50 protein-coding genes (2 of these 50 cut by a window edge) are annotated in these 55,950 nt (G+C 71.8%); 24 read left to right on the top strand and 26 right to left on the bottom strand.

The window, feature by feature from the left end; all coding sequences use genetic code 11:
• On the top strand, positions 1-270 hold the 3' portion of the coding sequence (gene paaD / locus ACQEV2_RS04705) for a 1,2-phenylacetyl-CoA epoxidase subunit PaaD (RefSeq protein WP_433036823.1). 243 nt of this gene lie to the left of the window's left edge; only the last 270 of its 513 coding nucleotides appear in the window; its start codon lies beyond the left edge, outside the window; it ends in the stop codon at positions 268-270.
• On the top strand, positions 271-1,386 hold the full coding sequence (gene paaE / locus ACQEV2_RS04700; RefSeq protein ID WP_433036821.1) for a 1,2-phenylacetyl-CoA epoxidase subunit PaaE: 1,116 nt from the start codon (positions 271-273) through the stop codon (positions 1,384-1,386).
• Between the two features lie 102 nt (positions 1,387-1,488).
• Here paaE and ACQEV2_RS04695 read toward each other — a convergent pair whose 3' ends face one another.
• On the bottom strand, positions 1,489-3,654 hold the full coding sequence (locus ACQEV2_RS04695; RefSeq protein WP_433036819.1) for a TerD family protein: 2,166 nt from the start codon (positions 3,652-3,654) through the stop codon (positions 1,489-1,491).
• A 214-nt stretch (positions 3,655-3,868) separates the two neighbouring features.
• Here ACQEV2_RS04695 and ACQEV2_RS04690 point away from each other — a divergent pair, with 214 nt between their 5' ends.
• Positions 3,869-6,817: an NACHT domain-containing protein gene (locus tag ACQEV2_RS04690; protein ID WP_433036817.1), complete on the top strand. Its 2,949-nt coding sequence runs from the start codon at positions 3,869-3,871 to the stop codon at positions 6,815-6,817.
• Here the strand turns inward: ACQEV2_RS04690 and ACQEV2_RS04685 are convergent.
• On the bottom strand, positions 6,777-7,169 hold the full coding sequence (locus ACQEV2_RS04685) for a DUF5997 family protein (RefSeq protein WP_433036815.1): 393 nt from the start codon (positions 7,167-7,169) through the stop codon (positions 6,777-6,779). The two genes, ACQEV2_RS04690 and ACQEV2_RS04685, sit on opposite strands and share 41 nt — an antisense overlap.
• Positions 7,170-7,227: 58 nt before the next feature.
• Between ACQEV2_RS04685 and ACQEV2_RS04680 the strand changes: the two genes are divergently transcribed.
• The gene (locus ACQEV2_RS04680; RefSeq protein ID WP_433036813.1) at positions 7,228-8,058 is read left to right on the top strand and encodes a LysR family transcriptional regulator substrate-binding protein; all 831 of its coding nucleotides are present in this window, start codon (positions 7,228-7,230) and stop codon (positions 8,056-8,058) included.
• An 11-nt stretch (positions 8,059-8,069) separates the two neighbouring features.
• Here the strand turns inward: ACQEV2_RS04680 and ACQEV2_RS04675 are convergent, their stop codons facing one another.
• From ACQEV2_RS04675 to ACQEV2_RS04655, 5 genes are all read right to left on the bottom strand, one after another.
• Positions 8,070-8,399, bottom strand: a complete 330-nt coding sequence (locus tag ACQEV2_RS04675) for a TfoX/Sxy family protein (RefSeq protein ID WP_433036811.1) — start codon at positions 8,397-8,399, stop codon at positions 8,070-8,072.
• Positions 8,400-8,408: 9 nt separating this feature from the next.
• Positions 8,409-8,861 carry an SRPBCC family protein gene (locus ACQEV2_RS04670; RefSeq protein ID WP_433036809.1) on the bottom strand — a complete coding sequence of 151 codons (453 nt, stop codon included), beginning with the start codon at positions 8,859-8,861 and terminating at the stop codon, positions 8,409-8,411.
• A 90-nt stretch (positions 8,862-8,951) separates the two neighbouring features.
• On the bottom strand, positions 8,952-11,774 hold the full coding sequence (locus tag ACQEV2_RS04665; protein ID WP_433036807.1) for a beta-L-arabinofuranosidase domain-containing protein: 2,823 nt from the start codon (positions 11,772-11,774) through the stop codon (positions 8,952-8,954).
• A 142-nt stretch (positions 11,775-11,916) separates the two neighbouring features.
• Positions 11,917-12,603, bottom strand: coding sequence for an HAD family hydrolase (locus ACQEV2_RS04660; RefSeq protein ID WP_433036805.1), 687 nt, complete (start codon positions 12,601-12,603; stop codon positions 11,917-11,919).
• A gap of 19 nt (positions 12,604-12,622) precedes the next feature.
• Positions 12,623-13,102, bottom strand: a complete 480-nt coding sequence (locus tag ACQEV2_RS04655; RefSeq protein WP_433036803.1) for an Lrp/AsnC family transcriptional regulator — start codon at positions 13,100-13,102, stop codon at positions 12,623-12,625.
• A 231-nt stretch (positions 13,103-13,333) separates the two neighbouring features.
• On the opposite strand from ACQEV2_RS04655, the gene ACQEV2_RS04650 reads away from it, so the two are divergent.
• Positions 13,334-14,830: an FUSC family protein gene (locus ACQEV2_RS04650; protein ID WP_433036801.1), complete on the top strand. Its 1,497-nt coding sequence runs from the start codon at positions 13,334-13,336 to the stop codon at positions 14,828-14,830.
• Between the two features lie 321 nt (positions 14,831-15,151).
• Complete coding sequence (locus tag ACQEV2_RS04645) at positions 15,152-16,204, top strand: lactonase family protein (RefSeq protein ID WP_433036799.1); 1,053 nt, start codon at positions 15,152-15,154, stop codon at positions 16,202-16,204.
• Positions 16,205-16,272: 68 nt separating this feature from the next.
• Here ACQEV2_RS04645 and ACQEV2_RS04640 read toward each other — a convergent pair whose 3' ends face one another.
• The 4 genes from ACQEV2_RS04640 to ACQEV2_RS04625 all read right to left on the bottom strand — a co-directional run bounded on the left by ACQEV2_RS04640 (position 16,273) and on the right by ACQEV2_RS04625 (position 20,126).
• Positions 16,273-17,196 (bottom strand): sirohydrochlorin chelatase, encoded by a 924-nt coding sequence (locus tag ACQEV2_RS04640; protein WP_433036797.1) that lies wholly within the window; start codon positions 17,194-17,196, stop codon positions 16,273-16,275.
• A gap of 119 nt (positions 17,197-17,315) precedes the next feature.
• On the bottom strand, positions 17,316-18,293 hold the full coding sequence (locus ACQEV2_RS04635; RefSeq protein WP_433036795.1) for an N-acetylglucosamine kinase: 978 nt from the start codon (positions 18,291-18,293) through the stop codon (positions 17,316-17,318).
• On the bottom strand, positions 18,290-18,967 hold the full coding sequence (locus ACQEV2_RS04630) for a uracil-DNA glycosylase (protein WP_433036794.1): 678 nt from the start codon (positions 18,965-18,967) through the stop codon (positions 18,290-18,292). The genes ACQEV2_RS04635 and ACQEV2_RS04630 overlap by 4 nt, the downstream gene beginning before the upstream one ends.
• 73 nt (positions 18,968-19,040) lie before the next feature.
• Complete coding sequence (locus tag ACQEV2_RS04625; RefSeq protein WP_433036792.1) at positions 19,041-20,126, bottom strand: WD40/YVTN/BNR-like repeat-containing protein; 1,086 nt, start codon at positions 20,124-20,126, stop codon at positions 19,041-19,043.
• Positions 20,127-20,402: 276 nt separating this feature from the next.
• Here ACQEV2_RS04625 and ACQEV2_RS04620 point away from each other — a divergent pair, with 276 nt between their 5' ends.
• Positions 20,403-20,990 (top strand): Rv1733c family protein, encoded by a 588-nt coding sequence (locus ACQEV2_RS04620; RefSeq protein WP_433036790.1) that lies wholly within the window; start codon positions 20,403-20,405, stop codon positions 20,988-20,990.
• Between the two features lie 18 nt (positions 20,991-21,008).
• Positions 21,009-21,488 carry a diadenosine tetraphosphate hydrolase gene (locus ACQEV2_RS04615; protein ID WP_433036788.1) on the top strand — a complete coding sequence of 160 codons (480 nt, stop codon included), beginning with the start codon at positions 21,009-21,011 and terminating at the stop codon, positions 21,486-21,488.
• Between the two features lie 165 nt (positions 21,489-21,653).
• On the opposite strand, the gene ACQEV2_RS04610 is transcribed toward ACQEV2_RS04615, so the two are convergent.
• Positions 21,654-23,369, bottom strand: coding sequence for an acyl-CoA dehydrogenase family protein (locus ACQEV2_RS04610; RefSeq protein WP_433036786.1), 1,716 nt, complete (start codon positions 23,367-23,369; stop codon positions 21,654-21,656).
• A gap of 74 nt (positions 23,370-23,443) precedes the next feature.
• On the opposite strand from ACQEV2_RS04610, the gene ACQEV2_RS04605 reads away from it, so the two are divergent.
• A complete protein-coding gene (locus tag ACQEV2_RS04605) occupies positions 23,444-24,256 on the top strand; it encodes a PaaX family transcriptional regulator C-terminal domain-containing protein (protein ID WP_433036784.1) in 813 nt (270 codons plus the stop codon).
• Between the two features lie 193 nt (positions 24,257-24,449).
• Here ACQEV2_RS04605 and ACQEV2_RS04600 read toward each other — a convergent pair whose 3' ends face one another.
• Together ACQEV2_RS04600 and ACQEV2_RS04595 are read right to left on the bottom strand one after the other, a co-directional pair.
• A complete protein-coding gene (locus ACQEV2_RS04600; RefSeq protein WP_433036782.1) occupies positions 24,450-25,232 on the bottom strand; it encodes a pectate lyase in 783 nt (260 codons plus the stop codon).
• A gap of 45 nt (positions 25,233-25,277) precedes the next feature.
• Positions 25,278-26,258, bottom strand: a complete 981-nt coding sequence (locus ACQEV2_RS04595; protein ID WP_433036780.1) for a pectate lyase family protein — start codon at positions 26,256-26,258, stop codon at positions 25,278-25,280.
• 235 nt (positions 26,259-26,493) lie between these two features.
• Between ACQEV2_RS04595 and ACQEV2_RS04590 the strand changes: the two genes are divergently transcribed.
• From ACQEV2_RS04590 to ACQEV2_RS04580, 3 genes are all read left to right on the top strand, one after another.
• On the top strand, positions 26,494-27,072 hold the full coding sequence (locus tag ACQEV2_RS04590) for a non-reducing end alpha-L-arabinofuranosidase family hydrolase (RefSeq protein ID WP_433036778.1): 579 nt from the start codon (positions 26,494-26,496) through the stop codon (positions 27,070-27,072).
• 48 nt (positions 27,073-27,120) lie between these two features.
• Complete coding sequence (locus tag ACQEV2_RS04585; protein WP_433054196.1) at positions 27,121-28,443, top strand: extracellular catalytic domain type 1 short-chain-length polyhydroxyalkanoate depolymerase; 1,323 nt, start codon at positions 27,121-27,123, stop codon at positions 28,441-28,443.
• A gap of 134 nt (positions 28,444-28,577) precedes the next feature.
• Complete coding sequence (locus ACQEV2_RS04580; protein ID WP_433036776.1) at positions 28,578-32,936, top strand: HAD-IC family P-type ATPase; 4,359 nt, start codon at positions 28,578-28,580, stop codon at positions 32,934-32,936.
• Between the two features lie 106 nt (positions 32,937-33,042).
• Here the strand turns inward: ACQEV2_RS04580 and ACQEV2_RS04575 are convergent, their stop codons facing one another.
• The gene (locus tag ACQEV2_RS04575; protein WP_433036774.1) at positions 33,043-34,122 is read right to left on the bottom strand and encodes an NADH:flavin oxidoreductase/NADH oxidase; all 1,080 of its coding nucleotides are present in this window, start codon (positions 34,120-34,122) and stop codon (positions 33,043-33,045) included.
• A gap of 135 nt (positions 34,123-34,257) precedes the next feature.
• Here ACQEV2_RS04575 and ACQEV2_RS04570 point away from each other — a divergent pair, with 135 nt between their 5' ends.
• A complete protein-coding gene (locus ACQEV2_RS04570; RefSeq protein WP_433036772.1) occupies positions 34,258-34,611 on the top strand; it encodes an ArsR/SmtB family transcription factor in 354 nt (117 codons plus the stop codon).
• On the opposite strand, the gene ACQEV2_RS04565 is transcribed toward ACQEV2_RS04570, so the two are convergent.
• The gene (locus ACQEV2_RS04565; protein ID WP_433036770.1) at positions 34,531-35,919 is read right to left on the bottom strand and encodes a nucleobase:cation symporter-2 family protein; all 1,389 of its coding nucleotides are present in this window, start codon (positions 35,917-35,919) and stop codon (positions 34,531-34,533) included. The genes ACQEV2_RS04570 and ACQEV2_RS04565 overlap by 81 nt on opposite strands.
• A 130-nt stretch (positions 35,920-36,049) precedes the next feature.
• A complete protein-coding gene (locus tag ACQEV2_RS04560; RefSeq protein ID WP_433036768.1) occupies positions 36,050-37,393 on the bottom strand; it encodes an FAD-dependent oxidoreductase in 1,344 nt (447 codons plus the stop codon).
• Between the two features lie 156 nt (positions 37,394-37,549).
• Between ACQEV2_RS04560 and ACQEV2_RS04555 the strand changes: the two genes are divergently transcribed.
• Entirely contained in the window at positions 37,550-38,092 is a 543-nt protein-coding gene (locus tag ACQEV2_RS04555) for a DUF6214 family protein (RefSeq protein WP_433036766.1), read from the top strand.
• Between the two features lie 39 nt (positions 38,093-38,131).
• Here the strand turns inward: ACQEV2_RS04555 and ACQEV2_RS04550 are convergent, their stop codons facing one another.
• Positions 38,132-38,818 carry a DUF305 domain-containing protein gene (locus ACQEV2_RS04550; protein WP_433036764.1) on the bottom strand — a complete coding sequence of 229 codons (687 nt, stop codon included), beginning with the start codon at positions 38,816-38,818 and terminating at the stop codon, positions 38,132-38,134.
• Positions 38,819-38,842: 24 nt separating this feature from the next.
• Between ACQEV2_RS04550 and ACQEV2_RS04545 the strand changes: the two genes are divergently transcribed.
• Positions 38,843-40,384, top strand: coding sequence for an LVIVD repeat-containing protein (locus tag ACQEV2_RS04545; protein ID WP_433036762.1), 1,542 nt, complete (start codon positions 38,843-38,845; stop codon positions 40,382-40,384).
• Here the strand turns inward: ACQEV2_RS04545 and ACQEV2_RS04540 are convergent.
• From ACQEV2_RS04540 to ACQEV2_RS04525, 4 genes are all read right to left on the bottom strand, one after another.
• Positions 40,372-41,058 (bottom strand): TetR/AcrR family transcriptional regulator, encoded by a 687-nt coding sequence (locus ACQEV2_RS04540; RefSeq protein ID WP_433036760.1) that lies wholly within the window; start codon positions 41,056-41,058, stop codon positions 40,372-40,374. The genes ACQEV2_RS04545 and ACQEV2_RS04540 overlap by 13 nt on opposite strands.
• 150 nt (positions 41,059-41,208) lie before the next feature.
• A complete protein-coding gene (locus ACQEV2_RS04535) occupies positions 41,209-41,940 on the bottom strand; it encodes an HAD family hydrolase (RefSeq protein ID WP_433036758.1) in 732 nt (243 codons plus the stop codon).
• A gap of 514 nt (positions 41,941-42,454) precedes the next feature.
• A complete protein-coding gene (locus tag ACQEV2_RS04530; protein ID WP_433036756.1) occupies positions 42,455-43,126 on the bottom strand; it encodes a phosphatase PAP2 family protein in 672 nt (223 codons plus the stop codon).
• Positions 43,127-43,354: 228 nt separating this feature from the next.
• A complete protein-coding gene (locus tag ACQEV2_RS04525; RefSeq protein WP_433036754.1) occupies positions 43,355-43,894 on the bottom strand; it encodes a DUF5134 domain-containing protein in 540 nt (179 codons plus the stop codon).
• Positions 43,895-44,059: 165 nt separating this feature from the next.
• Between ACQEV2_RS04525 and ACQEV2_RS04520 the strand changes: the two genes are divergently transcribed.
• Positions 44,060-45,559, top strand: coding sequence for an FUSC family protein (locus tag ACQEV2_RS04520; protein WP_433036752.1), 1,500 nt, complete (start codon positions 44,060-44,062; stop codon positions 45,557-45,559).
• Positions 45,556-46,092 carry a MarR family winged helix-turn-helix transcriptional regulator gene (locus tag ACQEV2_RS04515; protein WP_433036750.1) on the top strand — a complete coding sequence of 179 codons (537 nt, stop codon included), beginning with the start codon at positions 45,556-45,558 and terminating at the stop codon, positions 46,090-46,092. The genes ACQEV2_RS04520 and ACQEV2_RS04515 overlap by 4 nt, the downstream gene beginning before the upstream one ends.
• A 26-nt stretch (positions 46,093-46,118) precedes the next feature.
• On the opposite strand, the gene ACQEV2_RS04510 is transcribed toward ACQEV2_RS04515, so the two are convergent.
• Positions 46,119-46,883, bottom strand: a complete 765-nt coding sequence (locus tag ACQEV2_RS04510; protein ID WP_433036748.1) for a VOC family protein — start codon at positions 46,881-46,883, stop codon at positions 46,119-46,121.
• Positions 46,884-47,052: 169 nt separating this feature from the next.
• Between ACQEV2_RS04510 and ACQEV2_RS04505 the strand changes: the two genes are divergently transcribed.
• Positions 47,053-47,967, top strand: a complete 915-nt coding sequence (locus ACQEV2_RS04505; protein WP_433036746.1) for an N-acetyltransferase — start codon at positions 47,053-47,055, stop codon at positions 47,965-47,967.
• A gap of 1 nt (position 47,968) precedes the next feature.
• Here ACQEV2_RS04505 and ACQEV2_RS04500 read toward each other — a convergent pair whose 3' ends face one another.
• Positions 47,969-48,361: a VOC family protein gene (locus tag ACQEV2_RS04500; protein ID WP_433036744.1), complete on the bottom strand. Its 393-nt coding sequence runs from the start codon at positions 48,359-48,361 to the stop codon at positions 47,969-47,971.
• Between the two features lie 83 nt (positions 48,362-48,444).
• On the opposite strand from ACQEV2_RS04500, the gene ACQEV2_RS04495 reads away from it, so the two are divergent.
• Positions 48,445-48,996, top strand: a complete 552-nt coding sequence (locus ACQEV2_RS04495) for a GNAT family N-acetyltransferase (RefSeq protein WP_433036742.1) — start codon at positions 48,445-48,447, stop codon at positions 48,994-48,996.
• 132 nt (positions 48,997-49,128) lie between these two features.
• On the opposite strand, the gene ACQEV2_RS04490 is transcribed toward ACQEV2_RS04495, so the two are convergent.
• Entirely contained in the window at positions 49,129-49,812 is a 684-nt protein-coding gene (locus ACQEV2_RS04490; protein ID WP_433036740.1) for a glycerophosphodiester phosphodiesterase, read from the bottom strand.
• A gap of 399 nt (positions 49,813-50,211) precedes the next feature.
• Between ACQEV2_RS04490 and ACQEV2_RS04485 the strand changes: the two genes are divergently transcribed.
• The 3 genes from ACQEV2_RS04485 to ACQEV2_RS04475 are packed head-to-tail and all read left to right on the top strand — an operon-like array spanning position 50,212 to position 53,473.
• Positions 50,212-51,609 (top strand): DUF6421 family protein, encoded by a 1,398-nt coding sequence (locus ACQEV2_RS04485; RefSeq protein ID WP_433036738.1) that lies wholly within the window; start codon positions 50,212-50,214, stop codon positions 51,607-51,609.
• 50 nt (positions 51,610-51,659) lie between these two features.
• Complete coding sequence (locus ACQEV2_RS04480; protein WP_433036736.1) at positions 51,660-52,406, top strand: SDR family NAD(P)-dependent oxidoreductase; 747 nt, start codon at positions 51,660-51,662, stop codon at positions 52,404-52,406.
• Positions 52,403-53,473 carry a threonine aldolase family protein gene (locus ACQEV2_RS04475; protein ID WP_433036734.1) on the top strand — a complete coding sequence of 357 codons (1,071 nt, stop codon included), beginning with the start codon at positions 52,403-52,405 and terminating at the stop codon, positions 53,471-53,473. The genes ACQEV2_RS04480 and ACQEV2_RS04475 overlap by 4 nt, the downstream gene beginning before the upstream one ends.
• Here the strand turns inward: ACQEV2_RS04475 and ACQEV2_RS04470 are convergent.
• Positions 53,470-54,837: a hypothetical protein gene (locus ACQEV2_RS04470; protein ID WP_433036732.1), complete on the bottom strand. Its 1,368-nt coding sequence runs from the start codon at positions 54,835-54,837 to the stop codon at positions 53,470-53,472. The genes ACQEV2_RS04475 and ACQEV2_RS04470 overlap by 4 nt on opposite strands.
• Before the next feature lie 189 nt (positions 54,838-55,026).
• Here ACQEV2_RS04470 and ACQEV2_RS04465 point away from each other — a divergent pair, with 189 nt between their 5' ends.
• Together ACQEV2_RS04465 and ACQEV2_RS04460 are read left to right on the top strand one after the other, a co-directional pair.
• Complete coding sequence (locus tag ACQEV2_RS04465) at positions 55,027-55,599, top strand: transglutaminase domain-containing protein (RefSeq protein ID WP_433036730.1); 573 nt, start codon at positions 55,027-55,029, stop codon at positions 55,597-55,599.
• A gap of 8 nt (positions 55,600-55,607) precedes the next feature.
• Positions 55,608-55,950 carry the beginning of a B3/B4 domain-containing protein gene (locus ACQEV2_RS04460; RefSeq protein ID WP_433036728.1) on the top strand. The gene runs 353 nt beyond the window's last position, so only the first 343 of its 696 coding nucleotides appear in the window; the start codon lies at positions 55,608-55,610; its stop codon lies off the right edge, out of view.

Here is a 55,950-nt window from a genome sequence, read left to right as displayed (position 1 = left end):
ACGGTGCTCGATCCGCCCTGGACCAGCGACTGGATCACCCCGGCCGGCCGCCGCAAGCTCGCCGAACACGGCATCGCCCCGCCCGGCCCCGCACCGCGCGGCGCCGGCCCCGTCCCGCTCGTACTGTCCCCCACCCGGCACGCGGTGACCTGCCCACGCTGCGGCTCGGCGGACACCGAGGAGACCTCCCGCTTCGCCGCCACGTCCTGCAAGGCGCTGTGGCGCTGCCGCACCTGCCGCGAGCCGTTCGAGTACGTCAAGGAGATCTGAATGGAAGGCCTGAAGGAAGCACAGACGGCTGCCGCGGCCCGCCCGCGCACCCGCCGCCGTCCGGCCTTCCACCCCCTGCGCGTCGCCGCCGTCCAGCCCCTCTGTGCGGACGCGGTCGCCGTCAGCTTCGACATCCCGGCGGAGCTGGCCGAGGAGTTCGCTTTCGCGCCCGGTCAGTCGCTGACGCTGCGGCGCGAGATCGACGGGCAGGACGAGCGGCGGTCGTACTCGATCTGCTCTCCGGTCGGGGCGAGTCCGCGGATCGGCGTCAGGGTCGTGCCCGGCGGTCTGTTCTCGTCGTGGCTGGTCAACGACGTGCGCCCCGGCAACACCGTCGAGGTCATGGCTCCCACCGGCGCCTTCACCCCCGACCTGACGACCCCCGGCCATCACGTGCTGATCGCGGCGGGCTCCGGCATCACCCCCATGATGTCCATCGCCGAGTCCGTCCTGGCCGCCGACTCCCGCTCGACGGTCGCCCTCTTCTACGGCAACCGCCGCTCCGACACCGTGATGTTCGCCGACGAGCTGGCGGATCTGAAGGACCTGTACCCGACCCGGTTCCAGCTCGCCCATGTCCTGTCCCGGGAGCCCCGTGAGGCGGAGGTGCTCTCCGGCCGGATCGACGCCGACCGGCTGTCGGCGCTGATCGACGCGCTGGTCGACGTACGGGCCGCCGATCACTGGTGGCTGTGCGGGCCGCACGGGATGGTCCGGGATGCGCAGCGGGTGCTGGAGGGCCTCGGGGTCCCGGCGGAGCGGGTGCACCAGGAGCTGTTCTACGCCGACGACGAGCCCGTGCGGGAGGTGCATCACGAGGAGGGCGGCCCGCAGGGGCCCGTCAGCCAGGTCACCATCACCCTCGACGGCCGGTCCACCATCGCGGCCCTGCCGCGTGAGCGGACCATTCTCGACGGCGCCCAACGCACCCGCCCCGACCTGCCGTTCGCCTGCAAGGGCGGCGTCTGCGGCACTTGCCGGGCTCTGGTCACCGACGGCAAGGCGGACATGCGGCGCAACTTCGCGCTGGAACCGGCGGAGGTCGAGGCAGGGTATGTGCTGACCTGCCAGTCGTATGCGGTCTCCGAGAAGCTGACGGTGGACTACGACAGCTGAGCCGACTGTAAGTAGGGGTGGCGAGGAAAGCGAAGGGACTAACTTTTGGAGAGTTGTGAGAAGGAAGCCCCTTCATGGCCTCGCCACGGCCGACTCTAACAGTCACGCGGGGATCAGGTCGCGCAGATTCTCGGGGGTGAGGATCCGCGACTCCGGGTGCAGTCCGTCGGGCCGCTGCAGACCGATGTAGGTGACAGGCCCCTCTGGGACCGTCTCGCCGTCCCACAGGGTCGTGGTCGTGGCCTCCATGAGGCCCGTCAGATAGCGCACGGTCAGCTGCTCGCGCTCCACGATGCCCCGCAGCAGCGTGGCGACCGACACCTGGTTCGCCTCGACCCGGTTGGCAGCCGGAGTCCCCTTCAGATACAGGTGCAGCCACTTTGCACGCCACCGACCGTCGGGACCGCGCAGGAACGCCAGCGGCAGTGCGACCCGGCCCGGCCCGCGCAGGCCGGACTTCATGCGGACGGTACGCGGCTCGAACGGACGGCCCTGCTGCTGCGCCGCACGCAGCATGAACCCGAAGAACGACTCCTCGACCTCCTCGAAGCCCTCCCCGGCGAAGATGTTGACCTGCGGGACGATGAACTCGCCGCGCACGGCACCGAGGCGCAGGTCGATGAACTCCGAGGCGCCGTCGGGTGCCTCGGTGATGTCACCCGAGTGCTCGCCCTCGAGGTCCTTGAGGTTGGTGTACGCCAGCCAGCAGACCGTCGCGTAGTCGGCGTCCAGCATCAGCGCCGACAGGTCGTAGTCGGTGCGGTGGGCGGCCTGCTTCCAGTACACGAAGAAGCGCAGCAGCTCGCCGTCCACGGGCGAGACCGAACCGCGGGGCAGCACGCCCAGCCCGGCCGGGGCGGCCCGCCCACTCAGCGGCAGCGCGACATCCAGGACGTCCGGGTCGATCAGCAGATGGCCCGGGGCCGGCAGACGGCGCCGTATCTCCGCGTCGACGACGGCGATCAGACGCTCCCGCTCGGGCGGCAGTACGGGCGGACGCTCGTCCTCGGTGACCCAGGCGCGGCCGAGCCGGTTCACGAACACGCGGGGCTCGCCGGCGTCCTGCGCGCGGTTGGCGAGGTGTTCGCGGACCGACAGCAGGACCCGCCCGGAGACGTGGGCCACGACCTCCTCGGCGGCGGCCGCGACCGTGGTGCGCTCGTCCTGGTCGAGGGCCATGCGCAGCAGTCGGTCCAGGGAGCGGAACAGCTTTCCGGGCGCGGACTTCAGCAGCTTCGCCGCGCCGGTGACGTCGTGCATGCCGAGCAGCTCCTCGACCTGGCTGTCGAAGGAGCGCGCCTTCTTCTCACCCCGCGCGACCGCGAACACGTCGGCGGCGTGCGGCCACTGCGGGTACTCGTGCGGGTGCAGCCGCTCGCCCAGCCGCTTCCAGTCCTCGCGGTGCGCATGGACGTCCGCGAGCTTGGTGGGCGCGGCCGCGATCACCGAGTCGAGGCCGGCCAGCAGCGCACGGCGCACCGACCGGGACAGCCCCCGGAACCGGGTGGCTTCCACGAGCGTCACGTCACCGCCCGACACCGCGCAGGCCAGCCGCAGCACATCGGTGACGGTGTCCAGCAGGAGCGGCGAACCGGCCCGCAGCCGGACCCGGTTGATCACGGCACGGTTCTCCCGAACCGGAATCGCCTCCGGCTGCGGCCCGTCCACGCACGACTCGGCGAGCACCTGGAGATCACGCAGCACGTCCTCGCCGAGCGGAGTGCTGCTGCCCGCCAACGCCAAGTAAAGAGCGGTGACTTCGGCCTCCGCGTCGCCACCGAGGTGCAGCACCGTCACACGGTCGCCCGCCGCCGCGATCAGCTCCTCGTGGTGGCTGAGCATCTCGGCGTACGTGTGCTGGTAGCGGCCGTACGACGGCAGGGTGAGCAGGTTGACCACACCGTCGCTCAACTGCTCCAGGACGCTCGCACGCGTCGCGTCGTCGGCGAGTGCCTCGGCGATGCAGCGCATCCAGAAGTCGTACGTGTCCGGCACGTTGGCCGGGAAGTCGATGAAGTACACGTTGTGCCGCACATGGTCGCCGGCCATCTCACGGACGGTGCCCAGCGTCCGCACCGCGGTGTCGACGACCGTGCTCTCGGACAGCCCCGACAGAAGGGTCAGCAGCTCCGCCGAGAGCTTGAATCCCACGGACATCAACGCGGCGTCGAACTGCCGCGCCGCGACGGCGCCTTCCCCGGCGGGTCCCGCGGGAGAGGGGAGGCGGTGAGCGTGCCGGATGACCAGGGGTTCGAGACGGTGGACCATTCCGGGATGGTCCCAGACCCACACGCGTGTCCGCATGCGGGTTTTCGCGCCGGGCCCGGGGTTCCGCACGGGGCCTGAGGGTAGAGGGGGGACCGTGCGACCCCGGCCAAGTAGCGGACCAATACGGGCAGTTGAGCCGTGAAACCTGTTGTGGCGTGGCCGGTCTTGGGAGAATGTCGTGCACCGGCCGGGCGCGAGACGGGGGACGCGGCGGATGAGGTACTGGCGGCGTGGGCTGTGGGCGAGCGCGGTGATCGCCACGGGGGCGGTCGCCGCGGTCACCGTGCGCGACGGCCTCCAGGCGACCGGCCCGCTCCTGTCGGTCCTGGGGTTCTTCGTCTCCCTCGCGGGGCTGCTGTACAGCACGGCTCGCGCTCCCGCCGTGACCCCGCCGGACGAGCTGCTGGACCGCTCGGCCGACGCGCTCGCCACGGCCGTACGGGAACAGTGGCAGGCGGAGTGGCGGCTACGGCGGCTCCAGGACCCCGAGCCCCTCGCCGTGCACTGGATGCCCGCCGCGGCCTGGCTGTCCGATCTCGACGACTCCATCGGCCGGCCGCCGCAGGACGGCGGGTGCGCCGATCTGCACGGCCGACTCCCCGAGATCGCCCAGCTGTTCGGCCATGTGCCGTCCCGCCGCCTGGTCGTCCTCGGCGCACCCGGCAGCGGCAAGACGGTGCTCGCCGTGCGCTTCACCCTCGACCTGCTGGACCGCCGCGAGCCGGGCGGCCCCGTCCCCGTGGTCTTTCAGGCGTCCACCTGGCGGCCCGACCGCCAGGACCTGAAGCAGTGGCTCGCGGAGAGTCTGATCGCGGCGTACCCGACGCTGGCGGCTGAGGGCATGTCAGGAAGCGCGCTGGCCAAGGACCTCGTGGCCGAAGGGCGCATTCTTCCCGTCCTCGACGGCCTCGACGAAATGCCCGCCCCGTTGCGCACCCCGGCCGTCTGGCGCCTCAACACCGAGCTCGACACAGGATCCCCGCTCCTGCTGACCTGCCGCAGCACGGTGTACGCGGAAGTCGTCGAGGCCGGCGACGTTCTGACGTCGGCCGCGGTGGTCGAGCTCCAGCCGCTGGGGTTCGAGGAGGCGGCCCGATACCTGGTCCGCACGGCCCGCCCGGTGCGCGGCCCCGACGGCAGGCGCACCACGGCCTGGGGTCCGGTACTCGAGGAGGTACGCCGCGACCCCGCTGCACCGGCCTCCCGCTGTCTGCGCCAGGTCTTCAGCCTGCCGCTGATGGTGGCGATGGCCCGAGCCGTGTACGGCGACACCGGCGCCGATCCCGCGGAACTGCTCAGCCGGACCGACCTCGCCGACCCGGCCGCGCTGGAGCGGCACCTGCTGGACGCGTTCGTGCCTGCGTCGTTCCGGACGTCCACGCGGTGGCGCGAGGACGAGGCCGTGCACTGGCTCCGTTTCCTGGCCCGGCATCTGGAGTGCCGGGGCGCACGGGATCTGGCGTGGTGGGAGCTGCGTACGGCACTGCCGGGACCGCTGCGCGGGGCGGGGCCGTTGCTGCTGATCGGTGCCCTCCTCGAACTGGTCTGTCTGGTCGTCTGGCTGGGGTGGGACAACCCCGGGCCGTCGGTGGCCGGCTCGGCCGTCGTGCTCGGCCTCTGCCTCGGGCACGTGGCCTTGTCCCGCGACGACGCGGGCCCGAGACGGAGGCTGCTGCTGATCCTGGCCGCCGTTGTCCCGCTGGGTGTGGTCGTCGGGGGCACCCGGTCGCTGGCCGAAGATCCCTATTCCGGTGATCCGTTCACCGGCATGGACGACGTCCTTGCCTGGCTCACCTTCGGGGCCCTCTACGGCGTCGCCGTGGCGACAGCCCTGGCGGCCATCGGCGTCGCCCGCGCGCCGACGCCGGCGACGATGCCGTTCCCCGCGCTGGGCAGCCGGCGCCATGGCCGCTGGGTGTGGAAGGTGGTGGGTGCGCTCGGCATCGGTGCATGTGTGTTCTACCTCGCCCACACGTTCAGCGGCTTCGGAAACGAAGAGACGACGCAGAAGTCCGTGCTGGCCGCCACCGTGATCGCCGTGGTCCTCGGGGTGTACGGCGTCCGGGGCGAGGGCGCCGACGCGCTGCAGTCCGCAGACCGGCGCCGCGGCCGGCGAGGGGTCGGTCAGACGAGGCGATTCGGCAGGGCGCTGGCTCAGGGCCTCGGCGCGGGGCTGCTCGCCGGAACCGTGCTCGGTATGGGCTTCGCGCTGGCGGAAGCCGGGACGGCTGCGGCACGGGCGACCGTACGAGCCGAGTTCCCGATCGACGCCACGGTTCACCGGTCGTCCGACGGCGGCCGCTACGTCGTCGCGGCCGACGGCACCCGCTACGGCGTGCGCCCCGACGGAGACACATACGTCGAACGAGCGCAGCCGCTCACCGGCGTCGTCATCGAGTACCGCGACGGTGATCCGTACTTCGACCTGGCGGACGACGGCGACCCGGCGGACCAGTGCGAGGACTCCGGCGACCACGCCGAGTCCTGCCGCCCCATCACGGCCCCGATGGAGCTGTCGCTGGGCACCGCGGGTATCTCGGACGTCGCCGTACGCCTTCCGGACGGTCGTTTCGCCGAATCGGACCTCATGTACGGGGGTGTCAAGGACCGCGAGTGGGAGTGGCTGGCCCGGCAGGACGCGGGCCGGCTCATCAGCACCGCCCTGTCGTCCGGGATCTACGCAGGGCTCGGCCTCGGAGTCGCGGTCGGATTCGCCGCCGGCCTGCACCGTTGGCTCGGCGCACCGGTCGACATCGCCCGCGCTCAGGGACCGCTGGCGAGTCTGCGCGCGGACCGTGACACGGGAATCGTCCGCGCTTTCCTGAGCACGGTCGTCGGCGTCTTCAGCGCCGTCCTCGTCGTCGGCGGCCTGTCCAACGGACAGTCGTTCGCCGCGACGATCGTCTTCCTCCCCACCGGCCTGATCGCCTTCGCCCTCTCGGCCTGGGGCCACCTGCTCACCACGCGCCTCTGGCTCTGCACGGCCGGCCGCCTCCCTTGGCGCCTGATGACCTTCCTCGCCGAGGCCCATGAACGCGGCGTCCTACGCCAAGCAGGCGCCGTCCACCAGTTCCGGCACGCACGCCTGCAGGAGCGCCTCGCCTCCACCGGCGAGGACGAGGTCAGGACTGCCTCGCCGCCCGCTCCGCGTCCCGCTCCTTGAGGCGCGCCGCCTCCTTGCGGACCTCCGCCTGAGTGGCGCGCTCCTTCTGCAGCCACTCGGGCTGCTCCTGCTTCAGCGCCTCGATCTGCTCGGTGGTGAGGGGGTCCGTGACGCCGCCACGGGCCAGGCCCGCGATGGAGACGCCCAGCTTCTGGGCGACGACCTGGCGGGGGTGCGGGCCGTTGCGCCGCAGCTCCTGCAGCCACTGGGGCGGGTCCGCCTGGAGCGCGTTCAGCTCGGCGCGCGAGACGACACCCTCACGGAATTCGGCGGGGGTGGCCTCGAGGTACACACCCAGCTTCTTCGCCGCGGTGGCGGGCTTCATCGTCTGGGTGTTCTGGTGCGACGTCATGGTGTCCAGGGTATCGACTGGGTGAACCCGCGCCGACCACGGCCGGTAACCTGGCCAGGTGACAGGCTCGGAAGTACCCCCGTCGTCCCCGGAAGCAGCCCCTTCCACCCCGGCAGCAGCACCGTCCTTCCGGCTCGCGTACGTCCCGGGGGTGACCCCCGCGAAGTGGGTGCGGATCTGGGAGGAGCGCTTCCCCGGCATCCCCCTCACCCTGCACGCGGTGACCGCCGCAGAGGCGCAGGGCGTGCTCCGCGCGGGCGACGCCGACGCCGGTTTCGTCCGGCTGCCGGTCGACCGTACGGTCTTCAGCGCGATCCCCCTCTACACCGAGACGACGGTCGTCGTGGTCCCCAAGGACCACATCGTCGCGGCGGTCGACGAGGTGACCGCCGAGGACCTGGCCGACGAGGTCGTCTTCCACCCCCTCGACGACGTCCTGGACTGGGAGCGGCCCCCGGGGCAGCCCGCCTTCGAGCGCCCCGCGACCACCGCGGACGCCGTCGAGCTCGTCGCGGCGGGCGTCGGCCTGCTCGTCGTGCCCCAGTCGCTGGCCCGCCTGCACCACCGCAGGGACCTGACCTACCGCCCTCTCGTGGACGTCCCCCAGTCGAGCGTCGCCCTGTCCTGGCCGGAGGACGCGACCACCGACCAGGTCGAGGACTTCATCGGCGTCGTCCGCGGCCGCACGATCAACAGCACCCGGGGCCGTACGACGTCCCAGACCCCGGCAACCACGGAACAGCCGAAGCGCAAGCGCCCCGAGGCCGGCGCCGGCACACGGCGGCAGTCCGGAGCCGGCAGCCGCGGCCAACGCGGCGGCTCCGGCGGCGCCAAGGGCACGAAGGGCGCGAAGAGCCCCCGTCGCGGCAAGCCCCGCCGCCGGTCCTAACGGACTCGGACTCACTTGGGCGGCAGGCTCGCCGCGAAGGCGCACCCCTCGTCGATCCACGCCCCGAGCACCTCGTCGTCCCCGAGTGCGTCCCCGGCGACCAGGATCCAGCCCCGCATCGGCCGCCCGGTCATGTCGAAGATCCTCGTGCCCGGCCTGGCCAGGGCCGCCTCGGTGCGGTCCGGGCCGACGCGGACCATGAGGTCGTCGCCACTCACGCCGACGGCCATGTTCCCGCGCACCAGGAAGGCGATGCCGCCGAACATACGCTTCTCGGAGACGCCCGCCTCAGCCCCCAGCCGCTCCCTGACCCGTTGGGCGAGCCCCTCGTCGTACGCCATGACCACCCCTCACTCAGCGCGTCCCGTGAGCCTGCGCTCCAGGTCGCGCAGGTCCTTGCCGATGTTCGAGCGGACCTGGCGGGCCAGGAGCGGGCCCGCCAGTCGGTAGAAGCCGCCCGTGCCGCCCCGGACTCGGATGCGCGCGAGGGTACCGTCCGGGTGCGGGTCGAAGGCGTAGGTGACGTGCATCGGCATCGGTCCGGCCACGGACACCATGTCGAGCAGCCGGGGGAAGTCGTACGACGCCACGCGCAGCACGTAGTCGAGGCGCCGGCCGAGGAAGTACGCGGTCCGCGTCACCTCCGCGCCGACCCCGAAGCCGCCCGCGTCGGCCTCGCGGGTCAGCTGCGCGATGCGGATGCCCTGGGTCCACTCCGCGTCGTGGCGCCAGTCCATGGCGTACTCGGCCACCTGCTCGGCAGGGAGCGGGATCACCCGCTCCGCCGACACGTCGATCGTCATGGCCCCACCTCCTCGCGAAGGCATCCGCCGCTGACTCCAGGATCCCCGCGCCGGGCGCCGATCGCGCGGCGCGGGGATCCGGTCGGCGGCTCAGGGGGCGTACGTGGCCTGCTCCGCCGTACGCACCACCGTCTGTCCGTCGGCCTGGCTCAGCAGGCCCGCCGACACCCACGCGTTCACGGTGGACCGCACACGGGTGACCAGCGCGCCCTTGCCGCTGAACGGTGCCCCGGCCCAGATCTCGTCCAGCAGCGTGGTGCCGTCGGACCTCGCCGGATTGGCGACGCCCGATTCGGTGTTGCCGAAGATCACCCGGGGTTCGGAGCGCCGGAAGTAGGCGTGGGTCGGGTCCTCGGTGCCCTCGAAGAACGGGGCGAACTCGGTGCCGTCCAGGGTGTAGTGGAGGGGCTTGCCCGTCACCGGGGTGAGCGAGGGGAGCAGGTTGCCGGAGAGTCCGGCGTTGCGGTACAGGCCCACCTGCAGATAGCTCGTCGAGGAGTTGCGGCCGACGAGATTGACCGGGCCGTAGAACAGGGTCTGCAGTGAGGGGTCGTCGATCGCCTTCTCCACCCCGAGCCGGAAGGGCATCGAGATCCGCACGGTGTCCCCGCTCCGCCACGTCCGCGACACGGTGAAGTAGCTGCCCGGCGTCGGAGTACCGCTCACCGCACTGCCGTTGACCGTCACCCGGAAACCGGCGGTGGCCCATGACGGCACGCGCAGCCGCAGGGCGAAGGCCGCGCTGCCGCCGCCGATGGTGAGGGTGGTGCCCTGCTCACGGGGGAACGCGGTGGCCTGAGTGACCGTCATATCCCTCTCGGCCCAGGTCAGTTGAGACGGGCTGTAGAGGTTGACGTACAGCGCGCTGCCGTCGGCGGCCTTGAAGTACACCGAGTCCTGGTACTTGGTGGCGCTCTCCATGCCCGTGCCCTCGCAGCAGGTCGTGCCCTGCTTGGGCGTGTAGTCCCGCACATGGCCCGGCGTCAGCCCGATGAAATAGGTGACGAGCGGCTTCTCGGCGTCGGCCTTGTCCTGCTTGGAGCCGAGGACCTGGTTGTAGAGGGCCCGCTCGTAGTAGTCCATGTACTTCGGCTGCTGCTCGTGGAAGAACAGGGTCCGGCTCAGCTTCAGCATGTTGTACGCACAGCACGTCTCGGCGTTGCCGGCGCTGATCGTGCCCGCGATGACGTCCCGCGCCTTCCAGAACTCGCCGGTGCTGGTACCGCCGATGCCGTACATGCGGTGGGGCACGACCATGCCCCAGAAGTTCCGGGCGGCGTCGAGATAGCGGGCCTCGCCGGTCGCGTCGTACAGCCGCAGGTACCCGGTGAAGATCGGTATGTGCTGGTTGGCGTGCAGCCCGTCGAGGATGTCGGTGTTCGCGGCGCAGTTGTCGATGAGCCGGTCGAGGTCGAACAGCTGGGCCGGCGCGAGGTGTTCGGCCTTGCCGGTGATCGTGTGCAGCTCGCAGATCGCCTCGACGATGCCGCCGAACTCGCCGCTGGAGAACAGTCCCCACATGCGCTGGAGAGTAGCTTCGGGCAGCTTGGACAGCCGTGAGTACATCCAGTCGCACATGCCGGACGCGAGGTCGAGGGCGCGGGCGTCGTCCGTGGCGAGGTAGGCGTCCAGCAGGCCCTTGAGGATCTTGTGGGCGGTGTAGTACGGCGCCCAGACCTTCGTGTAGTCGCTGGTGGTCCTCGACTCCAGGTCGATGAACTGCGTCTCCGGGTACGCCGCCAGGAACCCGGGGTGGCTGGGCCCGCCCCAAGTGCGGCGCAGGGTGGCGGTGAGGCCGCGGCCGGAGGCGTCGGCGATCGTCCCGCCGGAGGTCTCGTCGAAGGCGTACGACGCCAGATCGCCGCGGCCGGCGGAGGCGTCGGCCGCGCGGCGGCTCTGCAACTCCGTGACCTCGGCGGCGGTCAGGGCCCGCGACCAGACGTTGAACTCGTCGAAGGCGCCCGCGAAGACGGGGTCGGTGGAGAAGTTGGAGCGGCCGAGCCAGTTGTTGGTGAGGGTGCCGAGGGCGGCCGGGGTGAGGGACATCGCCGTGTTCCGGGCCACGGCGGTGCCGTTGACGTACAGCGTCCCGGTGCCGCCCGCGATCGTGACCGCGAGGTGGCTCCACTGGTTGATCGGCAGTGCGGCGGTGCCGTCGAGGCCCTGCTCGCCGCCTGGCCCGCCGGTCGTGATGGCGAAGCGTGGCACTCCTCCGGCGTTGCGGGCGGCGAGGCACATGTACCGGGTGGTGTTGTTCCCGAAGTCGAAGACGCGCGCCCAGTTCCCGGCGTGGGTGGGCTTCACCCAGGCGGACAGGGTGATCGCGGAGGCGCCGCCGAGGACGGCGGCGGGCAGATGGACGTACTGATAGGAGCCACGGACGTTCTCGACGGCGGTGCCGAACTTCCCGCCGACGCTGAGCACGGCCGGAGCCTTGCGCAGCGCCTCGCGCACCTCGGTCAGTGCCCCGACCATGGTGCGGATCTTGTCGACGAACACCTGCTCGCCGGTGCCGGCGTAGGCCTGGGACAGCATGGTCAGGAAGTGCCCGGTGTAGTGACCGCGCAGATTCCCGTTGGCCTCCCCGTCCAGCCCCTCCCAGCCACCGGGCGCGACCGCGCCGCCGGTGGCGAGGCCGGCGTTGGCGCGGAAGACCTGCAGCAGCCGGTTGACGTCATAGCCGCGGGCGTGATCGAGCATCAACTGCCGCTTGTCGGCGAAGAGTCCGGGCCTGAGGGACACGTCGTCGAGGGCGAAGGGCTGGACGGTCCAGGCAGTCGGTGTCGCGGTCACAGGCTGCGCCTCCTGAACGGCGGCCGCGGCACGGCCGGTTGCCGTGTAACTGATCGCGGGGGTCGCCGCGGCGAGGGCGGCGGCCTGGAGAAGGGATCGTCTGGAGAGGGGCGGCGCCATGTGTGCTCCTCCGCGTGGGGGTCGCGTTTCATCGTTCGGTATTACGAACGACGTACGGATGGTCGACCAGACGATAGGGAGGGGACGGGTGAGGGTCAACGGGTCTGGAGTGTTTTGGTTCGAGTGGGGCGCCGGCTCGTCCCTACCTCGGTCGGCACAGCCAGTCATATGCCGTCCGCGCCGTGAACTCCCCCTGCCCGCCTCGCAGGTGAAGACCGGCCGTGGTGAACTCCGGGGCGTCCGCCTGGGCGGCGACGTACGGGATCGCGATGCACCGCATGCCGGCCGCGTGTGCGGCGGCGGCGCCGGGGGCGGCGTCCTCCACGACCACGCAGTCGCCCGGTGCGACGCCCAGTCGGCGGGCCGCCTCCAGGAAGACGTCGGGGGCGGGCTTGCCGTGCTCGACCTCGTCGGCCGAGACGACGGTGCGCAGGTGGGCGTCCAGGCCCGTGCCGGACAGGATCGCCGTGATGGCCTCGGGCGACGACCCCGACGCCACGGCCATCGGGACGCCGTCGGTGGCCAGCAGTTCCACGAACTTGCGCATCTCGGGGTACACCGGGGTGGCGACGCGTGCCAGCTCCAGGTAGCGGCGGTTCAACTCCTCGAGCAGCTCGGCACGGGGTGTCGCGATGCCGTATCGCTCCTGCCACCTCCCGAGCGTCTCCCAGGTGCCGATGCCCACGTACTGCTCGTTGTCCTGCCAGGTGAAGCCGGGGGCGCCGTGCCGGGCGAGCAACTCGCGCGATGCCTCGTAGTAGTTCGGCTCGCTGTCCACGAGTGTTCCATCGAGATCGAAGATGACCGAGATGCTGCCGAGATTGCTCATAGCACCAGCATGTCAAAGGTCATTTCCGGGCCGCCGCCCGCCCGATCGACTCCACCAGCGGCAGCAGCCGGTGCGGGACGCGCTCGCGCAGGGCCACCTCGGTGCGGGTGCGGACGACGCCGGGCAGGCTGATCAGCTTCTGGATCACGTCCTCCAGATGGGCGTTGTCCCGGGCCACCACCCGGGTCAGCAGATCCCCGCCGCCCGTGATCGAGAAGGCCTCGACGATCTCCGGTACGGCCGCGAGGGCGTCGCCCACGTCGTCGAGATGGCCCTGGGTGACCTCGATGTGCACGAAGGCCAGCACCGGATGGCCGAGGGCGGCGGGGGAGAGGGCCGGCCCGGTGCCGGTGACCACGCCGTCCCGTTCCAGCCGGTCGAGCCGCGCCTGCAAGGTGCCGCGGGCGACGCCGAGGATACGGGCGTACTCGCGCACGCTGGTGCGGGGCTGCTCCAGCAGCAGGCGCAGGATGCGGGTGTCGAGCTCGTCCACGGCCATGGGGTCCGGCCTCCTCCGCGATGGTTCCTCGATGGTCCGTTGGCTCGCCGGTGGACGTACCAGGACCGCTTTGTCTGTGCCAATGGCTCAGCATCCTAGGCGGCACTTGAGCCAGGAGGCTCCTTGATGCTGCAATGAGTGCGTCGATGGCGCTGCGGACTCCGCGGCGCCTTTTTCATGCCGTGTCGTACGGACGCGGTCGTACGTACGCGTCGAAGGAGGCCGAAAGCAGTGCTGAAGAGGGTGTTCGTGGCGCCGGACCCGGGGCGGGCGCGGCTGCGCTTCGCCGTGCGGGCCGTCCTCGGCATCGGGCTCGCGGTCATGGTCTGCGGACTGGCCGGACACTCCCTCGTCGGTGCCGTCACCGGCGGGCTCGCCGCGCTGCTGGCCCTGTTCACCGTCACCGACGCCACCGTCCGCGGGCAGGCGGTCACCACCGCGCTGCTGCCGGTCGTCGGCCTGCCCGTCCTCGCCGCGGCGGCCGAACTGCACGACCACCCGGTCACCCGAGACCTCACGTTCCTCGCCGTCGTCGGCGCCGGCGTCTACGCCCGCCGCTGGGGGCCGCGCGGACACAGCCTCGGCGTGTTCGCGTTCATGACCTTCTTCGTGGCCCAGTTCCTGCAGGCGACCCCGCGGCACCTGCCCGAGCTCTACGCCGCCGTCCTGCTGTCCCTGCTCACTGCGGCCGTGGTGCGCTTCGGCCTGTGGTGCTACGAACGGCGTACGCCCCCGGCACCCGTGCCCGCACCGCCGGGCGGCAGCGGACTGGCCCGAGTGACCACGCGCCAGGCGATCCAGGCAACCGCAGGCGCGGGCTTCGCCCTCGTCGTGGGCCAGCTGGTGTCCGGGCAGCGCTGGTACTGGGCCGTCGGCGCCACCTGGTGGATCTTCGTCAACACCGCCTCGCGCGGCGAGACCCTGGTCCGCGGCTTCCGCCGGGTCCTCGGCACGGTGATCGGCATCGGCCTCGGTCTGCTCGTCGCGGTCCCGCTGCAGGGCGCGGCGGCTGCGACGGCCGTGCTCCTCGCCGTCTGCGTCTTCGGCATCTTCTACACGGCCGCCGTCTCCTACACCTGGATGATGCTCTGCGTCACGGTGCTCGCCGAGCTCCTCTACGGCCTCCTGGGCGTCCTCGACCCCGCCCTGCTGGCGCTGCGGCTGGCCGAGACCGGCGTGGGGGCGCTCGGTGCGGTGCTGGCGGTGCTCTTCGTCCTGCCCGTCACCACCCACACCATCACCGACGCCTGGATCCAGCGGGCCCTGCGCTGCGTCCACGCGGCCACCGCCGAGGCCGCCGCACGCCTCGCCGGTGACGAGAGCGCCGACCCGGCCGCGCGGGTGGCCGAACTGGAGCAGCTGCTCGCCCGGGTACGGCTCTCGGTCGCCCCGCTCGTGCACCCGCTGAACCCGATGCCGGCCCGCAAGCGGCGCGCCCGCCGGGTGCTGGCCCTGCTTGACGACTGCGCCCGCGAGATCCGCGGCCTGGTCGCCGTCGCCGCCGACCCGGAGGCCTCGCACGACGCCCGCCTGGCCGCCGCGTGCTGGCGCGTCGAGGCCGCGGTCGAGGCACTCACCGGCGGCACCGACGTCACCGTCCCCACCGCACAGCCGACGGCGTCGCACCCCGCGCTGGCCCATCTGCACGGCCTGGAGCGGGCCCTGGCCGAGCTGGCCCAGCCCCTGCGCGCGCCGTCCGATGCGCGGCTCGTGGCGCAGCGCACGTAGCTGCGCTGGGACCGGCCCCTGCGAGGTCGAGCAGCTCATGGAGCTGCGGTGGCGTACGGCACTTGAGGGGGCCCGCTGGGCTGACTCGTCAACGTGGTCAAGTCGCTTTGTCGACCATCCAGAGGGTGGATCAGCCCTTCCGTCGGGTAACTGGGCACCGTCGGACGCACGGCACCCGCGAGCCGTGCGGGAGCGGCCCGCGGGTGAACCTCCTGTGGGTGCCGTGCGGAACCTCGCTCCCGGCACGGAGTTTTGGTCTAGACCGATAGTCATCCGCTGCTACCGTCGCCCTGGACGGCACCCGACCGGAAGGGGACATCGGTGGCAGACGTCGGCAGACGGGGAGGACGGGCCTACATCGGGTCGTTCACGGCGGCCGGTGGCCAGGGCATCACCGTGGCCGCCGTGGCCGCGGGCAGCGGCGCGCTGACCGCGCTGAGCCGGGTGAACGACATGCCCGACCCCGCGTATCTGGCCCTGTCGCCCGGCGGCGACACGCTCTACGCGGTCAGCGAGACGGCCGAGGGCGCGGTGGCCGCGTACCGCGTGACCGGAGATGCCCCGGAGCCGCTCGGACCGCCGGTGCCGGTGGGCGCCAGCGGCCCCGTGCACCTCAGCCTGTTCGCCGGTCACATCCTGACCGCCAACTACGGCACCGGCAGCGTCACCGCCGTCCCCGTCCGCGCCGACGGCACCCTCGCGGACGCCCCGTCCGGCGCCCTCCACCACACCGGCTCCGGCCCGCACACGCCCCGCCAGCAGGGCCCGCACGCCCACCAGGTACAGCCCGACCCGAGCGGCCGCTGGGCCGTCAGCGTCGACCTGGGCACGGACTCGGTGCGGGTGTGCACCCTGGCCGACGGCACGCCCGACATGCACCGGGAGATCGCCCTGCGGCCCGGCTCGGGCCCCCGCCACCTGGCCTTCCACCCGCATGGCGGCTACGCGTACGTCCTCAACGAACTCACCCCCACCGTCACCGTCTGTCACTGGGACGCCGACGACGGCACGCTGAAGCCGCTGGCGGAGACGCCGGTGCTGCCGGGCGCCCCGGCCGGGGACGCCTATCCCTCGGGGATCGTCGCCTCGCCCGACGGCCGTTTCGTGTGGACCGCCACCCGCGGAGAGGACGTACTGTCCACGTTCGCCGTCGAGGGCGAGGAGCTGCGCCTCGTCGCGACGGTGACCTGCGCCGGGCACTGGCCGCGCGCGATCACCGAGGCGGGAGGCGTCCTGTACGTCGCGAACGAGCGCTCCGGGGACGTGTCCTGGTTCGCCCTGGACCCGGACGTGGGGCTCCCGCGCTACGAGGGCTCGATCGAGGCGCCCGCGGCGTCCTGCGTGGTCATCGGACCGGATCCGGGCCGGGTATGACCGGATGCCGAAGGGCCCGCTCCCCGATGTGGAGCGGGCCCTTCGGCGTTACGGCTGTGTCGTGCGCGTCAGCGGACCGGCGTGCCCTGCGGCTGCGGCGGGGCGATGCCCAGCGCCGTCGTGTACTTCGACAGGGCGAGCTTGCCGATCGCCGGGTAGGGGCCGAGCGCCTCGGCGGCGGAGCAGCCCGCCTCCTGCGCGGCCTCCGCGATCAGGCTCGGGTCGATCTCCGGCCCTATCAGGTACGGCGCCAGCGCCAGCTGCTGTGACCCCGAGGACCGCAGCTGCTGTGCGACGGCCGCGATCGAGCCGTCCTGGTCCAGGGCCGCGGCCATCACCGGCACGGCCAGGCGCGCGGCGAGCAGCATGCCGGTGATCCCGGCCGCCTGCACGGCCTCCTCGCCGCCGACGGAGGCCAGGATGATGCCGTCCGCGGCGGTCGCCACGGTGAACAGGCGGGCACGGTCGGCGCGGGCCAGACCGGCCTCCGACAGACGTACGTGCAGCGCCTCGGCGAGCAGCGGGTGCGGGCCCAGCACGTCGGTCAGGTCGGCCGCGACGCGGCTGTCCATCACGGCCTGGCGGATGACGCGCAGCAGCGCACTGTCCGGCCCGGCCAGCAGCGGCACGACCACGGCGACGGGGCCCTCCGGCTCCTTCACCTCCACGCCTGCGGCGAGCGCCTGCTCATAGCGGGCGGTGCGCTCCTCGGCGGCGCGCACGAGCACCGACTGGAGCGTGGGGAACTCCACGTCGTCGCCGTCGACGTACCCGATCCGGGCGTCGAGGCCGGGAAGCTCGGAGCGGGCGATGCTCACGACCTCCTCGGCGAGGCCGCGGGTGGCGGCGCTCGGCGTGCCCGGCACCGCGAGCACGAGCGCGGGCGCGCCCTCGGGAGCCGCCAGGGGCTCGGGTCGGCGGTGCCGCCCGGGCTGACGAGGTCGCGGCATTCGTACTGGCAGGCCGGACGCGGGCCCAGTGGGGGAGCTCATGGCGACGCATGTTACTGGCTTCTTGGGCTCCCCTGTTCGGGGAGGGTGCAGGTGAGCGGTATCCGTCCGCTTTTGTCTGATTGAGTTACCTACCGTGCGGAACCGAACGGCGTGGGGGATCAGTCCCTCTTTCGGGTGACCACGAAGAGCAGAGCCTCGTCACTCGGCAGAGCGAGCGCGCCCGTCGCCAGATCGGTTGCGATGCGCACCGACCCCAGCAACGGATCCCCGGCGGCGGGCACCCGCCGTGCATGCGGCAGCCGGATCGACAACTCCTCTTCCAGCGGTGCGACAAGAGAGTCGCCCATCTTGAACAGCCCGCCGGTGAGCGCGACTTGGGGCTCGCCGGTCGTGGGGCAGACGGCGGCCGCGGACTCGGCCATGTGCCGTGCGGCGGCCCGCAGAATGTCCGCCGCCACCGGGTCGCCGTCGGCGCAGGCGGCCACCTGGGGAGCGAACGAGGCGAGGACGGCGGGGCGGTCCGGGCGCGGATACAGCTGGCCGGGCAGCCCTGGCATCGGGCCGAACGCCTCCTCGGCGCCGGCGAGCAACGCCGCCGACCCGCCGGGCCGCCCGTCGTACGCGCGCAGGGCCGCCTCCAGCCCGGCCCGCCCGATCCAGGCACCGCTGCCGCAGTCGCCGAGCAGATGCCCCCAGCCGTCCGCACGGCGCCAGCACGTCAGATCCGTGCCCATCGCGATCAGCCCCGTACCGGCGGCGACCACGGCACCGGGCCGCGGTCCGAGAGCGCCGACATAGGCGGTGACGGCATCGGCGGCGAGAGCGAGGCGCCCGATGCCGAGCTCCCGCTCCAGTGCCGCCGGCAACTCGGCGCGCAGGCCATCGCCCAGGGAGGCGAGCCCGGCGGCCCCGATCACGGCCGTACCCAGCTGTTCGACTCCGCTCTCGGCGACCGACGCCCGCACCATGGGCACCAGTTGCTCCATCAGATGTCCGGGGTCGATGCCCCGGTCCCCGGTACGGACCGGTTCACGGGACTCCCGCCGGGCCCGCACCCCCCGCTCGACCGTGCCGACGACGACCCGCAGGCCCGAGCCTCCGGAGTCGACGGCGAGGAACCCGGAGGGCTCGGTCACGGCAGGCGCCAGTCCACCGGCTGTCCCCCCTGACGGATCAGCAGGTCGTTGGCCCGGCTGAACGGGCGTGAGCCGAAGAAGCCGCGGTCGGCGGACATGGGGGAGGGGTGGGCGGACTCCACCGACGGAAGGTTGCCGAGCAGCGGTCGGAGGTTGCGGGCGTCGCGGCCCCACAGGATGGACACCAGCGGCTTGCCGCGCCCGGCCAGCGCACGGATGGCCTGCTCGGTGACCTCCTCCCAGCCCTTGCCGCGATGGGCGCCCGGTTTGCGCGGAGCCGTGGTGAGCGCCCTGTTGAGCAGCAGCACGCCCTGCTGGGTCCACGGCGTCAGATCACCGTTGGACGGCTGCGGCAGCCCCAGATCGGTGTTCAGCTCCCGGAAGATGTTGATGAGACTGCCGGGCAGCGGACGTACGTCCGGCGCCACCGAGAACGACAGCCCCACGGCATGCCCCGGCGTCGGATACGGGTCCTGTCCGACGATCAGGACCCTCACCTCGTCGAAGGGCTGTTGGAAGGCCCGCAGGACGTTCGCCCCGGCCGGCAGATAGGTGCGTCCCGCGGCGATCTCCGCGCGCAGGAAGTCGCCCATCGAGGCGATCCGTTCGGCAACGGGTTCCAGGGCCTTCGCCCAGCCCGGTTCGACGATTTCATGCAAGGGTCGTGGTGCCACGGGCGTCACCCTACTGCCGTAGCGGCGGCGGCGATCAACCAGTGGCCAAGACCGGCCCGTAAGCTCCGACGGCTCATCCGATCACCGCGGCCCGCACGCACAGCACATCCGGCAGATGCGACGCCAGTTGCTGCCAGCTGTCGCCGTCGTCGGCCGACGCGAACACCTCGCCGTTGCGGTTGCCGAAGTACACGCCCGCCGGGTCCGCGTCGTCCGTGCTCATCGCGTCGCGCAACACCGTGCCGTAGTGGTCCTCCTGCGGCAGGCCGGCCGACAGCGGCTCCCAGGTCTTGCCCGCGTCCGCCGTGCGGAAGACCCGACATCGGTGGTCGGCCGGTACGCGGTCGGAGTCGGCGTTGATCGGGAAGACGTAAGCAGTGTCGCCGCGGTGGGGGTGGGCGGCGGCCGCGAAGCCGAACGTCGACGGCAGTCCCTCGCCGATGTCCGTCCAGTGCGCGCCCGCGTCGTCGCTGCGGTAGACGCCCCAGTGGTTCTGCAGATAGAGGCGGTCAGGGTTCGCAGCGTCACGCGCGACCTTGTGCACGCACTGGCCGAACTCCGGGTTCGGGTCCGGCAGGAACACCGCGGAGACACCGGAGTTGGAGGGCGCCCAGCTCGCGCCGCCGTCGGTGGTCCTGAACACACCGGCGGTCGAGACCGCCACCGTCACGGCCTTCGGGTCACGCTTGTCGGTGAGCACGGTGTGCAGGCCCTCGCCGCCGCCGCCCGGCACCCACTTGGACCGCGTGGGGTGCTCCCACAGCGGGCGCACGAGCTCGAAGGTCTCGCCGCGGTCCTCCGAGCGGTACAGCGCGGCCGGTTCCGTGCCCGCGTACACCACGTCCGGCTCCGCGGCCGCCGGGTGCAGCTGCCACACCCGCTCCAGCGAAGCCCCGGTGTCCTTCGGGAACTTGACGGCCGGCTGCGCCGGTTCCGTCCAGGTGCGGCCCAGGTCGTCGGAGTGGAACACGGACGGGCCCCAGTGCGCGCTGTCGCCGCCCGCCAGCAGTCGCGGACGCTCGTCCCGGGTGTCGATGGCGACCGAGTACACGGCCTGGGCGTTGAAGTAGGGACTCTCGTCGAACTCCCAGGTGCCACCTCGCCTCCGCCCGATGAACAAGCCCTTGCGCGTGCCCACGGCGAGCAGTACCTCGGTCATGCCGATCACCTCCGCGACGTCTTTGTCTCAGGTACGGGCCAGTCTGCACCCCGGCACTGACAGTCACCTCTGGAAACGCTGACGTCGCAGGTCAGGGCGGTGATGACAGCCCGCTGCCCGGAGCCGCGGGGCGCTTTCGCGAAGCCGCCCTCATGGGTGCGAGGCCCCGTGCGACGGTCCGCTCCGGGTACGTGCCGTGAGCATCGAGCGGCAATCCGCCGTATGGGAGGGCGGTCGGTCCGGCATGTTCGTGCGCTCATGAGGAGGAAGCCGCCGATGGCGTTCCGTGGTCCGAAGGTGTGGCTGTGGCGTTGGCGGCGCAATCCGCTCAAGCGCCGGGCCGATGCGGTGGAAGCCTGGGTCCTGCTCGCCGCCTGGGCGCTCACCGTCCTCGCCGGAGTGCTGGCCGGACTGGCGACGGCCCGCACGGTGGAGCAGGGAATGGCCCGGGAGCGCGTCGAGTGGCGGCCCGTCGTCGCCCTGCTCACCGAGCACGCACCGGGCACCGCGGACGCCCGCTCCGGCACCCCGAGCACCGCGACTGTGTGGGCCAAGGTCCGCTGGAGCGCGCAGGACGGTTCCGCGCACACCGGTCAGGCCCGCGTCCGGCCCGGCAGCGGCGTCGGCACACCGGTCACCGTCTGGACGGACCCTCAGGGCCGCCTGGTCACCAAGCCCGCCTCGCCCTCCGAGGCCCGCTCACGCGCCGCCCTGGTCGGCGGCCTCGCGGGCGTGTGCGCCGCATCCGTACCCTTCGTCGCGGGCCGCGCCCTGCGCAGCCGCCTGGAGAGCCGGCGCATCGATCAATGGGGCTATGAGTGGGCGCGGTTCGGGCCGTTGTGGGGTGGGCGGACGACCGGATGACGCCGGGCAGGTCTGGCCATGGTTGATGACTGGCGGGTGGATCGGATCGGGAGTGCTCTGCGAGGTGAGAACCCCACCGTGCTGCGGCGCTTGTCGGCGGGGTTCGCAGTGATCGGCGATGTGCAGTTCCTGCCGGGCTACTCGGTGCTCCTGGTGGACGATCCGAGGGTGGAGAGACTGTCGGACCTGCCGAGGGGCAAGCGGCTGGCGTTTCTGTCCGACATGGACCGACTCGGAGAAGCAGTCGAGCATGCGTCCCGTCGGAGGGATACGGCCTTCCGCCGGGTCAATCTGGAGATCCTCGGCAACACCGACGGCTTCTTGCATGCGCACGTATGGCCACGGTTCGAGTGGGAGCCCGCCGAGTTGGTGCACAAGCCGGTGTGGCTCTACCCCCGCGACAGGTGGGCCGACGACCGGTTCGCACTCGGTGCGCGGCACGACCCGCTGCGCAAGGCGATCGGGGACGAGTTGGACCGCCTGCGCGCGGAGAGCTGATGGTTGGACCGCCTGTGCACGGCGAGCTGATGGCAGCGGATCGCGGCGTGTCGGCGCCCTGAGGGGGCACAGCGTCGAGTCGACACAGCGCCACACACTCCGGGCGACGCCCACCGCACGACCAACCGGCCCGGGCGGTGGACGCCCGATCATCTCGTCCGAGCCTCACTCCCCGCCCGGCAGCGCCCGCCCCAAGATCGCGTCCACATCCGCGCCGTCCGGCAGCGTCCCGAACGCATACCCCCAGTCGCCCCCCAGCCGGGTCGCGCAGAAGGCGTCTGCGACCGCCGCGGGGGCGTGGCGGACCAGCAGGGAGGCCTGGAGGGTCAGGGCCATCAGCTCGACCAGGCGTCGGGCGCCGGCCTCGGAGCCGTTGGTCAGCAGGGCCTTCAGGCGGGTGACGGAGGCGTCCAGCCGGGCGTCCGCACCCTGTGCCAGAGCGAGTTCCGCGAAGAGCGCCTCCGCGGTCGCCGGCCCCCTGCTCAACGCCCGCAGCACGTCGAGGGCGTTGACGTTTCCCGAGCCCTCCCAGATCGACAGCAGCGGAGCCTCGCGGTAGTGCCGGGGCATGCCCGACTCCTCGACGTAGCCGTTGCCGCCCAGGCACTCCAGGGCCTCCGCGGTGAAGGCCGGACCCCGCTTGGTGACCCAGTACTTGCCGACGGCGGTGGCGATCCGGCGGAACGCCGCCTCCGTGCCGTCCGCGTCCTCCCCGCGCACCGTCCGGTCGGCCGCACCGGCCAGCCGTAGCGTGAGCGTCGTCGCGGCCTCGGACTCCAGCGCGAGGTCGGCCAGGACGTTGCGCATCAGCGGCTGGTCGACCAGCCGCGCCCCGAACGCACTGCGGTGCCGCACATGGTGCCCCGCCTCGACTAGCGTCTTGCGCATCAGCGTCGCGGAGGACATCACGCAGTCCAGCCGCGTGCAGTTGACCATCTCGATGATCGTTTTCACGCCCCGCCCCTCGGGCCCGACCAGCCAGGCGACGGTCCCGTCGAACTCGGGCTCGGAGGAGGCGTTGGAGCGGTTGCCCAGCTTGTCCTTCAGACGCTGGATCCGGAAGGTGTTGCGGCTGCCATCGGGAAGGACACGCGGCACGAAGAAGCAGGACAGGCCGCCCGGCGCTTGGGCCAGCACGAGGAAGACGTCGCACATGGGCGCCGAGGTGAACCACTTGTGCCCCCGCAGCGTGTACACGCCCGGCTCGGCCGTCGGTGTGGCCGTCGTGGTGTTGGTGCGGACGTCGGAGCCGCCCTGCTTCTCCGTCATCCCCATGCCCGCGAGCAGGCCCCGCTTCCCGGTCGGGACGCGCAGACCCGGGTCGTACTCCCGGCTGGTCAGCAGGGGTTCGTAGACCTGCGCGAGCTCGGGCTGCCGGCGCAGCACGGGGACGGCGGCGTACGTCATCGACGTCGGACAGCCGTGCCCCGCCTCGGTGTGCCCCCACACCAGCCCGCCCGCGGTCCGGGCGACATGGGCGCCGGGCCGCTCGTCCGCCCAGGGCGCCGCCGCAAGGCCTTCGCCGACCGCGACCCGCATCAGGTGGTGCCAGCTGGGGTGGAACTCGACCTCGTCGACGCGATGGCCGTACCGGTCGTGCGTCCGCAGCTCCGGCTCGTACCGGTTGGCCTGCTCACCCCACTCCTGTGCCTCGGCGCTCCCGGCCCGCAGGCCGAGCCGCCGGATGTCCTCCTCGGCCCACGCGGCGCCCTCGCGCCGCAGCCCTTCGAGCAGGGCCGCGTCCTCGGAGGCGTCGTACGGAGGCAGGGGAGGGGGCTGGTTGACGACGTCATGGGTGGCGTACTGCCCGGACGGCTCCTGCGCGGCACCGGATCGCTCCTGCGCGGCACCGGACTGCTCCTGCGCGAGTATCGAGACCATGCGGCCAGTGTTGCACCAACGCTACGGTTGCAGCAATCCTGTAATACGTCACCTGCCCCCGTACAGTCGTGGCCATGCCGAACAACCCGTCACCGCAGGCCGGCGAGGTGGAACTGCGTCCGCTGTCCGCCCGGTCGGTCGTCCTGAGCCTGCTGCTGGGTCTGCATCCCCCCGAGCTGCCGGTGAAGGACCTGGTGCGCAGCGTGGAGCCGTTCGGGATCGCGGGGTCCACCCTGCGGGCCGCGCTCAGCCGGATGGTGGCGGCCGGGGACCTGCGGCGCGCGGACACGGTCTACCGGCTCAGCGACCGGCTGCTGGCCCGCCAGCGCCGCCAGGACGAGGCGGTCCATCCCGAGACCCTGCCCTGGGCCGGCGACTGGGAGATGGTCGTGGTCACGGCCACGGGCCGCGGTCCCGCCGAACGCGCGGAACTGCGCAGCGAGTTGACCCGGCTCCGGCTCGCCGAGTTGCGCGAGGGCGTCTGGCTGCGGCCCGCCAACCTGCTCCGCCCCCTGCCGGACGACCTCGGCCACGTCGCCGAGCGCTGTACGGCCCGCCCCGACCGCCCCGCGCGCGAGCTGGCCGCGCGCCTGTGGCCGCTGGACGCGTGGAGCGGCACGGGACATGCCCTGCTCGCCCATGTCGCGCGTGCACGGCGCCCGTCCGCTCGCTTCACCGCCTTCGCGGCCGTCGTACGGCACCTGCTGGCCGACCCGGTGCTGCCACCCGAACTCCTCCCACCCGACTGGCCGGGCACCCGGCTGCGCGCCGCCTACGCGGACTACCGGCGCGAGGTGGCTGACGCCGTACGCGCGGGTGACCTGGAGGAGGGGCAGGAGGAAGCGGCGGATGGGGCACGCGCGCGTAGAGGCCGCTCGGGCCGGTGAACCGACCGAATCCGTACGCGCGCGTGGCCGCCGGACACGACGTGGCGTCCGTGCGAAACGACGCGCCGGTGGCCGCACGGAAGGACGCGCCGGTGGCCGTACAAGAACAACACGGCGGCCGTCCGAAGCGCCGTGCGGGGACGCTTCGGACGGCCGCCTTCACCGTGGGGGGACTACCGGGGCGTGCGGGGGACTACCTGTAGGTGATGTCCGAGCTGGAGTACAGGCAGTTCGTGCTGTCGGGGCCCGTACCCACGGCGGTGTTGTTGTTGTACTTCTGGCAGGGGACGACCTTGCGGCTTGCGTCGTTGAGGATCGTGATGCCGCGCAGCGTGGCCACGTCGTTGCGGTTGACGTTGATGCCGACGAGGCGCGCGGTCGACCCCGCGCCGGTCACCTCGATGTTGCTCAGGTTGACCTTGCGCGTGTACTGCGTGGAGCAGTCGCCGCACGAGCGGTACAGCGTCTTGAACTCGCTGACGGCGAAGTTGGAGATGTTCACCGTGCCCGGCCCGTTGTGCTGGAAGACCTTGTCGGCGGCCTTCTTCGCGCCACCGCCGATGACGTTGTACGTGGACCCGCCCCGGAAGGTGGCCGCATCCTCGCCGACGTCCTCCCACCACACGTTCTGCAGCGTGCAGTTGCCCTCGCAGTGGATCCCGTCGGCGCCGGGCGCACCGATGATGACGTTCTTCAGCGTCGCGCCGGGCGCGAGCTCGAAGATCGGGTCTTGGCCCTCTTCCTGGCCGTCGCCGGCGAGGTCGCCACTGCCGTAGTAGCGGACCATGCCGCCGTCCCGGACGCCGGACACCTTGATGGTCGAGCTCACCGGCTGGCTGCTGCTGGGCGTCGGCCAGGTGGCGGCGCTGGCCGGCGGTGCCCCTACTGTCGTGATCATGACAGTCGAGAGGCCGAGTGCGGCCAGGCCGCCGGTCAGTGCGCGCCGGCGGGCGCGGGGCTTTCCTGGTGAAGTCATGTCCGATGCCTTCTTCCAGTTGGGGGGTGGTCAGATGGGGGGTGGTCAGATCTTTCCGGCGCCCGCGCCGGACGTCACCGAGGCGACGACCGTGGCTGCGGACTCGGCGGTGTAGCTGTAGGGCGGCGTGGTGAAGGTGCCGACCCGGGAGATCTCGGTCGCGGCCCCGCCGAGATCGTTGCCGCGCAGATTGGCGTAGCCGTCGACGTCACTGCTGCGGTTCGTGGTCACAGCGATCTTCGTGTCGCGGAAGACGTTGTTCTCCACGAGCATCTGGGCGCCCATGCGCGAGTGGCAGGCGGTGTCCGCGCCGGCCACGTAGTTGTTGTAGAAGTGCCCGGTGCCGAAGCGCAGGCTGGGGATGCGCGAGTAGACGTTGCTGAAGTGGTTGTGGTGGTACGTCACCTTCAGGTGGCCGGTGTCCTCGCTCGCGTTGTTGTCGCTGTGTCCGACGAGCGAGCCCTTGAAGTGGTCCTTGAAGGTGTTCCAGGACACCGTGACGTTGTCCGAGCCGTGATTGATGTCCAGCAGGCCGTCGTAGTAGTCCTTGTCGTGATCGCGGTCGGCCGAGAAGGAGTTGTGGTCGATCCACACCTTCGTCGACGCCTGCACCGTGATGCCGTCGGACGGCGCCACCGGCTTGCTGATGTTCAGGTTGCGGACGACGACGTTCGTGACGTTCTTCAGTCGCAGCCCGCCCCCGGTGAACCCGGACGACGAACCCACGCCCAGCACCGTGGTGTTGGAGCCGACGTCGACCTGACCGCTCAGCGAGATCAGGCCGTTGACGCGGACGACCTTGGCCGAGTTGCCGGTCACCGCCGACTTGAAGGCGGCCAGGTTCGAGACGGTGACCGCCGAGGCGCTGTCGCCTCCGGTCGTCCCGGCACCGAAGCCGATGGGCGAGGTTTCGGCCGCCCCGGCGGGCTGGGGGAGGACGAGCACGGCCGCGGTGGCGAGAGCGGCCGCGGCTGCCGTCATCCATGTGGCTCTTTGTCGGCGTGTATGTGGGGGGAGAGTACGCATGCGGGTGCGTCCTTTCGGAAGGACCTGCTCGATCATGTGTGTGAACGTTGTGCGTCATGCAGAACGCCGCGCGGGGGCAGAGTGGCCATGTGGGGGTGTTCTGGTGCGGCTCGGTCACGCTGCTGAACGGAACGTAGGAGGAAAGCGCTTTCCAGTCAACGCTTTGCGCAGAAGAATTCGGTCAGCCCTGGGGGCGGCAAAGGCTCTCTCTGTGTCTGGCGTGGGAGCGCTTCCAATGATGGGCGTGTCCATGTCACGATGCTTCTCAGGACGCCATCCTGCGAGAGGGCGAGCCCATGCCGACTCCACATATGCGTACGTTGATCAGCGCGCTGGTGCTCACGCTGCCGGCCTTCGGCGCCATGGCCGTAGCCCCGGCCCCCGCGACCGCCGGCAGCTCTCGGGTGGATCGTGCCGAGCCGTTGCCCGGCTCCTTCACCTGGTCGTCCAGTGGACCGCTGATCGCGCCGAAGTCGGACGCCGCGCATCAACCATCGTCCTGTCCGAGCCGAACCGCTTCGACCTGTTCGAGGGGAGCAACGTCTACCGCCTCGGCAGCAGCGGCAAGTACCTCCTGCTCGTCGAGGCGCTGGCAACGGGATCCGACTGGCGGCGTTACTTCCGCGCCTGGACGGCGGACAGCCTGGGCGGTGCGTGGACACCGCTTGCACGCGACGGTGTCGACCAGACCCTCACGATCAACCCCTGCGGCCTCCAGTTCCTGTACCAGGGGATGGCCCCCGCCTCCAGCGGCGACTACTCCCAGCTCCCTTGGAGGCTGGCCCTGGTGACCCAGACCAACAGCTCCTGCTGATCCACCGCCGCACCACGTCCACGAGCCGTGACCAGAAGGGACAAGGACGTGCTCACCCCCACCCGCACCACCCCGAGAAGACCGCTGCGCGCGAAACTCGTCGCCCTCCTCGCAGCGCTCCTGCCGTTGCTCGCGGCACTGCTCGTCACCGCCCCTGCGGCCTCCGCCCGCACCGAGGCCGACGTCGTCCCCACCGCGACGCTCACCGAGGTCACCGACTTCGGCGCGAATCCCAGCAACCTGCGCATGTACCTGTACGTGCCGGACAGTGTCCGCCCCAACCCGGCCGTCCTCGTGGCCGTGCACTGGTGCACCGGCTCCGGCCCGGACATGTACAACGGCACCGAGTACGACACCCTCGCCGACCAGTACGGGTTCGTCGTGGTCTACCCGTCCGTCACCCGCAGCAGCAAGTGCTTCGACGTCTCCTCGCCCCAGGCGCTGAAGCGGGGCGGCGGCAGCGACCCGGTCGGCATCAAGTCCATGGTCGACTGGGTCACCCGCACCTACGACGCGGACACCGGCAGAGTCTTCGCCACCGGCATCTCCTCCGGCGCGATGATGACGAACGTCCTGCTCGGCGACTACCCCGACGTGTTCGCCGCGGGCGCCGCCTTCTCGGGCGTCCCCTTCGGCTGCTTCGCCACCACCGACGGCTCCGAGTGGAACAGCGCCTGTGCGAACGGCACCGTGACCCGCACCCCGCAGGAGTGGGGCGACCTGGTGCGCGGCGCCTATCCCGGCTACACCGGGCCCAGGCCCCGTATGCAGCTGTGGCACGGCACCGAGGACGACGTCCTGCGCTACCCCAACTTCGGAGAGATGATCAAGCAGTGGACGAACGTCCAGGGCGTCAGCCAGACCCCGGCCGCCACCGACACGCCCCAGTCCGGCTGGACCCGCACACGCTACGGCGGCACCGGTGACCGGGCCCCCGTCGAGGCGATCAGCCTCCAGGGCGTCGGCCACAACCTCTACAGCTACGGCATGGCGGCCCGCGCCCTGACCTTCTTCGGCCTCGGCAGCGGCGGCCCCGCCCCTCAGCCGCAGCCCGGCGCCTGCAAGGTGACCGCCACCACCAACGCCTGGAACACGGGCCTGACCGCCACTCTGACGATCACCAACACGAGCACGACGTCGATCAACCGCTGGAAGATCGGCTTCACCCTGCCCGCAGGCCAGACGATCACGAACGGCTGGGGAGCCACGTACGCCCCGGCCTCCGGCGCGGTGACGGCGACCAACGCCTCGTACAACGCGGCGCTCGCGCCAGGAGCGAGCGTCAGCATCGGTTACCAGGCCAACCACGGCGGGAACGGTGCGGGGCCTGGCGCCTTCACGCTGAACGGGACGGGCTGTACGTCCGCCTGACGCGCTGATCCATGGCGTGGCCGGACCGTGAGCTTTCGGCCACGACGATCTTCCGTGCGCGGATGACATGCCGTTTTGCGGGAACCCGGGCCGCACGGAAGGCGCTGTCGAGTGAGGCGGAGCGAGGGCAAGCGATGGTACTGGGACTGCTCACACGTCCGACGGCCGCCGCGGCCGGGCTGGTCTCGGCCGGGCCGAGGCTGCTCGCCAGGGGTGCGGCTCCCGCGGTGGGGGTCGCCGCGGGCGCCGTGGCCGGGACGGCCCGGGCAGGTGTACGCACGATGGACACCGCGGGGCGCGTCGCGCGCGTCGCGCGCAACACCCTGCCCCTGCGGCCGCATCCCTGGCGGTCCGGCACCCGGACCCACCTCGCACTGCGGCCCGCGGTGCCGGACCGGATTCAGCGGGCGGGCGGGATGGAACACGCGGCGCGCCGGGTCGCCGAGGCGCTGACGGAGCGGCCCGACGTGGCCCTCGCCTACTGGGACGGCGGACTGCGCCGGCTGGTGGTGACAGCCGTCGAGGAGTCGGTCAGCGACCGGGTGGTGGAGAAGGCGACCGAGATCGCGGCACGCCACGGCCTGGCCGAGACGGACCAGGCGGTGGAGGAGATCGTCCACCCGGCCGACCCCGCCGGAGTGCGGGCCGCCGCCGCGACGCTGGCCGCGGACGGGCTCGGCATCGCGGCCGCGTTCATCGGCTACGGCCTGCGCCTGCCGACCTCGCCCCGGGCGGTGACCGCGCTGGTGACGCTGCTGCGGGAGAATCCGCGCTTCCGCGGTTGGCTACGGGCCCGGCTCGGCCGCTCCCGCATGGACATGGCGCTGGCCTTCGCGAGCGCGGCCGCCCACGGTGCCGGCCGGACACCCACCGCGCTGGTGCTCGACGGTGCGCTGCGCTCGCTCCAGCTGGCGGAGACGGTGGCGCGCGCGACGGCGTTCGACATGGTCCACGACGAGGTCTGCGTGCCCGAGCGGTGCAGCGTCGCCGGGGACCACTGCCCGCGCCCGCCGCTGCGCACCTCCCCGGCCCAGGAGTACGCCGCGCACGCCGAGACCGGCAGCCTGGTGGGCGCCCTGGCCACGCTGTTGGTCAAGCACGACGGGACCGAGGCGGCTGAGGCCGTGCTCGCGGGCTCTCCCAAGGCGGCCCGCTACGGGCCCGCCGCCTTCCACGCCGTACTCAGTACCGCGCTGTCCCGCACGGGCGTCCTCGTACGCGACACAGAACGGCTGCGCCAGCTGGAGATGGCCGACACGGTCGTCCTGCATCCGAGCGCACTGCGCAGCCCCGGCGCGGGCGCGGACCCATGGGCGGAAGCCGTGCTGGACGCGGCGCGGCGCGCGGGGCTGCGCGTCGTGATGGTGGACGCCCCGGCCCTGGCCGACTTCACGAGCCTGGCCGACCAGGTGGTGCGCGACGATCGGCCGCTGAGCGACGTGGTGGACGCGGTGCGGGGCGAGGAAGGCGTCGTCGTCACGGTCGCCCGGCCGGGACCGGACGACGAGGACGTCCTCAGCGGGCTGCTCGCCGGCGACGTGGCCATCGCCCTCACCGACCGGGACGGGGCCGTGGTCTGGGGCGCGGACGTGCTCGCCCCGCACGGTCCGGCAGACGTGTGGCGTCTGCTGCGGGCGGTGCCGGTCGCGCGCGCTGTCGGCCGCAGGTCGCAGACCCTGGCCCGGTCCGGCGCCGCCCTGTCCGGGATCCTCGTGGCCATCGGCCAGTCCCGGCGGGGCCGTCCCACGCCTTGGCCCGGACTGCGCCACACGCCGGTCGACGTGAGCGCGGCCTGGGCCCTGCTGTCCGGGGCGCGTGCGGCGCTCGGCGTCGCGGCGGCCCGCGCCCCGCACCCCCGGCCGCGTGTGGCCTGGCACGAGCTGGAGCCCACGGAGGTCCGCGACCGGCTGGAGCACGAAGAGGGCCCGGAGCCCACCCTGTCCCAGGACGTCACCGACCGCGCGCGCAAGGCGGTCCGCACGCTGGGCCGGCAGCGCGTGTTCGCAGCGCTGAGCGGGCCACTGCAGCTCGCCCGGGCCGTGCGCGGTGAACTCGACGACCCCCTCACCCCCGTGCTGGCCGTCGGCTCGGCCGCCGAAGCCATCCTCGGCTCCGTCGTGGACGCCCTGCTGGTCGTCGGCGCGCTCGACCTGAACGCCCTGGTCGGCGGCATCCAGCGGATGCGGGCCGAGCGCGCGCTGTCCGGACTGCTGGCCAAGCAGAAGCAGAAAGCGCGCGTGACGACCGAGGAACCCGCGTCCCGGCCGCACCTCGTGGACGCCACCAAGCTCCGTCCCGGCGACGTGATCGAGCTCCGGGCGGACGACGTGGTGCCCGCCGACGCCCGTCTGCTGTGGGAGGACGGCCTGGAAGTGGACGAGTCCGCGCTCACCGGCGAGTCCCTGCCCGCGGCCAAGGCGACCGACCCGACGCCGCACGCCCCCGTGCCCGACCGCCGCTGCATGGTGTTCGAGGGCACGACCGTAGTGGCCGGCGAGGCGCGGGCCGTCGTAGTGGACACGGGAGAGCGGACGGAGGCCGCGCGAGCCGTGTCCCTCGCCGCCCGCAAGCCACCGTCCGCCGGCGTACAGGCCAGGCTGCGGGAACTCACCGACAAGGCCCTGCCGTTGACCCTGGCGGGCGGCGCCGGGGTGACCGCCCTGTCGCTGCTGCGCGGCACGCCGATCCGCCGCGCCGTGAGCGGCGGGGTCGCGGTGGCCGTGGCCGCGGTGCCCGAGGGGCTGCCGCTGGTGGCGACCGTGGCGCAGCTGGCGGCCGCCCGCCGGCTGAGCCGCAGGGGAGTCCTCGTCCGGGCCCCGCGCACCCTGGAGGCGCTCGGGCGGATGGACACCATCTGCTTCGACAAGACCGGCACCCTCACCGAGAACCGGCTGCGCCTGGTGCGCGTGACCGACGCGGACGGCACGGTCCACACGCTGGACGAGACGGAGGCCGACGTCACGCTGCGGACCGCGGCCCGCGCCTGCCCCCAGCTCAACGGCGGTTCGGACAAGCCCGTCCACGCCACCGACGAGGCCGTCCTGGACGCGGCCGCCCCCGACCCCGAGTGGTCCCAGACCGAGGGCCTGCCCTTCGAGGCCGGCCGCGGTTACGCCGCCGCCGTCGGCGAGGCCGAGGACGGCACCCCGGTGCTCGTGGTCAAGGGCGCCCCCGAGACGGTGCTGCCCGCCTGCGCGGGCCTGCCCTCGTCGGCGACGGAGGCGGCCCACGTGCTCGCCGGTGACGGACTGCGCGTCCTCGCGGTGGCCCGGCGCCCGCTGGACGCGTCGGACAAGGCGGCGGAGGTCCTCGAACAGCCCCTGGAGGGGCTGGAGTTCACCGGGCTGCTCGCCCTCGCCGACGTGGCGCGCGACACCTCCACGGCCCTCGTGGAGGGGCTGCGAAAGGCGGGCGTACGACCGGTCATGCTGACCGGCGACCACCCGCAGACCGCCCGGGCGATCGCGGCCCAGCTGGGCTGGCCGGAGGACACCGGCGTGGTCACCGGTGACGAGCTGGCGTCCGCGGACCGGGAAGAACGCGCCCGGATGCTGGCCGACATGGGAGTGGTGGCCCGGGTCGCGCCCGAGCAGAAGCTCCAGGTCGTCGAGGCGCTGCGGGACGCCGGCCGGGTGGTCGGCATGGTCGGCGACGGAGCCAACGACGCCGCGGCCATCCGCGCCGCCGACATCGGCGTCGGCATCAGCGCCCGCGGCTCGGCGGCCGCCCGCAACGCGGCCGACCTCGTCCTCACCGACGGCGACATGACGGTCCTGATCGAGGCCGTCGCCGAGGGCCGGGCCCTGTGGCACAGCGTCGCCGACGCCATCGCCATCCTGATCGGCGGCAACGCGGGCGAGGTGGGCTTCGGCCTGCTCGGCACGCTGCTGTCGGGCGCGGCACCCTTGTCGACCCGCCAGATGCTGCTGGTGAACCTCTTCACGGACCTGTTCCCCGCCATGGCGGTGGCGGTGACGCCGAAGGAGCCGGAGGGGGAATCGGCGGCGGATCGCGCGGACACGGGTTCCGCGGTGGCGGAGGTGGGGGAGCGGGGCCAGGGCGACCACGTCACCCCCGATGGCACCGAACCGCTGGGCACCTCGCTCCTCGGCGCCCCCCTGATCCGCAAGATCCGGCACCGCGCCCTGACCACCACGCTGGGCGCCACGTCCGCCTGGCTGATCGGCCGCTTCACCCCGGGCACCGCCCGCCGCTCCACCACGATGGCCCTGTGCGCGGTGGTCGGCACGCAGCTCGCCCAGACCCTGGCCGACCGCCGGGGCAGCCCGCTGGTTCGCGCGACCGCCCTCGGCTCCGCGGCCGCCCTCTTCGTCCTGGTCGAAACCCCCGGCCTCAGCCACCTCTTCGGCTGCACGCCGCTCGGCCCCCTCGCCTGGGCGGGCGTCGCCGCGTCGATCGCCCTCGCGGTGACCGGACAGCGGGCTGTGCCACACCTGGAGCGGATGGTGATGCGACGCCTGCCCACAGGATGATCTCGACCGAGCCGAGCGTGCCGACCTCAGGGGCGCGGGGAACTGCGCGAGCAACCACGGTCGACCCGCAGTCGCACGACGCAGAACGCACCCGTACGACAGGCGATCAAACGGACCGGTGGTACTGGTCCGGCACGTGTACATCGCCGCCCAGCTCCCGCGCCGCATGCCGCGCCCAGGAGGGGGTGCGCAGCAACTCCCGGCCGAGCAGCACCGCGTCCGCCTCACCGTTCGCGACGATCTTCTCGGCCTGCTCGGCGTCGGTGATCAACCCCACCGCGGCAACCGGCATCGCCGTCTCGGCCTTCACCCGCGCCGCGAACGGCACCTGATAGCCCGGCCCGACGGGGATACGGACGCCGGACGCGTTACCCCCGGTGGACACGTCGAGCAGGTCGATGCCGTGCGCCTGGAGCTCGGCGGCGAAGCGCACCGTGTCGTCGGCGGTCCAGCCGCCCTCCTCCAGCCAGTCCGTCGCCGAGATACGGAAGAACAGCGGCTTGTCGTCCGGCCACACCTCCCGTACGGCGTCCACGACTTCGAGGGCGAAACGCGTGCGGTTCTCGTACGAGCCGCCGTACGCGTCGGTGCGGTGGTTGGAGTACGGCGAGAGGAACTCGTTGATCAGATAGCCGTGGGCGCCATGGATCTCGGCCACCTCGAAGCCGGCGGCGAGGGCCCCGCGCGCGGCGTCCGCGAAGTGCCCCACGATCTCCCGGATCTCGGCGACCGTCAGCTCTCTCGGCACCGGGTGCCCGTCGGCGAACGCGACCGCGCTCGGCGCCACCGGCTCCCACCCGTACGCGTCCGGCCCCACCGGCGCACCGCCCTTCCAGGGCCGGTCGGTCGATGCCTTGCGGCCGGCGTGGGCCAGCTGGATGCCCGGAACCGTTCCCTGCGACACCAGGAACCGTGTGATCCGCCGGAACGCCTCGACCTGCGTGTCGTTCCAGATGCCAAGGTCGTACGGGGAGATCCGGCCCTCGGGAGCGACCGCCGTGGCCTCGACGACGATCAGCCCCGTGCCGCCGGCCGCGCGGGCCGCGTAGTGCGCGAAGTGCCAGTCGTTGGGGGCGCCCATGTCAGGCCCCTCCGGGGCGGCCGAGTACTGGCACATCGGCGGCATCCACACCCGGTTCGGGATCGTCACATCGCGCAGGGTGTAGGGCTGGAAGAGCGCAGTCACGGCGGACTCCATTCGTCACGGGGACCGGTGGTCGACTCGTACGATAGGCATCGTAGTACGGGAACTGTCAAACTACGAGAAGTCTCGTACAATGAGGAGACCCGAGCGAGGGAACCCGAGCGAAGTGGAGCCGCCGTGACCAGCCCCGCCGTCAGCAGCCGAGACCTCCCGCACCCGACGCGCGAGGAGATCCGTCTGGAGGGCGTGCTGCACGCGCTGTCCGATCCGATGCGGCTGCAGATCGTGCGTGAGCTCGCCGCCGTCGGCGACGAGCTCACGTGTTCGCAGTTCGACCTGCCCGTCACCAAGTCCACCACCACGCACCACTTCCGGGTGCTGCGCGAGAGCGGTGTGATCCAGCAGATCTACCGGGGCACGGCCAAGATGAACGGGCTGCGCAAGGACGACCTAGACGACCTCTTCCCGGGGCTTCTCGACGCCCTCCTCGGCGCCGCCACCCGCCAGGCCGGCCGACTCGGCGGCGCCTGAACCGCCCTGTGCGGACAGGTGGTTGAAGAGCAGGTTCAGGACGATCGCCGTCAGGCAGCCCGCGCTGATGCCGCTGTTCATCACCGTCTGGAACCAGTCCGGGAACTTCTCGTAGACCGTCGGCACACCGACCGGCAACATGCCCATGGCCACGGAGACGGCCACCACCGTCAGGTTGTTGTTGCCCTTGAAGTCCACCTCGGTGAGTGTCCGCAGCCCGCTCGCGGCGACCGTCCCGAACATCACCAGGCCCGCACCGCCCAGCACCGGCGCCGGGATCGCCGCCACCACCGCGCCCAGCTTGGGCAGCAGGCCGAGCAGGACGAGGATGCCGCCCGCGGTGGCCACCACCCAGCGGCTGCGCACGCGGGTCATGCCGACGAGGCCGACGTTCTGGGCGTACGCCGTGTACGGGAAGGTGTTGAAGACGCCGCCCAGCACCGTCGACAGCCCGTCGGCGCGCAGGCCGTCCGAGAGGGAGCGCGGCTCGACCTTGCGGTCCGTCATCTCGCCGACCGCGATCAGGTCACCGGTCGTCTCGGTCATCGTCACCAGCGCCACCACCAGCATCGACACGATCGCCGAGAACTCGAAGGTGGGCGCCCCGAAGTGGAACGGCGTGCTGATCCCGACCCAGTCGGCCTCCCCGACCCCGCCGAAGTCCGTGAACCCGAACGGCACCGCCACCGCGAGCCCGACCGCGATGCCGATCAGCACGGCGATCCGGCTGAGGAACGCCGGCGCGAACCGCTGCACCCCGAGCACCACCGCGAGCACGAACGCGGCCAGTGCGAGGTTCTTCGGCTCCCCGAAGTCCGCCGAACCGACACCGCCCGCGGCCCAGTTGCCCGCGACCGGCAGCAGCGAGAGGCCGATGATCAGGATCACGGTGCCGGTGACGAGGGGTGGGAAGAAGCGGAGCAGCTTTCCGAAGACCGGTGCCAACAGCACGATCGCGAGCCCCGCGACGATCACCGAGCCGTAGATGGCGGGCAGTCCGCCGCCTGTGGTGCCGATGAGCACCATCGGGGAGACCGCGGCGAAGGTGCAGCCCTGCATGATCGGCAGCCGTACGCCGAAGCGCCAGAAGCCGATGCACTGGATGAGGGTGGCGATGCCGCACACCAGGAGGTCGGCGGTGATCAGGTACGCCAGATCGGCGGGCGGCAGCTTCATGGCGCCGCCGACTATGAGGGGGACGGCCACGGCGCCGGCGTACATGGCGAGGACGTGTTGGAGGCCGAAAGCGGCCAACTGGCGCTTGGGTGGGATCTCGTCGACGGGGTGCACGGGTGCGGTTTTTGCCATGGGCGAGACCGTAGGCTCCTTGAACAGATTGTTGATTTCGGGGGTGTTGCCGGTTCGTTGCTCGGTGCGGGTGGTATGTGGCTTGTCGCGCCCACGCGGCGGAGCCGCATATTGATACAGCCCCGCGCCCCTAAGGGACGTTGTCGTGTGCGGCGATCATGAGCGACTCCCAGTCGGGGAGTTTCACCACACCTCGCCCCAGCGATGCCCCGAGTTCTGCTTCGGCACGTTCGATCGACTGCCAGCCGGACCACTCGACGGGCTCGATCCCCTCGGCGCGCAGAGCGGTGAGTGGGTCCTCGGGCAGTTCCTTCTGTACGAGCACGGCGGCGTCCTCCAGGAGCGACGTCACCGTCTCCTTCGCACACGGCCGGTTGGTGCCGATCACTCCCGTGGGCCCCCGCTTGATCCAGCCCGCCACATACTCACCCGGCGCGACCAGGCCCTCGCGCAGAACGCGCCCGGCGAGATTCGGCACCGTGCCGGTCGCCGTGTCGAACGGCAGGCCCTCCAGCGGCACTCCGCGGTAGCCCACCGAACGCAGGACCAACTGGGCCTCGATGTCCTCGTATCGGCCCGTGCCCGCCACGCCGCCCCGTCCGTCGGGTGCCGTCCGCTCGAAGCGCACCGCGCCCACGCGACCGGCGTCGGCGAGGATTTCGACGGGGCGCAGGAAGAAGCGCAGGCGGATGTGATGGCGGGCGTCCTGTGCCGGGGACTCGGCCCAGCCGCGCAGCACCTCCACGTTGCGGCGCTGTGGTGCGGGCAGGCCGGAGGGGTCGGTGTAGGCCGGGTCCATTTCCAGCTCTGCCGGATCCACGGTCACTTCCGTGTCGGGCAGCGTGCCGAGCTCGCGCAGCTCCTTGGTGGTGAAGCGGGCCTGCGACGGGCCGCGCCGCCCCACCATGCTGATGTCGGTGACCCGGCTGGCGGCGAGGGCGGTGAGCGCTTCCTGCGGCATGTCGGTGGGGCTCAGTTCCGCCGTGCCCCGCGCGAGCATTCGCGTGACGTCCACCGCGACGTTCCCGACACCGATGACCACCGCGGAGCGCGCGTCCCGCACGAAGCCGTCGTCGACGGCGTCCGGGTGGGCGCTGTACCAGGACACGAACTCGGTCGCCGACCAGCTGCCCGGCAGGTCCTCGCCGGGGATCCCGAGGTGCCGGTCGGTGGCGGCGCCCACGCAGTACACGACCGCGTGGTAAAGCTCCCGCAGCCGGGCGGCCGGCACCCCGCCCGGGCCGACCTGGACGCCGCCGAGGAACCGCACCCGGTCGTGCTCCAGGACCGTCCGCAGGTTGTTCTGGAGGGATTTGATCTTCTCGTGGTCCGGCGCCACCCCGTACCGCACCAGGCCGTACGGGCACGGCAGCCGGTCCAGGACGTCGACGACCACGTCGGGGTCCTGCTGTACCAGGCTCTGGGCGGTGTAGCACCCGCTGGGCCCTGAGCCGACGACGGCGACACGCAGCACGGCGGAACTCCTTGTCCGAGGGCTCTTCGGGGATCTTCAGGAGTCGCTCTCGAGTCCAGCATCGCACCGCGGCCGCTCCGCTGACAGGGTGCTGTGCGCCGTACGGGACGCGTGTTCGTTCAGTATGGAATGTGATCATGCGGTTACGTTGCGTGTGTGCTGGAAGCATCCTTTCTTAATCTTTCCGATCGTCGTCCGGCGGAGGGCACCGTCTCCGTGTGGCCCGCGTGGGAAGTGCGGGACGGTGCCGGTGCCACGACGTGGTTCGGTGTCCGGCTGGAGTTCGGCGACGGCGCCCGCGTCGACGCGCACGCCGTGGTGACCGGCGAGTGCGTCTCCATCGAGGACGTACGGGCCGAGCCGGCGCTGTCCCTCGACGACCTCGCGGCGCTCGCCGACTGGATCGAGGATCCGCTCTTCGACGCGTGCGGGATCGGGGCCGTACCGGACGGCACCGAACCGGACACCGGCGAACCGTGCGATGCGGACGCCGTGCCGACCGGGGCCGGGTCGGCCTGGCCGCGGGGTGTCGAGGGGCGCTGGCTGGTCGCGCAGCAGTACCGGGCCGCCCAGGACCAGGGCATCGACCCCGTCCTCGCGGTGATGAGCGCGACGGGGCACGGCCGCCGGAAGTCGCTCAGGCTGATCGGGCAGGCACGCGACGCCGGCTTCCTGACGCGGCGCCGGGCCCGCCGCTGAGCGCGATCTCGGAGGCGGATGCCGTACCGTGCGGGTCCGTCAGAGCATGTCCCGCATCCGGGTGATCTCGCTCGTCTGCTGAGCGACCACCTCGTCGGCCATCTCCTCGACCTGGATGTTGTTGCCCTGCCCCTTCACCTCCGTGGCCATGGTGATCGCCCCCTCGTGATGGGTGATCATCAGCGTGAGGAACAACTGGTCGAACGCCTTGCCCTGCGCGGCGCGCAGCTTCCCGAGCTGTGCCTCGGTCGCCATGCCGGGCATCGAGGCGTGCTCGTGGCCGTCGCTCTTGCCGGCCTTCTCGGCCTTGCGGTGGTTCTTCAGCCAGCCCTTCATGGCGGTGATCTCCGGACCCTGTGCCGCGGCGATCCGCTCGGCGAGGGCCTTGACCTTCGTCGACTCCGCGCGGTCCGGGACGAGTTCGGTCATCTCCAGGGCCTGCTGGTGGTGCTCGATCATCATGCGGGCATAGGCGACGTCCGCCGAGTTGGGGGAGTCGTCCTCGGCGCGCTGCCGCGCGGCCTCCTCGGCGGACAGTTTCCGGTTCGCCTCACCGGGCTTGCCGGGCACGATCACCGAAGGCCCGCTCTCCTCCGCCGACTTGGGCTCGGAGTCGCAGCCGCCGAGCGCGAGCACGGTCAGGGCGGTCAGTGCGGCAGCGAAGACGGGTGCCCGGCGAAAGACCGTCCTCGTCACATGTTCATTGCCCCCTGTTGATATGTGCATGGCGCAGACGATACTCGGGCTTGCATGAACCGTTCCAGTGCGAACGGACAAGGGAGGAAAACAGTGATCCTGTTCAGCAATCCCCGAACGCGCCGCAGACGCTTGGGAGTTGCCGCTGCCGCCGCCGGACTCGTCGGCGCGCTGCTCACCGCGCAGCCGGCTGCCGCGACCCCCGACCCCGGGGACGGCCCCGCCAAGGAGCAGAAGGTCTCCGAGAGCACCCGGGCCGAAGTGCGGGAGGCTCTCGCGGACGGCGAGATACCCGGCCAGGACGAGATCGTCCACTCCGACAACATCGAGCACGTGGCCAACGTCCCCAAGGACGTGCTGCCGGGCACCAATTCGGACCTCGCCTTCCAGGGCAGGTACGCCTTCGCGGGCAACTACGACGGCTTCCGCATCTTCGACATCAGCAACCCGAAGTCACCGAAGACGGTCGCCCAGGTGCTGTGCCCCGGCTCGCAGAACGACATCTCCGTCTCAGGCAACCTGCTGTTCCTGTCCACCGACTCCTCGCGCAGCGACAGCAGTTGCAACAGCACCACGCAGCCCGCGACCGAGAAGTCGTCGTGGGAGGGCATGAAGGTCTTCGACATCAGCGACAAGACCAACCCGAAGTACGTCGCCGCCGTGGAGACCGCCTGCGGCTCGCACACCCACACGCTGGTGCCCGAGCGCCGGAACGTCTACATCTACGTCTCCTCGTACTCGCCGAACGCCACCTACCCCGACTGCCAGCCGCCGCACGACGGCCTCTCCGTCATCAAGGTGCCGCGGTACGCCCCCGAGAAGGCGGCGGTCGTGGGCTTCCCGGTGCTGTTCCCCGGTGAGGGCCCGGACGGCGGCGGAAACCCGGGCGCGCCCACCAACCCGGGTGTCTCCAAGACCACCGGCTGCCACGACATCACGGTGCTCCCGGAGCAGGACCTCGCGGCGGGCGCCTGCATGGGTGACGGCATCCTGTTCTCCATCGAGGACCCGGAGCACCCGAAGGTCATCGACCAGGTCCAGGACAACGTGAACTTCGCGTTCTGGCACTCGGCGACCTTCAACCAGAAGGCCAACAAGGTCGTCTTCACCGACGAGTTGGGCGGCGGCAGCGCGGCCACCTGCAACGCGGCCATCGGCCCGGACCGCGGCGCCGACGGCATCTACGACATCGTCGGCAAGGGCGACAAGCGCAAGCTCGTCTTCCGCAGCTACTTCAAGATCCCGCGCCACCAGGCGGACACCGAGAACTGCGTCGCCCACAACGGCTCGCTGATCCCGGTCAAGGGCCGTGACCTCATGGTCCAGGCCTGGTACCAGGGCGGCATCTCCGTCTGGGACTTCACCGACTCGGCCAGTCCGAAGGAGATCGCCTACTTCGACCGGGGCCCGCTCACCACCGACACCATCAGGACGGCCGGTTCGTGGTCGGCGTACTACTACAACGGCTACATCTACTCGAACGAGATGGCCAGGGGCTTCGACGTCCTGAAGATCAACGACCGGCGCACTGACCCGGCCCGCTGGGTCAAGCTGCGCGAACTCAACGTCCAGACGCAGCCCGACTACTTCGACTGACCGTCCGGGCAGCCGGGTGCGGACCCGGTAGCGAAGAACCGCGACAGATCCTTGTCGCACGTCCCGCCGGGCTCGGCCTCCGAGTCCGGCGGGACGCCCATCTCCCACTCCAGCCGGTAGCGCCGGAACAGCTCGGCCCGCAGCACCGGCACGGACATCGGCACCCCGGGCACCAGCGCCGCGTAGACCGCGCCCATGAGCAGGGCGCGCAGCATGGGGTAGTCGGCGTCGACCTCCGGCGAGCCGTAGCGTACGCAGGTGTCCCGCAGGAGCTCGGCCAGGCGCCGCTGCTCCGGGCACTGCACGAAGCCCTCGCCCTCCAGGATCCCCGCCATGTGCTGGCGCATCAGCACGGGCCGGTCCCGGGCCAGGCCCAGAATCGCGTCGATGGCCCGGGCCATCCGCTCCCGGCCGTCCTCGGTGCGCGGCTCGCGCTCCAGCGCCTCCTCCAGCGTGCGGTGCATCAGCCGGTGCACGGCGGACTGCACCAGCCGGCGTTTGCCGGGGAAGTAGTACGACACCAGACCACGCGCCGATCCCGCCCGGTCCGCGATGTCGCCCAGCGTCGTCGCCTCGTACCCGCGCTCGCTCACCAGCTCCACGGCCGCCTGCAGAAGCCGCTCCCGCGAACGCCGCCGCAACTCTTCATTGACCGAGGCGCTTCGCGGGGACATGCTGTAACTCCTGCGTTGACTGGCTGCCAGCCAACTATACTCAGTGCTTCCGGCCCGGCCTCCATGAGGCCTGGTCGGGGTCGCCGCCTGCCTCGGGCGACGCGGGGGATCGTCCGAGGCCGGCGAGCGTGTCGGGATGGTGGCCGGAGGCTACTTTTCCGTTCGATGGCCGGTGCCGTTGGCCCGCGGGGCCGCGCCCACGAGATCCAGCACCGGCCGCAGCGCGTCCGGTCGCTGTGCCGCCGACAGATGGTCCACGAAGTGCACCGCACAGCCCAGGGCCGCCGCACCGCCGTCCGCCCGGCGGTTGTCGCCGACCATGACGACGTCCCGCGGATCGGCGCCGAGCGCCGTGCAGGCGACCGTGAAGAGGCGGGGGTCGGGCTTCTGGACGCCGTGCTCGTACGACAGCACGTAGGTGTCCACGTACGGGTCGAGGCCGTGTTCCCGGAACACCGGCCGCAGATCCCAGCCGATGTTGCTGACGACTCCGACGCCGACGCCCCGCTCGCGCAGGGTCCGCAGCACCTCGGCGGCGTCCGGGTACGGCATCCATGCGGCCGGTGCCATGTGGCGGTCGTAGAGCAGGTCGTGCAATCGGTCGTCGGGCAGCCGCACCTGCCGGGAGAGCCCGGTGTAGGCGGCCCGGTGCAGCTCCGCGCTCTTGTCCCGCACACCCCAGACGCTGGCCACGTCCTCGGGCAGCCAGGAGGGCTCGGTCCCGCCCGGCAGCGCCCCCACCGCCTCCAGCGCCTGCGCCGCCTCGGTCAACTCGGCCTCGTCGAGCTCTATCCGCGCCTCGGCGAGCGCCCCGCGCAGCCAGGACTCGGTGGACTCGACACGGAAGAGGGTTCCGGAGAAATCGAACAGGACTGCGGTCATGTTGCGGATCCTACGGGGCGATGTTCCACCGCGCGGGAAGATCGCTGCCACAGAACACGCAGACGAATTCGCCCTCGCGCAGGCGTACTCGGCGCACTGCTCACCACGTCGGAACACCACCTCGTGCGTGAACCGGCCCGGGTGCGCGACCCCGGCCCGGTCAAGGGCGTGTGCCACCGTGGGCCAGGAGCCGAGGTCGGGGCAGTAACCGGTCGACTGGTTGCTGACCTTCGCGGCCGACCAGCACCCCGAGGCGGGCTCGAACCGCATCTCGCCGGCGGCCAGGACATCACCGCCCGCGGCGCACGCCACGTGCTCGCTCCGGCGGGCAGCGAGCCGAAGCCGACCGTCCGTGCCGACGACGTAAGTGAACGGCTCCTCCCGCTCGGCCCGCGCGCCCCCCCGCCCGGTCACGTGCCGAGGTCGGCGCCCGATCGCACGACCCGGCCCCCGGCATCCGGGCGGAGGATAGCCCATAGCTCGGCCGCCCCCACCTAGCGGTAGCGGCGCTCGGTCAGCTCCGCCACCGGACGTGCACTCCCACCGCCAGCACCACGACCAGCGCGCCCAGCAGCCAGCCGCCGACGACGTCCGTGGCCCAGTGGACGCCCAGCCACACCCGGGTCAGACCGACGCCCGCCACGGAGATCACGGCCACGGCGACGGCCGTGCGCCGCAGGACGCGTGCGGCGCCGTGACGGTGCAGGAGCCACAGCAGGAGGCCGCACACCACCGTGGCCGTCATGGCGTGGCCCGAGGGGAAGGCGGCGTAGTGGGCGGAGTCGACGGGGTCGGGCCACACCGGGCGCGGGCGGTCGACGAGGGCCTTCAGGGTCTGCTGGATCAGCGCGGTCAGCGCACATGTGGCCCCGAGCCATACGGCCGTCCAGAGCGCCGATCTGCGCCACACCAGCCAGATCGCGACCGCCGCGGCCATGATGCGCATCGTCCACGGATCCCAGACCCAGTCCGTCAGGATGCGGAAGGCGTGCGTGACGCCGGTCTCGTCGACCGCCCAGCGGTGCGTGGTCTCGGCGATGTCGTCGTCGAAGGTCATCAGCGGATACCACCGGACCGCGACCAGGGCGAGCAGCAGCGCGGAGCACAGCGCCAGGGCACCGGCCCAGCGGGCGTTGCCGCGCTCGGCCGGCGGGCGGGGCGGGGACTCGACGGACTGGGTGTGCATACTGCGATCCTCGCCGACTGACGGGGCGAGAGGCCAATGCCGGGGGCCGGTTTGCGACGCCCGCCACAAGACCCGGCTGTTGGCGGGGCGGGCGCCACTGACGGGAGCCGGGTGCCCACCGGAGCCCCGGTTATCCCAGCGCCCACACGCCCAGCCGTGCCCAGGGGTACGGACCGTTCGCGCAAAGTGATGCAGACCGCGAGGGCCCGGGGCCTCGCCAGCGCCGTTTCAGAGGGCCAGCAGCATCGCCACCATGGCGATCCCCATCGACAGCCGGCAGGCCCGCGCCAGCTCGGGCCGGTCGCCCCATGCGACACCCGCGCCGGCCCCGGTGACGGGCACCAGCCGGACGCCGGACAGCAGTACGTACCCCGTGAAGTACAGGAGCAGAACGCCCGTCACCAGCGGGACGCCGGAACCGCCGTGCCCGCCCTCGTGCCCGGGCGAGGCGGCCATCGCGACCGCCATGTAGACCATGGCCGACGCTCCCACCAGGTGGTGCAGATGATGGGCGCCCGCCCGCGCGGACCACAGCGCGTGCAGGGCGGCCGCGCCGAACACGGCCGCGTACACGGGCCAGGCCCATGACGGCGGCGTGAACACCGCGGCGGGCACCGCCATCGCCGCCATGCCGAAGCCCATCAGCGCCTCGCCGCCCGCCGCCCGGCGCTGTTCCTCGACGTGGCTGCGCATCCGCAGCAGACAGTAGGCCCCGGTCGCCGCACATACCGCGACCAGCAGCCAGCCGTGCGAAGCCGGTCCGTGCACACGCACCCTCCCCGCTCGACGGTCCTGGACAGTCCGTCGATGCCCTGACCGTGCGGCGCGCACGCAAGCGCAAGGATGTACATGGGGAGCATTCGGCGGAGCACGGCAGGTCACCGGGCCGCCGTCCTGTATTTCACGAGTAAAACACCCGTTAAGGTGTGTCATATGAGCAGTCCCCTTTCGCTCGCCGGAGTGCTGCGCCTGGGCCGGCCCTCGGACATCTGGTTCAAGCCCGCTCTGAGCGTCGTTGTCGCCGTCGCTCCGCCCAACCTCGCCCTGCTCGCGCTCGGCCGCCTGGATCTGGCGATGTACACGATGGCCGGATCCCTGTGCGCGCTCTACGCCCACAACCGCCCCTACGCCGCCCGGGCCCGCGCCCTGGCGTGGGTGGTGCTCGGCATGCTCGGCGGTCTCGCCGCCGCACTGGTCGCGGCCTCGCTCCCCGCCAGTGCGGTCGTGCTGGTCACCGTGGGTGCGGTGCTGGCCGCCGCGCAGAAGGCGCTGTGCGACGCGACCCGCATCGGCCCGCCCGGCAACGTGGTCCTCACCTTCGTCAGCTCCGCAGCCCTGTTCGCCCCTCAGTCCCCGGCCCAGGTCCCCGGACACCTTGCGCTCGCCGCCGCGGCCGGCGCCTGGGCCTGGCCCGTCGGCATGGCGCCCGGCCTGCTGCGCCCCCATGGTCCGGAACGCCGGGCCACCGCGGGCGCACTGAACGCGGCCGCTGCGTACGCCGAGGCGAGCGGCATCAGCGGCACCGGCGGCGCGCCCAGCACGAACGGCGCGCGCGGCACCGGAGGCGAAGGCGGCCCGCGTGAACATCGCGCCCGGGCCCACGCCACCGCCACCACCGCCGTACAGACCGCCCGGCAGGCCCTCCTCTCCACCGGCCGCCCCTCCGAGACCCGCCGCGCCCTCGAACGCCTCCTCGTCCGCGCCGAGGTCGCCCTCGCCGCCCCGGCCGACGCGGACCCCGCGCTGCTGCGCACCTGGGCCCGGCAGGTACGCCGCAACCGCCCTGTACCGGAGGTCGAGGACCTCGAGGGCATCGGTATCGAACTCCCCGCGCTTCCCGGCCCGTTGCTGCGCCGCCTCGGCGCCCTGGCCCCGCTCGCCGTGCGCACCGCCCTCGGCTGCGCCCTGGCCGGCTACGCCTCCCTCGCCCTGGGCGTCGGCCGCCCCTACTGGGCCCTGGTCACCGCGGCCTCCCTGTACCAGGCCAGCCTCACGCTCACCTGGGGCCGGGGCGTCCAGCGCGTCGTCGGCAACCTGCTCGGCGTCCTCCTCTTCGCCGCGGTGGTTCCCCTGGCCCACACCGGCGAGGCCGCCCTGGTCCTGTGCTGCCTCGCCCTCAACTTCGGCGCCGAGGCGCTGATCGGCCGCAACTACTGGCTCGGCAGCGTCTGCGTGACCCCGATGGCGCTGCTCGTCACCGAGTTCGCCGGGTTCCAGGAACCCGGGCGGCTGATCACCGAGCGGATCGTGGACACCCTGGTCGGCGCACTGGTCGGCCTCGTCGCCGCGGTGGCCGTACCCGAGCGGCGGTGGCAGCGGGTCGTGCGCACCGAGCGGACCACACCCCGTACGCTCGCGGCGACGGGGCGGAACCAAGGGCCGCACCCGAACCAGCGCACGGGCAGCGACGTAACGGAGGGCATACGGCCATGACGGCGACGAACGGCGGGCCGACCGGGACGAGACAGGACACGGTCGCCGCGGTGGTCCGGCAGTGGCGGGCCGTCCACCCGGACCTCGACACCGGCCCGATGGAGATCATCGGCCGCATCAACCGCTGCGCCGCCCTCCTCCAGCAGGCCGAGGACGCCCCCCTGCGCCGCGCGGGCCTCAGCCGCCCCGAGTTCGACCTGCTCGGCGCGCTGCGCCGCACCGGCCACGAGCTGACCCCCAGTGAACTCGCCCGCGAGACCTTCTCCTCGGGCGCCGCCGTCACCAAACGCCTCAAGCAGCTGACCGAACGCGGCCTGGTGGAGCGCCGCGGCGACAGCCGGGACCGCCGCGTCGCCCACGTCCGCCTCACGGACGCCGGCCGGGAACTCGTCGACGGCACCCTGCCCGAACAACTCGCCTACGAGACGGCCGTACTGTCCGGCCTCGACCCGCAGGGGCAGCGCGAACTGGCCTCCCTGCTCGGCGAGTTGCTGGGACAGCTGGAGGGGCGACTGGGCGCGCTGCGCGCCTGAACCCGGCAGGGAGTCCAGGAACAGCCTCAGTCCTCGTCGGCCGCGCGGTAGACGCCGAACACCGCCCCCTGCGGGTCCCGCAGGACGGCGATGCGCGGACCGTCGGGGACGGAGGTGGGCTCCATCAGGATGGTGCCGCCGCCCTCCGCCGCGTCCGCCGCCGTCATGTCCACGTCCAGCACGGCGAAGTACGGCAGCCAGTGCGCCGGCACCTCGTGGGGGAACTTGTCGTCCATCGTCACCATGCCGCCGAAGTCGGCGCCGTCGATGCCCCACTGCGTGTAGTGCTCCGAGGCGTTGACGCTCCAGCCGAACAGCGTCGTGTAGAACTCCACGGCCCGCTCGGGCGCCCGGGTCATGAGCTCCACCCAGCCCAGCGAGCCGGGCGCGTTGAACAGCCCGGCGCCCGGGAACGTCCGCGCCTGCCAGAGCTGGAAGGCCGCGCCCGTGGGGTCCACGGCCACCGCGAAGCGGCCCACGTCGAACACGTCCATCGGACCCACCAGCACCGTGCCGCCGGCCTCGGTCACCTGCGCTGCGGCGGCGTCCGCGTCCGGCACCGCGAACGAGACGTTCCAGGCCACTGGCTGCCCCTCCTGGTACAGCGGCGTCAGCGCGGCCACCGGCGCGTCCCGCAGGTGCGCGATCGTGTAGCCGCCGGCCTCCTGACGCGGGTCGGTCTCGGCGCGCCAGCCGAACAACCCCTCGTAGAACCGCTTGGCCGCGGCCAGGTCGCTGGTCCCGAGCTCGGTCCAGCAGGGCCCACCGGTCACCGGCTTGTCGAGCTTCATGGCGCTCCTTCCGCACGGAAAGCCCCCTCCAGCACGCTAAGCCCCGCCCCGGGCCCCGGCCATCCGGCGAAACCCACTGGAGCCCGGCGCCGCCACCGCCGTACCCTCTACCCCGTACCGCACCGCGTGGCGGCCTCCCGGCACCGTTTCTCCGACCCGGAGGTCCCGCATGCCCGCGCTCGAAGTGCGCCCTTTCCGCCGCGCCGACCGCGACCAGCTCACCGAACTGATCAACATGCACGTCGCCGCCGTCGTCCCCGGCGTCTCCGTCTCCGTCAACACGGTGCTCAGCGATCTGGAGCGGCAGCCGGACGAGTTCATCACCGACCCGTGGGTGAGCGAGCGCGTGACCCTCGTCGCCGAGCAGCGCGACTACGTCGTGGCCGCCGCCCATCTGCTGCGTTATCGGGCGGACGACGAGGTCGGCCCGCACTACCGGGACATCGGCGAGATCGACTGGTTCGTGTGCCATCCGCCGGCCTCGTTCTGGCCGGACTCCGACGAGGCAGCGGACCTGCTGATGAGCGCCTGCCTGGCCCAGCTGGCCCGCTGGAACGTCCGCGCCCGGTACGCGAGCGGCGACATCCCCGCCCCGGCCGTCTACGGCCTGCCCCGCACCTGGCCGCACATCCGCGCCCTGTACGAACGCTCCGGCTTCCGGCACGTCGGCGACACCGAGGTGATCCTCATCGCGCGCGTGGCCGACCTGCCGCCCCACGACCCGCGACCCGGCGTCACCGTCGACCGCGCGCTGGGGGAGTGCGGCACGCGTCTCACGGCGAACGCCGACGGGCGCGCCCTCGGCTTCATCGAGGTCGACACGGCCCTGTCCCGCCCCGAACGCCACACCCGGGGCGCCGGCCTCGCCGACATCGGCAACCTGCACATCGACCCGTCGGCGTACGGCACGGGGCTCGAGCACTGGCTGCTGGGACAGGCCGCCGACTGGCTGCGCCTGTGCGGCGTCGACCGCCTCCTCGCCTATGAGCCGGCCACCGACCGCACGATGATCGGCCACCTGACCTCGGCCGGCTTCCGGGAACTGACCCGCACCGACCGCGGCTGGGAACACCGCCCGGGGTGACTCAGATCCCCGGCCGGTACCGCAGCGGGTGATCCTCCGGGACCTCCACCAGCACGATCCGCGTCCCGTCCGGATCCGCGATCCACATCTCGATCAGCCCCCACGGCTCCTTCACCGGCGGCCGCGCGATCTCGACGCCCTTGTCCCGCAGCTCGTCGTGCGCCGCCGCCACGTCCTCGACCTGCAGCCACAGCCGGACGGCAGGGGACGGCGGGGTCTCGGAACGGCCGGAGACCTCCAGGAACCCGCCGCCGAGGAAGTACACGGTGCCGCGCTCCGGGCCCGTTCCGAACTCGCGGTAGACGGCCAGGCCCAGTTGTTCGCCGTAGAAGACGCGGGAGCGCTCGGGGTCGGTGGGTTGGAGGAGGGTCCGTCCGCTCAGTACGTGCACCATGCGGCCGGAGCCTAGTGGCGGGTTACGCTCATCGGTGCCCGAGCCGCGCCCGCGAACGCGCCCGAGAAGTGGAGAACCACACCATGGACACCGCCGCGACCACCGCCGCCACCGCACTCACCTTCCGCGACGCCACCGTCGCGGACGTGGACACGCTGGTCGCGCTGATCGAGTCCGCCTACCGCGGCGACTCCAGCCGGGCCGGGTGGACGACGGAGGCGGACATCCTCGAAGGGCAGCGGACCGACCCGGAAGGCGTGCTGGACGTCATCAAGTCGGCCGACAGCCGCCTGCTGACGGTCGAGCGGGACGGCCAGGTCGTCGCCTGCTGCCAGCTCGAACACCGCGGCGACCACGCCTACTTCGGGATGTTCGCGGTGAGCCCCGCACTCCAGGGCTCCGGCCTCGGCAAGGTGATCATCGCGGAGGCAGAGCGGCAGGCCCGCGAGACATGGGGCGCCACCGAGATGCGCATGACCGTGATCTCCGTACGGAACGACCTCATCGCCTGGTACGAGCGGCGCGGCTACCGCCGTACGGGAAAGATGACCCCGTTCCCGTACGGCGACGAGCGCTTCGGCATCCCACAGCGCGACGACCTGCAGTTCGAGCTGCTGGTCAAGGAGCTCGCGTAGTCATTTGCGGCTGGGCAGCGCCCCAAGGGGCGCGGGGCTGCGTTGAACATGCGGCTCCGCCGCGCGGGCGCGACCAGCCACAACGGAGCCGCAGACGATCGACGGCCTACGCGGCACAACCCAGCGGAGCGCCTACGCCGTGAAGCGGCCGGTGCGTTTGATCTCCGGGTAGTCGGTGGTCGCGCCGTCCAGGCCCAGGGCCCGGGCCAGCCGCAGGTGGTCCTGCGTGTTGACCACCCAGCCGATGATCCTCAGGTCCGCCTTGCGGGCGTGCTCCACGACCTCCAGCGTGAGCCGGCGGATGTTCAGGCAGACGGTCGCCGCGCCGGCCTCGACGGCGCGGTCCACGATGTCGGTGCCGTAGCGGCTGGCGATCAGCGCCGTCCGTACGCCCGGCACCAAGCGGGCGATCTCGGCGACGGCGTCGTCGTGGAACGAGGACACCTCGACCCGGGAGACCAGGTCCCGGTCGTGGATCACCTCGGCGAGCGCCCGTGCCGCCGCGACGTCCTTGATCTCGGCCTGGAGCGGCGACCGCACGGCGTCCAGGACCTCCTCGAAGACCGGGACGCGCTCGCCGCGGCCCGCGTCCAGGGCGCGCAGCTCGGCGAGCGTCTTGTCGGCGATCGGGCCGGTGCCGTCGGTGGTGCGGTCCACGTCGGTGTCGTGCATGACGACGAGGGCGCCGTCCTTGCTCAGATGGAGATCGAGTTCGATGACGTCGAGGCCGGCCTGCTGGGCCGCGACGAAGGAACGGAGGGTGTTCTCGGGTTCGACACCCATGACTCCGCGGTGACCGATGGTAAGGAAGTTCAAGATTCAACTCGCTTCCGTCGACGGCGGCTCGGCTCACGCGCAAACCGGAGCGGACTGTTCGCGCGGCAGCCGCAGCCTAGTGGCCTGGGGGCGTGATGAACCCCACGTGTGCAGCCGGGTTTGGGGCTGTGGACATGCCGTGTCTGGTTCCCATGCCCCTGGGTCGTCACCCTGGCGTGGGCGAGTCCCGCGGGGATTGACCGGCCGCCGCGGACCGCCTTGGCCGGTTCTCGCGTATGCCCACGCAGAGCCGGAGTATGCGCTGCCCCGGCATCCGACAGGAAAAAGTTCGGTGACAAAGGGGGGTGGGCAGGATAATTTCCCGATGATCCTCTTGCTGGAAGAAACCTCGTATGTATACGGTCTCCTGACGCGAGGTTCTCCCGTGGAGGATGAGACATGACGGAAATTCTTGTGCAGGCGGCTATGGAGGAGCAGATTCCTCCCGCGACCAGGGTGGTCGAGCACCCGGCGTGGCCGGTGCTCAAGGATGCCGTGGAGCAGATCCGGCCATGGCAGTCCAAGGACGGATCGATCGACTTCGAGGCCGAGGGCGCGCCGAAGCCCGCCGACGCCGAGGCCGCCGTACGGCGTGTCGCCGATGCCGTCGAGGAGCTGTCCCCGCTGCTCCCGCACGACGCCGACTACCACGCGGCCCTGGTGAAGGACCTGACCCGCTGGGCCGAGAGCGGCTTCGAGGTGCCGGACTTCCTGGACTCCCTGCTGGCCTTCCAGCCCGCCGCGAACCGCGCTGACGGCCTCCAGCACCTGGTCGTCTTCCCGATGTACACGCAGAACGGCAACCCCGACCGCAACCTCGAGGCGGTCGTGCTGCGTATGGTCTGGCCGGACTGGCTGGCCGAGCTGGAGCGCACCCGCTACGACAACCCGCTGTTCTGCGGCATCAAGTTCGAGGACTTCACGGCCGGGTACGACACCAACTCCGCCGTCCTCTTCCCGGAGACCATCGCCGTGCGCGAGGCCCCGGAGCGCTTCAGCTGGGGCGGCATCTTCTGCGACCGCGAGGCCGCCCGGTTCCGCCGGGTCACCGACGCCGCCGTCGACATCCTCGGCCTCGACCTGCCCGAGGACATCGCCGCGATGGTCCACGACCAGAAGCGCTGCGAGGAGGCGTTCGTGCTGTGGGACATGGTCCACGACCGCACCCACAGCCACGGCGACCTGCCGTTCGACCCGTTCATGATCAAGCAGCGCCAGCCGTTCTGGATGTACGGCCTGGAGGAGCTGCGCTGTGACCTCACCGCCTTCAAGGAGGCCGTGAAGCTCCAGGAGGACGGCGTCCCGCAGGCCCGTGACGTGCAGTACGCGGTGCTGTTCGACCGCATGTTCCGCTTCCCGGTCACCGGCGAGCGCGTGCGCAACTACGACGGCCTCGGCGGCCAGCTGCTCTTCGCCTACCTGCACAAGCACGACGTCATCCGCTGGACCGACAACAAGCTGTTCATCGACTGGCAGCGCGCCCCGCAGGTCACCAACCAGCTGTGCGCCGAGATCGAGAAGCTGTACCGCGACGGCATCGACCGCCCCAAGCTCGTCCACTGGTTCGCCGGCTACGAGCTCGTCTCCACCTACCTCGCCCCGCACCCGGGATCCAAGTGGGCCAAGGGCCCCGACGCCCTCGACCTGTCGCAGCCGCCCCGGAAACTCGTCGATGACGTGCTTCCGGACGAGTTTCCGCTGAGCATGTTCTATGAGGCCCTCTCCAAGAAGCTGAAGAACGTGATCGCCTCCACGAAGGGCATCACGGCGGAGAGCGCCGAGCGAGTCGCCGCGTGAGCGACGGCAAGCACGGGGAAAACGCACACGCTGCTCAGGAGGCGAAGAACATGGCGAACGGGGCTCTCAGCGGTGCGGTGATCGCGGTGGCCGGTGCGGGCGGACCCGCCGGGCGGGCGGCACTGCTGCGACTGGCCGAGGCGGGCGCGACGGTCGCCGCCGCGGACAACGATCCCGAGCGGCTGGCGGAGGCCGTGGACGCGGCACGCTACGCGTCGGGCGGCGCGACCGTCACCGGCGAACCGGTCGACCTGCTGGACCTGCAGTCCACCCGCGACTGGGCCGCTCACATCGAGAAGGACTTCGGCCGCATCGACGGCCTGGTCCACCTGGTCGGCGGCTGGCGCGGCAGCGAGACCTTCATCAAGACCAGCCTCGACGACTGGGACTTCCTGGAGCTGCTGCTCATCCGCACCGTGCAGCACACCTCGCTGGCCTTCTACGAGGCCCTGCAGCGCAGCGAGCGCGGCCGGTATGTGCTGATCAGCGCCGCCGGCGCCACCAAGCCGACCGCGGGCAACGCCTCGTACGCCGCCGCCAAGGCCGCCGCCGAGGCCTGGACGCTCGCGCTGGCCGACGCCTTCCGCAAGGCCGGGGGCCCCGAGGGCCCGACGTCCGCGGCTGCCATCCTGGTGGTGAAGGCGCTGGTGCACGACGCGATGCGCGCCGAGCGACCCAACGCGAAGTTCGCGGGCTTCACGGACGTCAAGGACCTGGCCGAGGCCATCGTCGATGTCTGGGACAAGCCCGCCGCCGAAGTGAACGGAAACCGTCTGTGGCTGACCGAGAAGCCGTGAACCCTCCGAAGACCGACGCCCGGCGCCACCACGACCCGGACGTCCGCGGCTTCGCCAGTGACAACTACGCCGGCGCCCACCCGGAGGTGCTCGCCGCCCTGGCCCTGGCCAACGGCGGGCACCAGGTCGCCTACGGCGAGGACGTCTACACCGAGAACCTCCAGCGGATCATCCGCAGCCACTTCGGCGCCACGGCGGAGGCGTTCCCCGTCTTCAACGGCACCGGCGCGAACGTCGTCGCGCTCCAGGCGGTCACCGACCGCTGGGGCGCGGTGATCTGCGCCGAGAGCGCGCATATCAACGTGGACGAGGGCGGCGCGCCCGAGCGTATGGGCGGCCTGAAGCTGCTCGCGGTGCCCACCCCCGACGGCAAGCTCACTCCCGAGCTGATCGACAAGCAGGCCTGGGGCTGGGAGGACGAGCACCGCGCGATGCCGCAGGTCGTCTCGATCACCCAGAGCACCGAACTCGGCACCCTCTACACGCCCGACGAGATCCGCGCGATCTGCGAGCACGCCCACGCGCACGGCATGAAGGTGCACCTGGACGGCTCCCGGATAGCCAACGCGGCCGCCTCCCTGGACGTCCCGATGCGGACGTTCACCGACGCGGTCGGCGTCGACATCCTCTCCCTCGGCGGCACCAAGAACGGCGCCCTGTTCGGCGAGGCCGTCGTCGTCCTCAACCAGGACGCCGTCAGCCACATGAAGCACCTGCGCAAGCTGTCCATGCAGCTCGCCTCCAAGATGCGTTTCGTGTCGGTGCAGTTGGAGGCCCTGCTCGCCAAGGACCTGTGGCTGCGCAACGCCCGCCACGCGAACGAGATGGCCCAGCGCCTCGCCGAGGGCGTCCGTGCCGTCCACGGCGTGGAGATCCTCTACCCGGTGCAGGCCAACGGCGTCTTCGCCAAGCTCCCGCACGACGTGAGCGAGCGCCTGCAGAAGCGGTTCCGGTTCTACTTCTGGGACGAGGCGGCGGGCGTCGTGCGCTGGATGTGCGCGTTCGACACGACCGAGGAGGACGTGGACGCGTTCGTGGCGGCGCTGAAGGAGGAGATGGCGCGCTAGCCGTTCACGACGATCTCCGTCCTGTTGTTGCGCAGGTTCGGGTCGAACCTGCTGATGGGCAACTCGGGGTCGTCATTGAGGGTCTCGACGGTGGTGCGAGCTCCCCGCACCACCCTGTCGATCCGCAGCTGCACGTCCATCGTGTACGACGCCTTGTCGTGCAGGTAGATCGGCGTCCTGCAGAGGTAGGTCGTCCCGGACGGCCCTTCCTCGGGCTCCGACAGGGGCCCGCACTCCTCCGGCAGGCCGACGACCGTGGTCCCCTCCGGCGCCTGGAACCGGACTGTGGCCACGGCCGCGCCGGCGCCGAGTGACGCCACCCAGGCCGGGCCACGGTTGTGGACCGTGACCGGGGCGGTCACGGTGTCCCCGGCCGCCCCGCGCACCTTGCTGCCGATGAGCTTCAGATCGGCGGTGTTCCTGGCGTCCAGGACGACGGCCCGGTAGTTGTCCGACAGATCGAGGTCCTCATCCTCAGCGGCGGCCCGCTGTGCGGACACGGGGCGCAGGTTCAACTCGGCGCCCGTTCCTGGCGTCCACGCCCCGTCGCCGCGGGCCTCCTCCAGAGCTTCGTCCGAATACGGCAGGACGGAGTGGTCGAACCGCTCGTACAGCGCCTTCCGCCCCACGCGGAGCGCGGTCACCAACGCGTACTGCTCGCCCGGAGCGACAGCCTCGTCCAGCACGCACAGCGCGGACATGCCGGTGGCGTGCTCCTGGTACTCGCAGTTGGAGTGCCGCTCCGTGAACCGCAGCCCGTACGACGCGTTCAGCCACAGCAGCGTACGATCCACGGCGCGGTTGCCGTTGTTGGCGACGGTTGCCCGCACTTCGTGGACGGTGCCGGGCGTGAGCCCTCGCTGCCACGGGGCTTGGCTCAGCCCGAGATCCGGCCCGTCGGCCACGGTGATCCGGGTCTCCGCCCCGGCCGCCGACAGCTCCCCGGCGGATGCCGAGTAGCGCACGGACCCGGACGCGCTGAGGTCGGCGTCCGGGAGCGCGCGCAGTCCGATCCGGGCGGCCGGCACGCCCTCCGTCCCGGCCGGCATCGCCGGGAAGTCGCACACCGCCCTGACCGCCGACTCGGGCGTGCAGTGGGCGGGCCACGACACCTGCGCGAAGGAGGCGAGCTCGCTCGCGTCCACGGTCAGTCGACCGGCCGACACGCTGTTGTCGAGGTTGTCGTGGGTGATCCGCACTTCGAGTGTGCGCTCCCGCGCGCTGCCGTCCGTGTCCGCCCCCGGCAGCACCGTCTCGGACGGCACGCTGATCCACAGCTGGTCGGACACGGCGTGCGCGGGCCCGATCCCGACCGCGGCCAGGGCGCAGCCGACCAGCGCGGCTCCGAGCAGGCGATGCTTCATGAGTTCCCCCTTCTCGATGATCCGGTCCGTGGCCGAGACCCGCGGCAGGCGAGAGAGGTTGTAGCCGGGCATCTGGTTGCGGCGATGTTCAGCCGTTCTGATCGGCGCGACCAGGGTAGCCTGCATAGGTATGCGGTGAACAGTAAATCAATTGACTCGTGCCTGGATTCGCGCCTACGCTCTGCGGGCATGCAGATGATCCAGGAAACCCCCGGCCTGTCCGCTTACTTGGCGGCTGACGACGTGATCGACCATCACCATCCGCTCGTCCGCGTGACGGCCGCCAGGCTCGCCGAAGAGGTGGCGGACTCGTATGACTATGCGCAGGCGGCGTTCGAGTTCGTGCGAGACACCATTCCGCACTCTCAGGACTCCGGGGACCTCCGCGTCACCTGGCGCGCCTCCGACGTCCTGGAGCAGGGAACCGGCATCTGCTACGCCAAGGCCCACGCACTCGCCGCTCTGCTGCGGGCCGAGGACATCCCCACGGCGCTGTGCTACCAGAAGTTCGACGTCGTGCACGGACTGGTCGCCGTACGGTTCAACGGGGCCTGGCACCGCCAGGATCCACGCGGCAACAAACCGGGCGTCGACGCCCAGTTCTCCCTGGACGGCGAACGCCTGGCCTTCGTACCCGACCCCGAGTCCAACGAGCTGGACTACCCAGTCCTGTACGCTGAACCGCACCCGGCCGTACTGAGCGCCCTCCAGGCCGCACCGGACCGGCCGTACCTCTGGAAGACCCTCCCCACCGCACTCTGAGGCAGGCGATGACCCTCTCCCTGACCGTGTCCGACGAGGTGCGCGCCCTCGCGCCCGGCTTCACGCACGTCGCCGTCGAGGCGCACGGGCTGGTCAACGGACCGAGCACGGACGCCAGTTCCGCGCTCCTCGACGACGCGGCCCGTCGGCTCGCCGTACGCCTGGACGGGCGCGCCCCGCACGAGGACCCGCACATGGCGGCCTGGCGGGAGGTCTACACGGCGTTCGGCTCCAAGCCCTCACGCACCCGCAACTCGGCGGAGGCGCTGGCCAAGCGGGCTCTGTCGGAGGCCGGGCTGCCGCGCATCAACGTCCTCGTCGACGTCTACAACGCCATCAGCGTCGCCCACC

The organism is Streptomyces sp. CA-251387, from assembly GCF_050936625.1.
In the GTDB taxonomy this organism is placed as follows: domain Bacteria; phylum Actinomycetota; class Actinomycetes; order Streptomycetales; family Streptomycetaceae; genus Streptomyces.
The sequence above is the reverse complement of the archived record's forward strand: the minus strand, read 5'-3'. Positions and strand labels throughout refer to the sequence as shown.

Bases quoted from the DNA above. Each gene is read 5' to 3' on its own strand.
- ACQEV2_RS04670 (WP_433036809.1), bottom strand. From the start codon at position 8,861: ATGACGATCGACGTGTCGGCGGAGCGGGTGATCCCGCTCCCTGCCGAG.
- ACQEV2_RS04510 (WP_433036748.1), bottom strand. From the start codon at position 46,883: ATGAAGCTCGACAAGCCGGTGACCGGTGGGCCCTGCTGGACCGAGCTC.
- ACQEV2_RS04655 (WP_433036803.1), bottom strand. From the start codon at position 13,102: ATGGCCGTGGACGAGCTCGACACCCGCATCCTGCGCCTGCTGCTGGAG.
- ACQEV2_RS04500 (WP_433036744.1), bottom strand. From the start codon at position 48,361: ATGGTGCACGTACTGAGCGGACGGACCCTCCTCCAACCCACCGACCCC.
- ACQEV2_RS04625 (WP_433036792.1), bottom strand. From the start codon at position 20,126: ATGACCGAGGTACTGCTCGCCGTGGGCACGCGCAAGGGCTTGTTCATC.
- ACQEV2_RS04480 (WP_433036736.1), top strand. From the start codon at position 51,660: ATGGCGAACGGGGCTCTCAGCGGTGCGGTGATCGCGGTGGCCGGTGCG.
- ACQEV2_RS04535 (WP_433036758.1), bottom strand. From the start codon at position 41,940: ATGACCGCAGTCCTGTTCGATTTCTCCGGAACCCTCTTCCGTGTCGAG.
- ACQEV2_RS04470 (WP_433036732.1), bottom strand. From the start codon at position 54,837: ATGAAGCATCGCCTGCTCGGAGCCGCGCTGGTCGGCTGCGCCCTGGCC.
- ACQEV2_RS04695 (WP_433036819.1), bottom strand. From the start codon at position 3,654: ATGGTCCACCGTCTCGAACCCCTGGTCATCCGGCACGCTCACCGCCTC.
- ACQEV2_RS04600 (WP_433036782.1), bottom strand. From the start codon at position 25,232: ATGACTTCACCAGGAAAGCCCCGCGCCCGCCGGCGCGCACTGACCGGC.
- ACQEV2_RS04595 (WP_433036780.1), bottom strand. From the start codon at position 26,258: ATGCGTACTCTCCCCCCACATACACGCCGACAAAGAGCCACATGGATG.
- ACQEV2_RS04565 (WP_433036770.1), bottom strand. From the start codon at position 35,919: ATGGCAAAAACCGCACCCGTGCACCCCGTCGACGAGATCCCACCCAAG.
- ACQEV2_RS04465 (WP_433036730.1), top strand. From the start codon at position 55,027: ATGCAGATGATCCAGGAAACCCCCGGCCTGTCCGCTTACTTGGCGGCT.
- ACQEV2_RS04690 (WP_433036817.1), top strand. From the start codon at position 3,869: ATGAGGTACTGGCGGCGTGGGCTGTGGGCGAGCGCGGTGATCGCCACG.
- ACQEV2_RS04505 (WP_433036746.1), top strand. From the start codon at position 47,053: ATGCCCGCGCTCGAAGTGCGCCCTTTCCGCCGCGCCGACCGCGACCAG.
- ACQEV2_RS04545 (WP_433036762.1), top strand. From the start codon at position 38,843: ATGAACCGTTCCAGTGCGAACGGACAAGGGAGGAAAACAGTGATCCTG.
- ACQEV2_RS04495 (WP_433036742.1), top strand. From the start codon at position 48,445: ATGGACACCGCCGCGACCACCGCCGCCACCGCACTCACCTTCCGCGAC.
- ACQEV2_RS04605 (WP_433036784.1), top strand. From the start codon at position 23,444: ATGCCGAACAACCCGTCACCGCAGGCCGGCGAGGTGGAACTGCGTCCG.
- ACQEV2_RS04515 (WP_433036750.1), top strand. From the start codon at position 45,556: ATGACGGCGACGAACGGCGGGCCGACCGGGACGAGACAGGACACGGTC.
- ACQEV2_RS04550 (WP_433036764.1), bottom strand. From the start codon at position 38,818: ATGCACATATCAACAGGGGGCAATGAACATGTGACGAGGACGGTCTTT.
- ACQEV2_RS04590 (WP_433036778.1), top strand. From the start codon at position 26,494: ATGATGGGCGTGTCCATGTCACGATGCTTCTCAGGACGCCATCCTGCG.
- paaE (WP_433036821.1), top strand. From the start codon at position 271: ATGGAAGGCCTGAAGGAAGCACAGACGGCTGCCGCGGCCCGCCCGCGC.
- ACQEV2_RS04540 (WP_433036760.1), bottom strand. From the start codon at position 41,058: ATGTCCCCGCGAAGCGCCTCGGTCAATGAAGAGTTGCGGCGGCGTTCG.
- ACQEV2_RS04665 (WP_433036807.1), bottom strand. From the start codon at position 11,774: ATGGCGCCGCCCCTCTCCAGACGATCCCTTCTCCAGGCCGCCGCCCTC.
- ACQEV2_RS04685 (WP_433036815.1), bottom strand. From the start codon at position 7,169: ATGACGTCGCACCAGAACACCCAGACGATGAAGCCCGCCACCGCGGCG.
- ACQEV2_RS04660 (WP_433036805.1), bottom strand. From the start codon at position 12,603: ATGAGCAATCTCGGCAGCATCTCGGTCATCTTCGATCTCGATGGAACA.
- ACQEV2_RS04640 (WP_433036797.1), bottom strand. From the start codon at position 17,196: ATGAGCTCCCCCACTGGGCCCGCGTCCGGCCTGCCAGTACGAATGCCG.
- ACQEV2_RS04580 (WP_433036776.1), top strand. From the start codon at position 28,578: ATGGTACTGGGACTGCTCACACGTCCGACGGCCGCCGCGGCCGGGCTG.
- ACQEV2_RS04610 (WP_433036786.1), bottom strand. From the start codon at position 23,369: ATGGTCTCGATACTCGCGCAGGAGCAGTCCGGTGCCGCGCAGGAGCGA.
- ACQEV2_RS04520 (WP_433036752.1), top strand. From the start codon at position 44,060: ATGAGCAGTCCCCTTTCGCTCGCCGGAGTGCTGCGCCTGGGCCGGCCC.
- ACQEV2_RS04620 (WP_433036790.1), top strand. From the start codon at position 20,403: ATGGCGTTCCGTGGTCCGAAGGTGTGGCTGTGGCGTTGGCGGCGCAAT.
- ACQEV2_RS04530 (WP_433036756.1), bottom strand. From the start codon at position 43,126: ATGCACACCCAGTCCGTCGAGTCCCCGCCCCGCCCGCCGGCCGAGCGC.
- ACQEV2_RS04485 (WP_433036738.1), top strand. From the start codon at position 50,212: ATGACGGAAATTCTTGTGCAGGCGGCTATGGAGGAGCAGATTCCTCCC.
- ACQEV2_RS04615 (WP_433036788.1), top strand. From the start codon at position 21,009: ATGGTTGATGACTGGCGGGTGGATCGGATCGGGAGTGCTCTGCGAGGT.
- ACQEV2_RS04675 (WP_433036811.1), bottom strand. From the start codon at position 8,399: ATGGCGTACGACGAGGGGCTCGCCCAACGGGTCAGGGAGCGGCTGGGG.